This window comes from Pseudarthrobacter albicanus (assembly GCF_018224015.1).
In the GTDB taxonomy this organism is placed as follows: domain Bacteria; phylum Actinomycetota; class Actinomycetes; order Actinomycetales; family Micrococcaceae; genus Arthrobacter; species Arthrobacter albicanus.
Genome location: NZ_JAGPOT010000048.1, coordinates 1 through 52,492, shown reverse-complemented (window position 1 = coordinate 52,492; position 52,492 = coordinate 1). Strand labels below are relative to the sequence as shown.

Annotated in this window: 48 protein-coding genes and 1 pseudogene; 12 read left to right on the top strand and 37 right to left on the bottom strand. The window is 67.8% G+C overall.

Annotated features, from left to right (window positions below; all coding sequences use genetic code 11):
* The 3 genes and pseudogenes from J9611_RS21885 to J9611_RS12155 all read left to right on the top strand — a co-directional run.
* Window positions 1–132, top strand: a pseudogene (locus J9611_RS21885) (lipoyl synthase); the annotation flags it as partial.
* Between the two features lie 90 nt (window positions 133–222).
* Window positions 223–984, top strand: coding sequence for a DUF4191 domain-containing protein (locus J9611_RS12160; RefSeq protein ID WP_211880502.1), 762 nt, complete (start codon window positions 223–225; stop codon window positions 982–984).
* 203 nt (window positions 985–1,187) lie between these two features.
* Window positions 1,188–1,562 (top strand): DUF3817 domain-containing protein, encoded by a 375-nt coding sequence (locus J9611_RS12155; protein WP_211880500.1) that lies wholly within the window; start codon window positions 1,188–1,190, stop codon window positions 1,560–1,562.
* 148 nt (window positions 1,563–1,710) lie between these two features.
* On the opposite strand, the gene J9611_RS12150 is transcribed toward J9611_RS12155, so the two are convergent.
* The gene (locus J9611_RS12150) at window positions 1,711–2,148 is read right to left on the bottom strand and encodes an RDD family protein (RefSeq protein WP_211880499.1); all 438 of its coding nucleotides are present in this window, start codon (window positions 2,146–2,148) and stop codon (window positions 1,711–1,713) included.
* A gap of 297 nt (window positions 2,149–2,445) precedes the next feature.
* On the opposite strand from J9611_RS12150, the gene glnA (J9611_RS12145) reads away from it, so the two are divergent.
* A complete protein-coding gene (glnA, locus tag J9611_RS12145; RefSeq protein ID WP_211880497.1) occupies window positions 2,446–3,870 on the top strand; it encodes a type I glutamate--ammonia ligase in 1,425 nt (474 codons plus the stop codon).
* A 129-nt stretch (window positions 3,871–3,999) separates the two neighbouring features.
* Here glnA (J9611_RS12145) and J9611_RS12140 read toward each other — a convergent pair whose 3' ends face one another.
* From J9611_RS12140 to glnA (J9611_RS12110), 7 genes are all read right to left on the bottom strand, one after another.
* Complete coding sequence (locus J9611_RS12140; protein ID WP_211880495.1) at window positions 4,000–4,287, bottom strand: VOC family protein; 288 nt, start codon at window positions 4,285–4,287, stop codon at window positions 4,000–4,002.
* A 145-nt stretch (window positions 4,288–4,432) separates the two neighbouring features.
* The gene (locus tag J9611_RS12135) at window positions 4,433–4,948 is read right to left on the bottom strand and encodes a GNAT family N-acetyltransferase (protein ID WP_211880493.1); all 516 of its coding nucleotides are present in this window, start codon (window positions 4,946–4,948) and stop codon (window positions 4,433–4,435) included.
* A 64-nt stretch (window positions 4,949–5,012) separates the two neighbouring features.
* The gene (locus tag J9611_RS12130) at window positions 5,013–5,429 is read right to left on the bottom strand and encodes a VOC family protein (protein ID WP_211880491.1); all 417 of its coding nucleotides are present in this window, start codon (window positions 5,427–5,429) and stop codon (window positions 5,013–5,015) included.
* Between the two features lie 58 nt (window positions 5,430–5,487).
* A complete protein-coding gene (locus tag J9611_RS12125; RefSeq protein ID WP_211880489.1) occupies window positions 5,488–6,237 on the bottom strand; it encodes an amino acid ABC transporter ATP-binding protein in 750 nt (249 codons plus the stop codon).
* Entirely contained in the window at window positions 6,234–7,676 is a 1,443-nt protein-coding gene (locus J9611_RS12120) for an amino acid ABC transporter substrate-binding protein/permease (RefSeq protein WP_211880512.1), read from the bottom strand. Before J9611_RS12120 ends, J9611_RS12125 begins: the two co-directional genes overlap by 4 nt.
* Window positions 7,677–7,874: 198 nt before the next feature.
* Window positions 7,875–10,886, bottom strand: a complete 3,012-nt coding sequence (locus J9611_RS12115) for a bifunctional [glutamine synthetase] adenylyltransferase/[glutamine synthetase]-adenylyl-L-tyrosine phosphorylase (protein WP_211880487.1) — start codon at window positions 10,884–10,886, stop codon at window positions 7,875–7,877.
* A gap of 9 nt (window positions 10,887–10,895) precedes the next feature.
* On the bottom strand, window positions 10,896–12,236 hold the full coding sequence (gene glnA / locus J9611_RS12110; RefSeq protein ID WP_211880485.1) for a type I glutamate--ammonia ligase: 1,341 nt from the start codon (window positions 12,234–12,236) through the stop codon (window positions 10,896–10,898).
* Between the two features lie 261 nt (window positions 12,237–12,497).
* On the opposite strand from glnA (J9611_RS12110), the gene panB reads away from it, so the two are divergent.
* The gene (panB, locus tag J9611_RS12105; protein WP_211880483.1) at window positions 12,498–13,421 is read left to right on the top strand and encodes a 3-methyl-2-oxobutanoate hydroxymethyltransferase; all 924 of its coding nucleotides are present in this window, start codon (window positions 12,498–12,500) and stop codon (window positions 13,419–13,421) included.
* Between the two features lie 13 nt (window positions 13,422–13,434).
* On the opposite strand, the gene J9611_RS12100 is transcribed toward panB, so the two are convergent.
* Window positions 13,435–13,599, bottom strand: coding sequence for an SPOR domain-containing protein (locus J9611_RS12100; RefSeq protein WP_211880481.1), 165 nt, complete (start codon window positions 13,597–13,599; stop codon window positions 13,435–13,437).
* Between the two features lie 147 nt (window positions 13,600–13,746).
* Between J9611_RS12100 and map the strand changes: the two genes are divergently transcribed.
* Entirely contained in the window at window positions 13,747–14,625 is an 879-nt protein-coding gene (map, locus tag J9611_RS12095; RefSeq protein WP_211880478.1) for a type I methionyl aminopeptidase, read from the top strand.
* 58 nt (window positions 14,626–14,683) lie between these two features.
* Window positions 14,684–15,499: a polyphosphate--glucose phosphotransferase gene (ppgK, locus tag J9611_RS12090; RefSeq protein WP_211880477.1), complete on the top strand. Its 816-nt coding sequence runs from the start codon at window positions 14,684–14,686 to the stop codon at window positions 15,497–15,499.
* A 143-nt stretch (window positions 15,500–15,642) separates the two neighbouring features.
* Here ppgK and nrdR read toward each other — a convergent pair whose 3' ends face one another.
* The 3 genes from nrdR to J9611_RS12075 all read right to left on the bottom strand — a co-directional run bounded on the left by nrdR (window position 15,643) and on the right by J9611_RS12075 (window position 18,225).
* Window positions 15,643–16,134: a transcriptional regulator NrdR gene (gene nrdR / locus J9611_RS12085; RefSeq protein ID WP_211880476.1), complete on the bottom strand. Its 492-nt coding sequence runs from the start codon at window positions 16,132–16,134 to the stop codon at window positions 15,643–15,645.
* Between the two features lie 172 nt (window positions 16,135–16,306).
* Window positions 16,307–17,695 (bottom strand): histidinol dehydrogenase, encoded by a 1,389-nt coding sequence (gene hisD / locus J9611_RS12080; RefSeq protein WP_211880475.1) that lies wholly within the window; start codon window positions 17,693–17,695, stop codon window positions 16,307–16,309.
* 80 nt (window positions 17,696–17,775) lie between these two features.
* Entirely contained in the window at window positions 17,776–18,225 is a 450-nt protein-coding gene (locus J9611_RS12075; RefSeq protein WP_246527717.1) for a hypothetical protein, read from the bottom strand.
* 356 nt (window positions 18,226–18,581) lie between these two features.
* On the opposite strand from J9611_RS12075, the gene J9611_RS12070 reads away from it, so the two are divergent.
* The gene (locus tag J9611_RS12070) at window positions 18,582–19,040 is read left to right on the top strand and encodes a flavin reductase family protein (RefSeq protein ID WP_211880510.1); all 459 of its coding nucleotides are present in this window, start codon (window positions 18,582–18,584) and stop codon (window positions 19,038–19,040) included.
* A 169-nt stretch (window positions 19,041–19,209) separates the two neighbouring features.
* Here the strand turns inward: J9611_RS12070 and J9611_RS12065 are convergent, their stop codons facing one another.
* From J9611_RS12065 to dinB, 24 genes are all read right to left on the bottom strand, one after another.
* On the bottom strand, window positions 19,210–19,536 hold the full coding sequence (locus J9611_RS12065) for a RidA family protein (protein WP_211880473.1): 327 nt from the start codon (window positions 19,534–19,536) through the stop codon (window positions 19,210–19,212).
* A 159-nt stretch (window positions 19,537–19,695) separates the two neighbouring features.
* The gene (gene dnaE / locus J9611_RS12060) at window positions 19,696–23,253 is read right to left on the bottom strand and encodes a DNA polymerase III subunit alpha (protein ID WP_211880472.1); all 3,558 of its coding nucleotides are present in this window, start codon (window positions 23,251–23,253) and stop codon (window positions 19,696–19,698) included.
* 44 nt (window positions 23,254–23,297) lie between these two features.
* Window positions 23,298–24,269 (bottom strand): RluA family pseudouridine synthase, encoded by a 972-nt coding sequence (locus J9611_RS12055; RefSeq protein ID WP_246527716.1) that lies wholly within the window; start codon window positions 24,267–24,269, stop codon window positions 23,298–23,300.
* Window positions 24,247–24,891: a signal peptidase II gene (gene lspA / locus J9611_RS12050; RefSeq protein WP_211880470.1), complete on the bottom strand. Its 645-nt coding sequence runs from the start codon at window positions 24,889–24,891 to the stop codon at window positions 24,247–24,249. The genes J9611_RS12055 and lspA overlap by 23 nt, the downstream gene beginning before the upstream one ends.
* Before the next feature lie 150 nt (window positions 24,892–25,041).
* Window positions 25,042–25,725, bottom strand: a complete 684-nt coding sequence (locus tag J9611_RS12045; protein ID WP_211880469.1) for a DivIVA domain-containing protein — start codon at window positions 25,723–25,725, stop codon at window positions 25,042–25,044.
* A 150-nt stretch (window positions 25,726–25,875) separates the two neighbouring features.
* Window positions 25,876–26,184 carry a YggT family protein gene (locus J9611_RS12040; RefSeq protein ID WP_211880468.1) on the bottom strand — a complete coding sequence of 103 codons (309 nt, stop codon included), beginning with the start codon at window positions 26,182–26,184 and terminating at the stop codon, window positions 25,876–25,878.
* Window positions 26,185–26,321: 137 nt separating this feature from the next.
* Window positions 26,322–26,852, bottom strand: a complete 531-nt coding sequence (locus tag J9611_RS12035) for a cell division protein SepF (RefSeq protein WP_211880467.1) — start codon at window positions 26,850–26,852, stop codon at window positions 26,322–26,324.
* Between the two features lie 88 nt (window positions 26,853–26,940).
* Window positions 26,941–27,690, bottom strand: coding sequence for a YggS family pyridoxal phosphate-dependent enzyme (locus J9611_RS12030; protein WP_211880466.1), 750 nt, complete (start codon window positions 27,688–27,690; stop codon window positions 26,941–26,943).
* Window positions 27,683–28,432 carry a purine nucleoside phosphorylase YfiH/LACC1 family protein gene (locus J9611_RS12025; protein WP_211880463.1) on the bottom strand — a complete coding sequence of 250 codons (750 nt, stop codon included), beginning with the start codon at window positions 28,430–28,432 and terminating at the stop codon, window positions 27,683–27,685. Before J9611_RS12025 ends, J9611_RS12030 begins: the two co-directional genes overlap by 8 nt.
* 89 nt (window positions 28,433–28,521) lie before the next feature.
* Window positions 28,522–29,733 (bottom strand): cell division protein FtsZ, encoded by a 1,212-nt coding sequence (gene ftsZ, locus J9611_RS12020; RefSeq protein ID WP_211880461.1) that lies wholly within the window; start codon window positions 29,731–29,733, stop codon window positions 28,522–28,524.
* Between the two features lie 195 nt (window positions 29,734–29,928).
* Window positions 29,929–30,882: a cell division protein FtsQ/DivIB gene (locus J9611_RS12015; RefSeq protein WP_307857086.1), complete on the bottom strand. Its 954-nt coding sequence runs from the start codon at window positions 30,880–30,882 to the stop codon at window positions 29,929–29,931.
* Window positions 30,875–32,359, bottom strand: a complete 1,485-nt coding sequence (murC, locus tag J9611_RS12010; protein ID WP_211880459.1) for a UDP-N-acetylmuramate--L-alanine ligase — start codon at window positions 32,357–32,359, stop codon at window positions 30,875–30,877. Before murC ends, J9611_RS12015 begins: the two co-directional genes overlap by 8 nt.
* A 27-nt stretch (window positions 32,360–32,386) precedes the next feature.
* Complete coding sequence (locus J9611_RS12005) at window positions 32,387–33,517, bottom strand: UDP-N-acetylglucosamine--N-acetylmuramyl-(pentapeptide) pyrophosphoryl-undecaprenol N-acetylglucosamine transferase (protein WP_211880457.1); 1,131 nt, start codon at window positions 33,515–33,517, stop codon at window positions 32,387–32,389.
* A gap of 6 nt (window positions 33,518–33,523) precedes the next feature.
* Window positions 33,524–34,993: a putative lipid II flippase FtsW gene (gene ftsW, locus J9611_RS12000; RefSeq protein ID WP_211880455.1), complete on the bottom strand. Its 1,470-nt coding sequence runs from the start codon at window positions 34,991–34,993 to the stop codon at window positions 33,524–33,526.
* Between the two features lie 2 nt (window positions 34,994–34,995).
* Entirely contained in the window at window positions 34,996–36,597 is a 1,602-nt protein-coding gene (murD, locus tag J9611_RS11995) for a UDP-N-acetylmuramoyl-L-alanine--D-glutamate ligase (protein ID WP_211880453.1), read from the bottom strand.
* Window positions 36,579–37,688: a phospho-N-acetylmuramoyl-pentapeptide-transferase gene (gene mraY, locus J9611_RS11990; RefSeq protein ID WP_211880452.1), complete on the bottom strand. Its 1,110-nt coding sequence runs from the start codon at window positions 37,686–37,688 to the stop codon at window positions 36,579–36,581. The genes murD and mraY overlap by 19 nt, the downstream gene beginning before the upstream one ends.
* The gene (locus J9611_RS11985) at window positions 37,685–39,247 is read right to left on the bottom strand and encodes a UDP-N-acetylmuramoyl-tripeptide--D-alanyl-D-alanine ligase (protein ID WP_211880450.1); all 1,563 of its coding nucleotides are present in this window, start codon (window positions 39,245–39,247) and stop codon (window positions 37,685–37,687) included. Before J9611_RS11985 ends, mraY begins: the two co-directional genes overlap by 4 nt.
* 6 nt (window positions 39,248–39,253) lie before the next feature.
* The gene (locus J9611_RS11980; RefSeq protein ID WP_211880448.1) at window positions 39,254–40,939 is read right to left on the bottom strand and encodes a UDP-N-acetylmuramoyl-L-alanyl-D-glutamate--2,6-diaminopimelate ligase; all 1,686 of its coding nucleotides are present in this window, start codon (window positions 40,937–40,939) and stop codon (window positions 39,254–39,256) included.
* A 97-nt stretch (window positions 40,940–41,036) separates the two neighbouring features.
* On the bottom strand, window positions 41,037–42,839 hold the full coding sequence (locus J9611_RS11975; RefSeq protein ID WP_211880446.1) for a peptidoglycan D,D-transpeptidase FtsI family protein: 1,803 nt from the start codon (window positions 42,837–42,839) through the stop codon (window positions 41,037–41,039).
* 42 nt (window positions 42,840–42,881) lie between these two features.
* Window positions 42,882–43,607 (bottom strand): cell division protein FtsL, encoded by a 726-nt coding sequence (gene ftsL / locus J9611_RS11970; RefSeq protein WP_211880444.1) that lies wholly within the window; start codon window positions 43,605–43,607, stop codon window positions 42,882–42,884.
* Window positions 43,604–44,602, bottom strand: coding sequence for a 16S rRNA (cytosine(1402)-N(4))-methyltransferase RsmH (gene rsmH / locus J9611_RS11965; protein WP_211880504.1), 999 nt, complete (start codon window positions 44,600–44,602; stop codon window positions 43,604–43,606). The genes ftsL and rsmH overlap by 4 nt, the downstream gene beginning before the upstream one ends.
* Window positions 44,603–44,801: 199 nt before the next feature.
* Window positions 44,802–45,230, bottom strand: a complete 429-nt coding sequence (gene mraZ, locus J9611_RS11960) for a division/cell wall cluster transcriptional repressor MraZ (protein WP_211880442.1) — start codon at window positions 45,228–45,230, stop codon at window positions 44,802–44,804.
* Window positions 45,231–45,700: 470 nt separating this feature from the next.
* A complete protein-coding gene (locus tag J9611_RS11955; protein WP_211880440.1) occupies window positions 45,701–46,072 on the bottom strand; it encodes an SCO2097 family morphological protein in 372 nt (123 codons plus the stop codon).
* 320 nt (window positions 46,073–46,392) lie between these two features.
* Window positions 46,393–47,553, bottom strand: coding sequence for a DNA polymerase IV (gene dinB, locus J9611_RS11950; RefSeq protein WP_211880503.1), 1,161 nt, complete (start codon window positions 47,551–47,553; stop codon window positions 46,393–46,395).
* A 201-nt stretch (window positions 47,554–47,754) separates the two neighbouring features.
* Between dinB and J9611_RS11945 the strand changes: the two genes are divergently transcribed.
* A complete protein-coding gene (locus J9611_RS11945) occupies window positions 47,755–48,288 on the top strand; it encodes a hypothetical protein (RefSeq protein ID WP_211880438.1) in 534 nt (177 codons plus the stop codon).
* On the top strand, window positions 48,285–49,379 hold the full coding sequence (locus J9611_RS11940; RefSeq protein WP_211880436.1) for a polyprenyl synthetase family protein: 1,095 nt from the start codon (window positions 48,285–48,287) through the stop codon (window positions 49,377–49,379). Before J9611_RS11945 ends, J9611_RS11940 begins: the two co-directional genes overlap by 4 nt.
* Before the next feature lie 108 nt (window positions 49,380–49,487).
* On the opposite strand, the gene J9611_RS11935 is transcribed toward J9611_RS11940, so the two are convergent.
* Window positions 49,488–49,841, bottom strand: coding sequence for an Rv2175c family DNA-binding protein (locus J9611_RS11935; protein ID WP_211880435.1), 354 nt, complete (start codon window positions 49,839–49,841; stop codon window positions 49,488–49,490).
* 274 nt (window positions 49,842–50,115) lie between these two features.
* On the opposite strand from J9611_RS11935, the gene J9611_RS11930 reads away from it, so the two are divergent.
* Window positions 50,116–51,477, top strand: coding sequence for a LysM peptidoglycan-binding domain-containing protein (locus J9611_RS11930; protein ID WP_211880434.1), 1,362 nt, complete (start codon window positions 50,116–50,118; stop codon window positions 51,475–51,477).
* A gap of 112 nt (window positions 51,478–51,589) precedes the next feature.
* A partial coding sequence (locus J9611_RS11925) for a protein kinase domain-containing protein (protein ID WP_211880433.1) occupies window positions 51,590–52,492 on the top strand: 903 nt, incomplete at its 3' end.

The window sequence follows — 52,492 nt, the reverse complement described above, 5'->3', positions numbered from 1 at the left end:
TACCGCGCCGGCCGGCTCTGGGCCACCGCGATGCGCAAGAAGGGCCGGGACATCCCGGCCGCCCTCGCCCACATCGAAAGCTCCGGCAGCACCCGCCAGGAAGCCAGCACCCTGCTCGCGGCGCACTCCTGAATCCAGTCGTCACCCATGGTGACTCAGGGCCGGCACCGGTGGATTCCGGCGTCCGGCCCTGAGTCATCAATCGCGTAGAATTAAGGCACTATGGCGAATTCCCCTGATTCCAGCAGCTCCACTCCGGCTTCCGATGCTCCGAAGCGCGGCCTTTTTTCCCGCAAGCCCAAGGAAGCAAAGGCCAAGAAGCCGAGCCGGCTGAAGCAGATCGGCGAGGTCTTCCAGATGACCCGCCGCCACGATCCCATGGTCCAGTGGCTCATGCTGCTGGCTTTGCTCGGCGTCGTGGCCGCCAGCCTCCTGGTGGGGTTCCTGCTGGACAACTGGGTCACCGGCCTGATCATCGGCATCCCGCTGGGCCTCCTGGCGGCAACCCTGATCCTTTCCCGCCGCGCGGAGCGCGCCGCCTTCGCACAGATTGAAAACCAGCCCGGCGCCTCGGGGGCAGCCCTTAGCACCCTCAAGCGCGGCTGGATCACCGAAGACCAGCCCGTCGCCGTGAACCCGCGCACCCAGGACGCCGTCTTCCGCGCCATCGGACGTCCCGGCGTCGTGCTTGTCAGCGAAGGCCCCAGCTCCCGGGTGAAGCCGCTGGTCGATGCCGAGCGCAAGCGGCTCGCGCGCATCCTGCCCAACGTCACCATCCACGTGATTGAAAGCGGCCGCGGCGAAGGCCAGGTGCCCATCAGCCAGGTGGCCAAGACGATGAACAAGCTGAACAACGAACTGACCAAGATCGAGGTCAGCGCGGTCTCGAAGCGTATTTCCTCGCTCGGATCGCGGCTGCCCATCCCCAAGGGCATCGATCCGTACAAGGCCCGTCCGGACCGCAAGGCGGGCCGCGGACGCTAGGCCTGACCTCGCTTCAGCCATGAGCGCAGAACGCCCCGGTATCGGCTCCTCAGGCCGGCAGCCGGGGCGTTTTCTTTGCGCGTTTTAGCTGGCCAGCCAGCCCCGCCCGGGGCGCCCGGCGTAGACCGCCCGTACATACACCGCCCTGAGGCCACCCTCAGACCGCCCGACGACGTCCGTGAGGACAGAACCCGGAGACACCCATGAAACTGCCCTCCACGCCTGCCATGATCCGCATCTTCCGGGTGCTGGCCATCGCCGAGGGCTTCAGCTGGGCCGCGCTGCTGGCCGGCATGTTCCTTAAATGGGTCACGCGGACCACCGAGCTTGGGGTGGAGATCGCCGGGCCCATCCACGGGGCGTTCTTCCTTTGCTACGGCATCGCGGCCCTGAGTCTCTGGCGCATGCAGCGCTGGCCGTTGAAGGTGGCGCTGTTCGCCGGACTCTCCGCCGTCTTCCCGTTTGCCACGGTGTGGTTCGAGCGCTGGGCCGGCCGGCACGGGCACCTGGGCATCAAGCCCGGGCAGCCGGCCGGCCAGCCCGCCGAGGCTCCCGCAGAGGAAACCGCCGGGGTTTAGCAGCCGCCGCAGGACCGCACACCGCAAAACGGCCCCGCGTCCCCGCCCATTTGACGCAAATGGCCGCTGCGCAGAGGTGCATAGAGGCCATTCGTGGCAAATTGCGGGTTTCCGGGCAGGACTGGCTGCGACCTGCCGCCGTCGGGGGCTACCTCCGGACAAGCACCGTGTTCAATGCCTTGTCGTGCAGGCCGCGGTGGTCCGGGTCGAAGATGACGGCCGGGATCACGAGGCACAGCAGCAGGGTGCGCACCAGCGCCGCAAGCGGGCCCGCCGGGCCGCCGCCCGGCCTGGTCACGTGGATGCCCAGGACACGGTGGCCGATGCTGTAGCCCAGGGTGCCGATCAGCAGGGCCTGCTCGGCGGCGAACACGGCCAGCGTTGCCCAGGGGTCGCCGGCGAAGGCGAAGTTGCTGATCAGCAGCGCAATCCCCCAGTCGATGCAGAGGGCCAGGATCCGCCGCCCGGCACGGGCGATGGAGCCCGGCCCGGATTCGGGCAGCCCCAGGCGCTCCCCCGGATACTTCGAAATGCCGGAAGTGTCCGGCCCGCTGAGCCAGGAGCCTATGTCTTTGCGATCAACCACGTTCCAAGACTATCGGCAAAGATCATGGCCGTTGGCCGGTCACATTGTGGACTTCCCCCGGCCACACTGTGGAACCGGATAGGCCACTGGGTGGACACCGGCTACCGTCGTAGGTGTCCGGGCATTCTGTAACATGCCGGAAACAAAGCGGACACGGTAGGGAAATCCCATTTCCCTAAGGTGGTAGCAGTTGCTAGCGGCCAGGAAACGGGGCAAACATTCGTGTTTCCCCGCTGTTGGTCTGCGCTGGACCACTTGGCCTGAGGGCCAGATATTTCATATGCGTTAGGAGCATAGATGTTCAAGAATGCGGACGAAGTCCTCAAGTTCATCAAAGACGAAGAAGTGAAATTCGTCGATATCCGCTTCACCGACCTTCCTGGCGTTCAGCAGCACTTCAACGTGCCCGCCAAGAGCGTCGACGCCGACTTCTTCGTCAACGGCCAGCTGTTCGACGGATCTTCGATCCGCGGTTTCCAGGGCATCGCCGAGTCGGACATGCAGCTCATCCCGGACGTGACGACGGCGTTCCTCGACACGTTCCGCATGGAAAAGACCCTTGCGCTGAACTTCTCGATCGTGAACCCCCGCACCGGTGACCCGTATCACCGCGATCCCCGCGGCGTGGCCGAGAAGGCGGAAGCCTACCTGGCCTCCACCGGCATCGCGGACACCGCGTTCTTTGCGCCGGAGGCGGAATTCTTCGTCTTCGACAACGTCCAGTACGAGTCCTCCCCGCAGGGCAGCTTCTACAAGATCGACTCCGAGGAAGCCCACTGGAACACCGGCCGCGCTGAAGAAGGCGGAAACCTCGGCTACAAGACCCCGATCAAGGGCGGCTACTTCCCGGTCTCCCCGACCGACAAGCAGGCCGACCTCCGCGACGCCATGTGCCTCGCCCTGGACGAAGCCGGCCTTGAGGTCGAGCGCAGCCACCACGAGGTCGGTTCCGCCGGCCAGGCCGAGATCAACTACAAGTTCACCACGCTGACCGCCGCCGCGGACGACCTGCAGAAGTTCAAGTACATCATCAAGAACACCGCTGATGCCTGGGGCAAGTCGGTCACCTTCATGCCGAAGCCGGTCTTCGGCGACAACGGCTCGGGCATGCACTGCCACCAGTCGCTGTGGACCAACGGCGATCCGCTGTTCTACGACGAGAAGGGCTACGCCGGCCTGTCCGACATGGCCCGCTGGTACATCGGCGGCCTGCTGAAGCACTCCTCGGCCGTGCTGGCGTTCACCAACCCGACGGTCAACTCCTACCGCCGCCTGGTCAAGGGCTTCGAGGCTCCGGTCAACATGGTTTACTCGCAGGGCAACCGCTCCGCCGGTATCCGTATCCCGATCACGGGCTCCAACCCGAAGGCCAAGCGCATCGAATTCCGCGCTCCGGACCCGTCCTCGAACCCGTACCTGGCGTTCGCTGCCCAGCTGATGGCCGGCATCGACGGCATCCGGAACCGGATCGAACCGCCGGCTCCGATCGACAAGGACCTCTACGAGCTGCCCGCCGAGGAAGCCAAAGACATCCCCAAGGCTCCCGGCACGCTTGAAGAGGCCCTGGACGCCCTGGCCGAGGACAACGAGTTCCTCCAGGCCGGCGGCGTCTTCACCCAGGACCTGATCGACACCTGGATCGAGTACAAGTACGAGTACGAGATCCGTCCGCTCTCGCTGCGCCCGAACCCGTACGAGTTCGAGCTCTACTACGGCGTCTAGCAAGATCGCCGGGCCGGGAACTTCCTAGTCCGCAAAAAGTCCGCAGGGACTGCCGGGAACGGCAGCCCTGCGGACTTTTTTGCTGTCTTCGCGTTGGTTGTCTTCGTGCTGTGCCCGGCCGGACCGGCGCTACTCCGCCGGGTGGTAATAATGCAGTCCCAGGAGCAGTCCGGCAGGGTCGGTAATGTAGCAGGCTTTGCCCAGCTGGCCGAGCTCGAAGGCGGGGACGACGATCCGTCCGCCTTTGGCCTCGACGTCGGCGAGGGTCGCGTCGAGGTCGGCGACCCGGATGATGGGGACGGCCCGCGGCTGGCCGTCCCGCGAGGGCAGGATTGCGCTGTCAACCCCGCCGGCCCCACCGTGCTGCGCCACGAGGTACTCGGGCGCGGCGAAGGGCTCCGGGTCCCAGCCGAACACTGCCCGGAAAACTGCGCCGACGCTTCGTGATCCGGGCTGTTGAGTTCGACAAAGTACACGGGTTCGGTCATTGCTCCACCTTCTGTTCGACTGCCATTGACTGTCTCTGGACAAGCGGCCGTGGCAGCGGCGGCCCGGCGCCGGTTCAGAACGCCCGGTACATTGTCCGCTGCGGGCCGGCGCCGCCGCCAAGGTATTGCCCGCGGTCCTCAAAACCGGCCTTGCGGTACGCTGCCTGCCCTGCCGGGTTGAGCTCGTTGACGGACAGTACGACGCCGGCCTGTCCCCCGCCCAGGGCCGCCGTCAGCCGGGCGGCCGCCCGGACGGCCGCCACCGCGGCGAGGGTGCCGAGGCCCTTGCCCTGCTGCCGGTGGTCGATCAGGAAGCCGCGGAGCAGCCAGACCGAATCGTCATCCGCCCAGCCGGACAGGGTGGCCGCGCCGGACTGCAGCGTGAGGACCCCGACCGCGGCGCCGTTGGAGTCCACGACGAACGGGTAGCGGGATTCCTCTTCGAGGGCCACCAGCATCATGCGTAGCGGATCGCCGACGAACGTCCGCTGCTCCGGGGTAACCTCAAGCTCCGCGATCTCCCCCAGTTTGACGGCCCGGGCGTCGTCATCGAGCTTCGCCAGCGGGATCAGCCACACATTTTCTGCCATGGATCGAGCCTACCCAGGTGCGGACGCGCGGAACTGCCGGAAGAAGCGGCAGCGGTCGTGCGGGTCAGGGCGCGGCGTCGGCCGGCGGGCCGGCGGGGTCCATCCACATGACTTCCCACAGGTGCCCGTCCGGGTCCTGGAAGCTGTGGTTGTACATGAAGCCGTAGTCCTGGGCCTCCTGGGACGGCGTGCCGCCGGCGGTGAGGGCCTTGCGGACCGTCTCGTCGACGGCCTCGCGGCTCTCCACGGAGAAGGCCATGATGGCCTCGGTGCTGCCGGTGGTGTCCGCGATGGGCTTGGAGGTGAAGGTCGTGAAGAAGCCTTCCTTGAGCAGCATCACGAAAGCGTCGTCGTTGACGATCATGCAGGTGGCATTTTCGTCGGTGAAGTCGGGGTTGAAGGAAAAACCCAGGGCGGTGAAGAACGCAACAGACTTGTCGAGGTCCTTGACGGGCAGGTTCAGGTAAAGTTGCTTGGCCATGCGCCCAAAGTAGCACCATGGCCCCCGGGTGTCAGCCCCGAACGCCCCCGTCGGGATGTCAGAGGACCTTGGACAGGAAGTCCTGGGTCCGCTGCTGCCGGGGGTTGCCGAAGATTTCCTCCGGACGGCCCTCCTCGCAGATGACGCCGTCCGCCATGAACAGCACCCGGTCCGCGACTTCCCGGGCGAAGCCCATCTCGTGAGTGACCAGCACCATCGTCATTCCTTCGCCGGCCAGGTCCTTGATTACTTGCAGCACTTCGCCCACCATTTCCGGGTCCAAGGCCGAGGTGGCCTCGTCGAAGAGCATGATGTCCGGGTTCATCGCCAGGGCCCGGGCGATCGCCACCCGCTGCTTCTGGCCGCCGGAGAGCGATGCAGGGCGGGCGTCTGCCTTCTCGGCCAGCCCCACGCGCTGCAGCAGCTTCAGGGCGGTGGCCCGGGCCTCAGCCGTGCCCTGCTTCTTCGACTCGACCGGTGCGAGCATGATGTTCTCGATCACACTCATGTGCGGAAATAGGTTGAAGTGCTGAAACACCATGCCGATGTGCCGGCGGACCTCGTTGATGTCCACCTTGGGATCGGTCACATCGAAGCCATCCACCGTGACGTGCCCGGCGGTGACGTCTTCAAGCTTGTTCAGGCAGCGCAGGAAGGTCGACTTGCCGGAGCCCGAGGGCCCGATTACGCAGACAACCTCGCCTTCGGCGACCTCGGCGTTGATGCCCTTGAGCACTTCGTTGGACCCGAAGGACTTTTTCAGGGCCTTGACGGAGATCTTGCTGGGTGCAGTGACTGCCGTACTCATTTGTTGAACCTCTTATCCGCGACGTTGGCCAGCTTGGTCAGCAGCATGATGACCACGAAGTACAGGACGGCAACGATCAGCAGGGTTTCGGTGATCCGGAAATTGCCTGCGTAGATCTGCTGGCCCTGGTAGAGCAGTTCGGCGAAGCCGATGACGAGCAACAGCGAACTGTCCTTGAGCATGATGATCAGCTGGTTGATCAGTGAGGGCGTCATGATCTTAAAGGCCTGCGGGACCACCACCTTCTGCATCGACTTGGCGTAGCCGAGGCCGAGGCTGCGGCTGGCCTCGAGCTGGCCCGGGTCCACGGACTGGATCGAGCCGCGGACAATCTCGGTGATGTAGGCGCCGGAGTTAAGGCTCAAGGTCAGCACACCCGCCACCCAGATGTCGATCGGCTGTCCGGTCAGCTGCGGGATGCCGAAGTAGAAGAAGAACGCCCACACGAGCAGCGGCGTTCCGCGGAAGACGCTTACGTAGGTAGTGGCGATGCCGCGCGGCAGCACGTTGGTGGAGATCTTCAGGAAACCCATGGAGAGGCCGATCACCATGGCGACAGCGAAGGAGATCGCGGTCACCAGCACGGTGTTGCCCAGGCCCTTCAGGAGGGCCGGGAAGCTGCTGGCCAGCAGATCCCAGAAGCTGGACTGGGCTGCCTTCGCGGGGTCTTTGAGGTACTTGTCCAGGATGGCCTGGTACTGGCCGTTGGACTTCATTTCCGCGAGGCCGGTGTTGAACGCCTTCAGCAACTCCGGGTTCCGGCCCTTGTTCACGGCGAAGCCATACGAGCCGCCTTTTTCCTTCTCCGTGACGGACTTCAGCCCGTTGTTCTGGCTGATGCCGTACGCCAGCACCGGGTAGTCGTCGAAGACGGCGACGGCGTTGCCGGACTTCACGAGCTCATACATCGTGGCCGACTGGTCCAGGGGCTTGACCGCGAAGCCGTACTGATCGGCGATGGACTTGGCGAACGTTTCGCCTTCGCTGCCGGTCTTGGCCGTGACGGTCTTGCCCCTTAGGTCCTGGTAGCCCTTGATCTCGGTGTTGGACTTAGCCACGGCCATCTGCACGCCCGACTCGAAGTAGGGATCGGAGAAGTCGTAGATCTGCTTCCGGGGTTCCGTGATGGACATGCCGGCAATGACGCCGTCCACCTGGTTGGATGAGAGCGCCTGCAGGGCGGCGTTAAAGCCGAGGGACTTGATTTCGACGGCGAATCCCTGGCTCTTGGCGATCTGGCGGATGATGTCCATGTCGATGCCGGTCAGCTCACCCCCGGCGTCGCGGAATTCAAACGGCGCAAAGGTGGTGTCCGTGCCGATGACGAACGTCTTTCCGGAAAGACTCGACGGCGCTGCGCCGGCCTGCGCTGCTGCGGCTGGTAATGCGGCGGCTGGTGGTGCTGCGGCGCCCGCGGCGCCGGCGGCTCCGAAGAACATTGCGGCAAGTGCCAGCAATGCTCCGATGACCGCGACGGTCCGTGGCCTGGCGGCCCCGGTCTGCTGGATTCTAGGCAAGAGTAACAACCCCTTGTTAATGGGCGGATAAGGTGCGGGCCGGGCTCAGGAGACCGGCAAAGTACTAATCGAGGTTACCCGCATTTTCCGGCGGACAGCGAAGAGCCCGAGGCGGCGGCCTTACTGCCCGTAGAACACCCGCTCGAAAACGGCCCGGGCGCGCCGGCCCAGCCGCAGATACTCCTCCTCGAGCGCCGCCGCATTGCCCTGCCCGTAGCCGCACCAGCGGGCCACCGCCTCGAGGTCCCGCCGGGAGGACGGCAGCAGGTCCGAAGCCCGGCCCGTCCAGACCACGTTGGCCGAGCGGATCCTGCTCGCCAGCCGCCAGGCGTCGAGCAGGATGGCCAGGTCCCCCGCGGCCAGGAGTCCCAGTCCGGCCGCGGCCTCCAGCGCCTCGACGGTGGAGGTGGTCCGCAGCTCCGGATGCCTCCCGGCGTGCTGGAGTTGGAGCAGCTGGGCCAGCCACTCGACGTCGCTCAGGCCGCCACGGCCCAGTTTGAGGTGCCGGGCGGGATCGGCCCCGCGCGGCAGCCGCTCCGCCTCGACCCGGGCCTTGATCCGCCGGACTTCCCGCGCGTCCTGCTCCGGGAGGGACGCAGGGTAGCGGATCGGGTCGATCAGCGCCACGAAGTCGGCGGCCAGGCCGTCGTCGCCGGCCATCGGCCGGGCCCGCAGCAGCGCCTGGGCCTCCCAGATGAGGGACCACCGGCGGTAGTACTCGGCGTAGGACTCCAGGGACCGCACGATGGGCCCGTTTTTTCCTTCCGGACGCAGGTCGGCATCCATCATCAGCACGCGTTCGGCCTGGATGGCCGGCCTGAGCGGCTGGGTCAGCAGGCTGGAGAGCCGCCCGACGATCTGGGCCGCCTGGTGCTGCGCCGCCGCCTCGGGCACTCCCGGCAGCCCGCGGTGCACGTACACGACGTCGGCGTCGGAGCCGTAGCCGATCTCCCGGCCGCCCTGCCGTCCCATGGCCACCACGAGCACGCGGGTCTTCAGGGGCTCCCCCGCGGCCACCACGGTCTCCGCGACGCGGAGCGCGCCCAGGACCGCGGCACGGTCCGTGTCGGCGAGGGCCGCGCCCACGTGGTCCTGGTCCAGCAGTCCTGCGCTGTCCGCAATGGCAATCCGGAGGATCTCCCGGCGCCTGATGAGGCGGATCAGCCGCATGGCGCTCTCGGGATCCGCATGCCGGGACATCTTCGAGGCGATCTCCTGCCACTGCGCCTCGAAGCCCAGCGGCGCCAGTTCCCTGTCCGTGCCCAGCCAGGCGACCGATTCGGGTGAAACCTCCAGGAGGTCCGCGATCAGCCGCGAGTTGGCGAGCACATGGCACAGGCGCTCGGCCGCCGCCGTCGAATCCCGGAGCATGCCCAGATACCAGTGGGTGGTGCCGAGCGCCTCGCTGACCCGGCGGAAGGCGAGCAGCCCGCCGTCGGGGTCGACGCCGTCCGCGAGCCACCCCAGCAGGATCGGCAGGAGCTGCCGCTGGAGCGCGGCGCGGCGGCTGACGCCGGCGGTGAGGGCCTCGATGTGCCGCATGGCGCCCGGGGGGTCGAGGTAGCCCAGGGCGGCGAGGCGGCCCTGCGCGGCTTCCGGGCTCAGCCGGGCCTCTTCGCTGCTGAGCGCCGCGGCGGTGTTGAGCAGCGGGCGGTAGAAGATGCGTTCGTGCAGTTCGCGGACGGAACGCTTGGTCTGGCGCCAGGCGGCGACCAGCGCGTCGGGCTTGGGCCGCTGCGCGGACAAGGGCCCCAGCACCGCCTTGGCCAGGGCGCGCAGCAGCTCCTCCTTGACCGGCATCAGGTGGGTGCGGCGCAGCTGGAACAGCTGGATGCGGTGTTCGAGCAGTCGCAGGTAACGGTAGTCACGGTCGAATTCGGCGGCGTCCGAGCGTCCGATGTAGCCCCCGGCGGACAGCGCGGCAATGGCCGAGGTGGTGTCCTTGCAGCGCAGCGATTCATCCGATTTTCCATGCACCAGCTGCAGCAGCTGGACGGTGAATTCAACGTCGCGCAGCCCGCCGCGGCCCAGCTTGATCTGCCGCTGCTCTTCGTCGGCGGGGATATGCTCGGTCACCCGGCGGCGCATGGAGCGGACGGATTCGACAAAACCGTCGCGGCCTGCCGAGGACCAGATCAGGGGGGCGACGGCGGCCTCATAGCGGGCGCCCAGCACGGTGTCGCCGGCGATGGTCCGGGCCTTCAGGAGGGCCTGGAATTCCCAGCTTTCGGCCCAGCGGGCGTAGTAGCTCTCGTGCGAGGCCAGGGTCCGGACCAGCGGCCCGGATTTCCCCTCGGGCCGCAGGTTGGCGTCCACTTCCCACAGTCCGGGTTCGCGGCTGGTGGACATGATGGCCCGCGAGATGCCGGCGGCCAGGGCCGTGCCGACGGCGTTCGCCCGGGAATCCTCGAGCCCGCCGGATTCGATCACGTAGATGACGTCGACGTCGGAAATGTAGTTGAGCTCGCGGGCACCGCACTTGCCCATGCCGATCACGGCGAGTCCGACGTCGGCCACCTCGGCGGCGCTGAACTGCCCGGCCGCTTCGGCCCGGGATACCGCCAGGGCGGCCTCGATGGCGGCACCGGCCAGGTCTGCCAGTTCAGCCCCCGCGGCGGGCATGAAGTCCAGCGGATCGGCGGCGCAGAGGTCTTTGACGGCAAGTTCCACGAGGCCCCGGCGGTAGGCGGTGCGGAGCGCCGCGTAGGCTTCCTGCCCGGACAGGGCCGCGACCGGCCGGGCGGTCTTGGGATCGGCCCGCACGGACTGGAGCAGGCGGGCCCGCAGCACCCCGGCGTCGGCCGCCTGCGGCTCCGGGCTGGCTGTCACGTCAAAGACGTCCAGGTGTTCCGGATGCCGGATCAGGAATTCGCCCAGCGCCTCGGAGGCCCCCAGCACCCGGTACAGCGGCTCGCTGGTCTCCGGCTCCGCCACGGCCAGTTTCCGCAGGTCCGGGTGCTTCTCGATCAGCCGGACCAGCGACTGCAGGGCGGTATCCGGGCTCGCGGCCAGCTGCAGCCCGGCGAACAGGGCTTCCTGGTCCAGGCCCTCCAGCTCCGGGGCAGCCAGGAACCGTTCGCCCTTTTCCAGATCGCTGAAACCGGCGGCAATGAGGCGACGGGCCAGGCTCACCGGGGCCGCCTAAAGGATGCCGAGGTTGCGCTGCAGCTCGTAGGGCGTCACCTGGAGCCGGTAGTCCTGCCACTCGGCGCGCTTGTTCCGCAGGAAGTGCTCGAACACCTGCTCGCCGAGGATCTGCGGCATCAGCTCGGACTCCTCCATGCTCCGGATCGCCTCGTGCAGGCTGGCCGGGAGCGGGTCGTGGCCCATGGCGCGGCGCTCGGCCGAGCTCAGTGACCAGATGTCATCCTCGGCAGCGGAGGGCAGGGCATAGCCCTCCTCGATGCCCTTGAGTCCTGCGCCCAGCAGCACGGCGTAGGCGAGGTACGGGTTGGCCGCGGAGTCGATGCCGCGGTATTCGATCCGGGCGGACTGGCCCTTGCCCGGCTTGTACAGCGGGACGCGGACCAGCGCGGAGCGGTTGTTGTGGCCCCAGCTGAGGTAGCTCGGCGCCTCTCCCCCGCCCCAGAGGCGCTTGTAGGAGTTCACGAACTGGTTGGTCACCGCGGTGAATTCCGGGGCGTGCTTGAGGATGCCGGCCATGAACTGGCGGGCCGTCGTGGAGAGCTGGAATTCGGCCCCGGCCTCGAAGAAGGCGTTCGTGTCGCCCTCGAAGAGCGAGAAGTGGGTGTGCATGCCGGAACCCGGGTGGGCCGTGAAGGGCTTGGGCATGAACGTGGCGTAGGTGCCCTGCTGGAGCGCAACCTCCTTGATCACCGTGCGGAACGTCATGATGTTGTCCGCTGTCTGCAGGGCATCCGCGTAGCGCAGGTCGATCTCGTTCTGGCCCGGGCCGGCCTCGTGGTGGCTGAACTCCACCGAGATGCCCACCGATTCCAGCATGGTCACGGCCGTCCGGCGGAAGTCCTGGGCCACGCCGCCCGGAACGTGGTCGAAGTAGCCGCCCTCGTCCACCGGCACGGGCGAACCGTCGGGCCCCGGCTGCTGGGACTTGAGCAGGTAGAACTCGATCTCGGGGTGGGTGTAGCAGGTGAAGCCCATGTCCGCGGCCTTGGCGAGGGTGCGCTTGAGGACGTTGCGGGGATCCGCGGCGGAGGGTTCGCCGTCGGGCGTCAGGATGTCACAGAACATCCGTGACGTCGCTTCGGTCTCGCCGCGCCACGGCAGGATCTGGAAGGTGGCGGGGTCCGGCTGGGCCAGCATGTCGGATTCGAACACGCGGGCCAGGCCCTCGATGGAGGATCCGTCGAAGCCCAGGCCTTCCTCGAAGGCGCCTTCAACCTCGGCCGGGGCCAGCGCCACGGATTTAAGCGAACCCACGACGTCGGTGAACCAGAGCCGCACGAACCGCACGTCGCGCTCTTCGATCGTCCGCAGGACAAACTCTTGCTGGCGGTCCATTCTGGCCTCTTTCCGGTTCTTTCGTTCGTGCCTCGGGCCCCTTCACACGGGGCGCCCACAGCTGCTCACGTCCACACTACTAAGCATTGCCGGCCATTGCTGGCGCAGCCGGTCCCTGTAACACAGCGTTAACACAGGGCACCGGGAAATCCCGCTCCAGCGCCCGGTGGGGAAGTGCCGGCCGCTCCACTGTGACGCGGTGTCCCGGCTCCGCCGGGCGTCCGGTAGCTTGGACGCGCCGCAGCGCATTACGCTCGTCTCATGTCCACAAGCATCAGCCCTGATCCGAGCACGCCCGCAGAAGTTGCAGCTCCTTACGGCAACGGCCCGGCAGCTGCCGCCGGCACGTCGTCGGACGCAAGCGCGACGGCCGCCGCCTCCCGCAAGCCTGCGGCGAAGATCCGCACGCATCATCTGCGCGACGCGAAGCTCAACGGGGAGCGCTTCGCCATGCTCACCGCCTACGACCAGTACACCGCGGAGATTTTCGACCAGGCCGGAATCGAGGTGCTCCTTGTCGGCGACTCGGCCTCCAACAACGTCTTCGGCAACGAAACCAGCCTCCCGGTGACGGTGGACGAGCTGCTCCCGCTGTGCCGCGCCGTCGCGCGCTCGGCCAGGCGCGCCCTCGTGGTGGCGGACCTGCCGTTCGGCAGCTACGAGGTCTCCGCCCAGCAGGCCGTGGCCACGGGCGTGCGGTTCCTCAAGGAGGGGCTCGCGCACGCCGTCAAGATCGAGGGCGGCAAGTTCTACGCCGAAACCGTCCGGGCCATGGTCCAGGCCGGCATCCCGGTGATGGCGCACATCGGCTTCACGCCGCAGAGCGAACATTCCCTGGGCGGCTACCGGGTGCAGGGCCGGGGAGACGACGCCGAGCGGCTCATCGACGACGCCGTCGCGCTGGCCGACGCCGGCGCGTTCTGCGTGCTGATGGAGATGGTTCCGGCCGCGACGGCGGCGGCCGTGGATGCCGCCGTCGAGGTCCCCACCGTCGGGATCGGGGCCGGCAACGCCACCACCGGGCAGGTGCTCGTGTGGCAGGACATGGCCGGCCTGCGCGGCGGCAGGATGGCCAGGTTCGTCAAGCAGTACGCGGATCTGCGGACCACGCTCAGCGATGCCGCGAAGGCCTACGCGGAGGACGTGCGCTCAGGGCAGTTCCCCGGCCCGGAACACTCCTTCTAGCCAGTTCCGGGCCTCAGTCGTCCTCGCCCTTGTCCCAGGCCTCGTTGCGGGCCTTGACCTTCTCGAGGGCGTGTTCGGCTTCCGCACGCGTCTTGTAGGGGCCGATCAGCTGGCTCCAGTCAGACATGGCGTCTTCTTCGACCTCATGGGTGTTGACGTTGTACCAGTACTCCGGCATCGATGCTCCTCGGTCTCTCGTGGTGTCGGGGCGGGCGTGGTGTCCCTGCGGGCGTGGTGTCACGGCGGGGGCGGCCCCGCCGATTGATTCCGCTTTGCCTTGCTTGGTTGTTGCCCCGCGTTCGGCACTGCCTTATATGATCAATGTATGCCTTCCCTAGCCTCGACCGCACCCGTCGGTTCCCTCGTCCCGGGAACCATCAGCCCGCAGCTTCCCGTACCGGCGTCCATCCCCCGCCCCGAATACGTGGGCAAGCCCGGGCCGGGCAAGTTCACCGGCTCGGAGGTCAAGCCGGCGGAGACCATCGAGAAGATCCGGATCGCCTCACGGATCGCGGCCCAGGCGATTGTGGAGGTCGGCAAGCACATCGAACCGGGTGTCACCACCGACCAGCTGGACCGGGTGGGCCACGAGTTCCTCCTCGACCACAAGGCGTACCCGTCCACCCTCGGCTACCGCGGCTTCCCCAAGTCCCTGTGCTCCTCGCTGAATGAAGTGATCTGCCACGGCATCCCGGACAGCACCGTGGTCCAGGACGGCGACATTATCAACATCGACATCACGGCGTTCATCGGCGGCGTGCACGGTGACACCAACTACACCTTCCTCGTGGGGGACGTCGACGAGGAATCCCGGCTGCTCGTCGAGCGCACCCGGGAGTCGCTGAACCGCGCCATCCGGGCCGTGGCCCCGGGACGCGAAATCAACGTGATCGGCCGGGCCATCGAGTCCTACGCCAAGCGCTTCGGCTACGGCGTCGTACGCGACTTCACCGGACACGGCGTCGGCGAGGCCTTCCACACGGGACTGATCATCCCGCACTATGACGCGGCCCCGGCGTACAACACCGTCATGGAGACGGGAATGGTGTTCACGATCGAACCCATGCTGACACTCGGCACCATCGACTGGGACATGTGGGCCGACGACTGGACTGTGGTGACGCGTGACCACAAGCGCACCGCGCAGTTCGAGCACACCCTGCTCGTGACCGAAGCCGGCGCCGAAATCCTCACGCTGCCCTGACCTGCCGGCCCTCGGCCGCACCATTCCCAGCCCGCCCCCTGCCACGAACGGAATGACATTGGCCAAGAAGGACGAGAAGTCTAAGAAGAACGCCCCGCTGATCGGCATCGACATCGGCGGCACCGGAATCAAGGGCGGGATTGTCGATCTGAAGAAGGGCAAGCTGGTGGGTGACCGGCTTCGGGTATCCACCCCGCAGCCGTCCACGCCGGAGGCCGTCGCCGACGCGGTGGCCCAGGTCGTCGCGGAGCTCTCCGCGCGTTCCGGGGCACCGGCCGCGGACTCCCCCGTGGGCGTCACGTTCCCCGGCATCATCCAGCACGGCGTGGTCCACTCGACCGCCAACGTGGACAACTCCTGGCTGGACCTGGACATCGATGCCCTGCTCACGGCCCGCCTCGGCCGGCCCGTGGAGGTCATCAACGACGCCGACGCCGCCGGCCTCGCCGAAGCGCGCTACGGTGCAGGTGAGGGCGTCTCCGGTACCGTCCTGGTGGTCACGCTCGGCACCGGGATAGGATCCGCGTTCATCTTCGACGGCAAGCTCGTCCCCAACGCCGAACTGGGCCACCTCGAGATCGACGGCTTCGACGCCGAAAGCAAGGCCTCCGCCGTCGCCCGTGAACGCGACGGCCTCAGCTGGGAGCAGTACAGCGTGCTGCTGCAGCGGTACTTCTCCCACGTGGAGTTCCTGTTCTCCCCCGAACTGTTCATCGTCGGCGGCGGCATCTCCAAGCGTGCCGACGAATACCTGCCGAAACTGTCGCTGCGCACACCGATTGTTCCGGCGGAATTGAAGAACGACGCCGGGATCGTCGGCGCCGCGCTTGAGATCGCGCTCAAGCACAAGCTGGCTAAGTCGCCAAGTGTCTAGGGGTTGGCCCAGCACAACTGACTCGCATTAGTCGTCGTTCTGAGGGGTCAGAACGACAACTACTGCGAGCTACTTGGGTTGGTGCCGGTGGTGGCCCCGGCTTCCCCTCCGTTGCCACCACCGGAGTCTGGCTCCGGCTTCCCCTACGGGGCCTGGAGCGGGCTCTTCTTGCCGTCCAATCCCTTTGACTCCGCCTCGTGGCGGAGCAGTGAAATGGCTGACTCGAAGTCCTCAAGGGATTCGAAGGCCTGGTACACGCTGGCGAAGCGCAGGTAGGCGACTTCGTCGAGTTTCTGCAGCGGGTTCAGGATCGCCAGGCCGACTTCGTGGGCCTCGATCTCGGCCGCGCCGGAGGCCCGGATCGACTCTTCGACTTCCTGGGCCAGCAGGGCGAGGTCGTCTTCGGTGACGGGACGGCCCTGGCAGGCTTTGCGGACGCCGTTGATCACCTTGCTGCGGCTGAAGGGCTCGCCGACGCCGGAGCGCTTGATGACGGTCAGGCTGGTGGTTTCCACGGTCGTGAAGCGGCGGCCGCATTCGGGGCACTGCCGGCGCCGCCGGATGGCGGAGCCATCGTCGGCGATGCGGCTGTCCACCACGCGGGAATCAGGGTTACGGCAGAACGGGCAATACACGTCGTTTCCTCCCTGTCGTAAACCTGAAAATGCAGGAACCTGAAATACCAGAACCCCCACGTGCGGCGGCCCCAAATGCGATGGCCCCGCTGCGGCCTCCGCCCTCAGTTTACGACTAGATGTAGCTGAATAACAAGCCTGTAATTACTACATGTAGTGGTCAGCGGCCGCGTCAGCTCCCGGCGGGGAACCTCGCCGTGACGGCCTGGCCGTGGGCGGGGAGGTCTTCGGCGCCGGAGAGGCTCACGATGTGCCCGCGGACCTGCTCGAGCGCGGACCGGGTGTAGTTGACCACCTGGATGGCACGCATGAAGGTGGCCACGTTCAGGCCCGAGGAGAAGGCAGCGGTGCCGCTGGTCGGCAGCACGTGGTTGGAGCCGGCGCAGTAATCCCCCAGGCTCACGGGACTGTAGTCCCCCACGAAGATCGCGCCGGCATTACGGATCTGGGCGGCCACCGCCGGGGCGTCGGCCGTCATGATTTCCAGGTGCTCGGCGGCATAGGCGTCGCACGCGGCAATGCCCTGTTCGAGGCCGTCCACGAGGACGACGCCGGACTGGTGCCCGGACAGCGCCTCGCGCACCCGTCCGCTGTGCTTCGTGGCGGCGGCCTGGCGGTCCAGTTCCACCCGGACCGCCGCCGCGAGGGATTCGGAATCCGTGATGAGGACGGAGGCGGCCTTGGGGTCATGCTCGGCCTGGCTGATCAGGTCCGCTGCGACGAGGCCAGGGTGCGCCGTGGCGTCGGCGAGGATCGCGATTTCGGTGGTGCCCGCCTCGGAGTCGATCCCCACCACGCCCTTGACGAGCCGCTTGGCGGTGGCGACGAAGATGTTGCCCGGGCCGGTGACGACGTCCACGGGATCGATCCCCGGGAGGTTGCCGCCGTCGGACGCGTCGCCCGGGATGCCGTAGGCGAAGGCCGCGATCGCCTGCGCCCCGCCGATGGCGTAGACCTCCTCGATGCCGAGCAGGCAGGCCGCCGCGAGGATGGTGGGGTGCGGCAGGCCGCCGAAGTCCTTCTGCGGCGGCGATGCGAGGGCGATGGACCCGACGCCGGCGGCCAGCGCCGGGACGACGTTCATGATCACCGAGGACGGGTAGACGGCCAGGCCGCCGGGGACGTAGAGCCCCACCCGTGCGACCGGGACCCAGTTCTGGCTCACGACGGCGCCCTCGCCGAGTTCGACGTCGATGTCCGCCGGGCGCTGCGCGTCGGCGAAGCTGCGGGCCCGCCGGATGGATTCCTCGAGGGCGGCACGTACCGCCGGGTCCAGGCCGTCCAGGGCGGCGCGCAGCGCCCCGGCCGGGACGCGCGGGTGGGTCTGCTCCACGCCGTCGAACGCCAGCGCGAGCTCACGGAGCGCGTCAAAGCCCCGGGTGCGGATGGCGGAGATGATGTCCAGGACCTTTTCCTCGGCGTCCGCCCTGGTGCCGGACTGCGCCCGCGGAACGGCGGCGCGGAGCCCGGCGAGGGACAGCCGCTGGCCGCGCACGTCCACGGTGCGGAAGTTGATGGCGGCGGGAACCGGGGACACGGGGCTGTCAGAAGTAAGGGTCACGCGATCATTTTACGTGCCCTGCCGCGGAACCCGGGCGCCGTTACGCGGCATTTTCCGTCCGGGGCGGCACAGAGCAGGTATCAGGCCTTGGTTTCCGCAGCGGGGGCGGGTTTCCGGATGACGGTGCCCAGGAAGACGGCAAGGGCGACGGCGGCGGGCCAGACCGCGAGGAGCTGGTAGGAACGCAGCGAAAAGGCGACGCTGTCATTGGCGGTGGGGTCCTGCGCGGGTCCCCACCACGCTCCGGCGAGAACCCCCACACCCCAGGCGATGAGGGCGCCGGCGGCCGCGGAGGCGACGGCCAGTACGACGGTCCGGGCCGTGGGCTCGTCCGGCCGCGTTCCGGACACCAGCGCGCCGGTGATGCAGCCGGCGAGCAGGAAGAGGCCGGCCAGCACCAGGTCCCGGGGCAGCCACGCCGAAACGTTGCTCCCGCTGGCCAGGGCCGGGTCCCCGGAGAGCAGGTTCAGTCCCGACGGGGCCAGAAGCCACCAGAGCAGTCCCAGGGGAATTCCGGTGCCTGCGATCACGGCGCACCACCACCAGGGGGCCCTCGACGGGCCGGGCGCAAGGGAGCCCCCGTGCGGTTCCGCCGGGTCACGCGCGCTCCGGGCTTGCTGCGGAAACGGGCCGTCTGCTGCTGGCTGTGTCATCCAACAAACCGTAACAAAGGATCCTTCCCGTTCAGTGCGCGGCGCGGCAGCGGCGAGGCGTGGGACGGCCGCCAGGTGCCGGCCGGCAGATGACGCGGACGGTCATCAAAGTACCACCGGCGGACCCGCGGGCAATACGCTGGCAGGGTACGGACCATCACGCGCGGGTGCAGGAGGGGAGATCGATCGCAGTGGCCTCAGATGACGGAGTCTTCGAGGGAACATTCAAGGAAATGTTCCGCCGGCATGCGGCAGGGGTTGCCATCATCACCGCCAACTACGACGGCGTGCCCTTCGGGTTCACAGCGACGTCGGTCGCCTCGCTTTCTGCCAAACCGCCGCGGTTCACGTTCAACATGGCCCGCAGCTCAAGCTCCTGGCCGGCCATCGCCAACACGACGTACATCGGCGTGCACATGCTGGGGCTGGAAAACCAGGAGCTCGCCGACCGCTTTGCCCGGACCAGCAACCGCTTCGAGGGCGACCACTGGGAGCTCGGCCCCCACGAAGTGCCCGTCCTGAAGGATGTCGCCGGCTGGCTGATCGGCAGGGTCCAGATGCGGCTTTCCTTCGAAAACAACGCCATCGTCGTCGTCGAGGTCGTCGAAGGCCAGGTCGGCGATGACGGCATGCCGCTGCTGTATCACTCGGGAACGTACAGCAAGCCTGCCCCGCTGGACTACGAAATCTAGTTATCCCTGGCGGTCCAGTGGTCTGTCTCAGTTTGCTTGATGGCTTGGAGTGCGCCGCGGCCGCGCCGGCCCGGGCGTGAAATGCGCCGCTGCCCGGCACCCTTTCGCGCGGAGGGTGCCACGGGCACGCGACAGCCGACGGTACTGGTCACGGTTGTCGTCCCTGCTGTCAGCCCTGGAGGCGGGCTATGGCCGAAATCTCCACCAGGAACTCCTCTCGCGCCATGGGTGCCACCACCACGGTCGAGGTCGGCGGAACGGGGCCGGTGAAGTACCTCTTCCGGGCCGCCCCCACGGCGGCGGTGAGGTTCTCGAAGACCTGGGTCGCCTGCGCCTGGATGTCCCCCAGGCCCACGTAGGAGCCGTCGGGTGCGAAGGCGACCATGCCCGAGATATGCAGGACGTCCCCGTCCAGGACCCCGTACGAGTACGCGTTGTTCTCAGCGATCCCGCCCGGTAACACGGCGGGAAGGATCATTCGTCGGGTCTGCTTCATTGAGTACTCCATTCGTCCGGTCGGGCACCGGTGCCGTCATGGCCCAACGGGGCGCAACCGCGCAGGCGGGGCCACCCGTCGGAGGTCCGGTCTATCGTATCGGCGCTGCCCGCCACGGCCAGGACACCACCCCTCAAAGAACCGTGTGGCCGGTCCACTCTAGCTGTCCAGGCAGGTCGGGCCCAGCAGCACCTTCAGGTCCCCGAACAGGGACGGGTTCGGGTTGACCCTCAGGTGGACCGGCAGCCCCATGACCTCCACCCGGGCGTCGCCCTGCAGGTGCAGCCGGACCTCCGAATTGCCGCGGTGCGTCCGCAGCACATCGCCCAACTCCGTCACGACGGCCTCGGTGGCCTTGTGCGTCTGCATGCTGATGACCAGGGGCCCGTTCAGGCCCTCGCTGAGGTCAGGAACGGATAGTTCCATGCAGTTCAGGGCGACGGCACCGTCGTCGCGGCGCTGCAGCCGGCCCTTGACCACCACAATCAGGTCTTCGGCCAGCACGGACGCGATGGGACCGTAGACCTGGCCGAAGAACATGACCTCCATTGAACCGCCCAGGTCCTCGATCTCCGCGCGGGCGTACGCGTTGCCGCTGGCCTTGGCAATCCGTCGGCTCAGCGAGGTGATCATGCCGGCAATGGTGACGATGGCGCCGTCGTGCGGACCGTCCTCCGCGATGATCGAGGTGATGGACTGGTCGGCGTGCTGGCTCAGCAGCCCTTCGAGGCCCTGGAGCGGGTGGTCCGAAACGTAAAGGCCCAGCATGTCCCGTTCGAAGGAGAGCTTGTCCTTCTTCTCCCACTCGGGAAGGTCGGGGATCTCAATGCTCAGGGACGCCTCGGATTCGGCTTCGTCAAAACCGGCGAAGAGGTCGAACTGCCCGATCGCCTCGTTGCGCTTGAGCGTGATAACGGAGTCGATGGCCTCTTCATGGATCATGGCCAGGGCCCGCCTGTGGTGGTTCAGGGAGTCGAACGCGCCTGCTTTGATCAGGGATTCAATCGTGCGCTTGTTGCAGACCACCGCGGGGACCTTCATGAGGTAGTCCTTGAAGGACGTATAGGCGCCTTCTTTTTCGCGCGCCGCCACCATGGCTTCGACGGCGTTCACGCCGACGTTGCGGATGGCGCCCATGCCGAAACGGATGTCGTTGCCCACAGGGGTGAAGTTGAGGGCTGACTCGTTGACGTCGGGCGGCAGCACCGTGATGCCCATCCGCCGGCATTCGTTGAGGTAGATCGCCGACTTGTCCTTGTCGTCACCCACCGAGGTCAGCAGGGCAGCCATATACTCCGGCGCATAGTGCGCCTTCAGGTACGCGGTCCAGTAGGAGATCACGCCGTAGGCGGCTGAATGCGCCTTGTTGAAGGCGTAGTCGGAGAACGGCAGCAGGATGTCCCAGAGGGTCTTGACCGCGGCCATGGAATAGCCATTGTCCTGCATGCCCTGCGAGAAGCCGGCGAACTGCTTGTCCAGCTCGGATTTCTTCTTCTTGCCCATGGCGCGGCGCAGGATGTCGGCCTGGCCGAGGGTATAGCCTGCGAGCTTCTGCGCCACGGCCATGACCTGCTCCTGGTACACGATCAGCCCGTACGTGCCACCGAGGATTTCGGAGAGCGGCTCCTCGAGTTCCGGATGGATCGGAATGACCTCCTGGATCTTGTTCTTGCGCAGCGCGTAGTCGGTGTGAGCGTTGGCGCCCATGGGACCAGGCCGGTAGAGGGCAAGCACCGCGGAGATGTCTTCGAAGTTGTCAGGCTTCATGAGCTTGAGGAGGGAGCGCATGGGGCCGCCGTCGAGCTGGAACACACCCAGGGTGTCACCCCTGGCCAGCAGCTCGTAGGACGCGGCGTCGTCGAGGGCCAGGGACTCGAGGTCCAGGTCCACGCCGCGGTTCATCTTGATGTTTTCCAGGGCGTCCGAAATGATCGTGAGGTTTCGCAGGCCGAGGAAGTCCATTTTGATCAGGCCGAGGCCCTCACACGTGGGGTAGTCGAACTGCGTAATGACCTGGCCGTCCTGGAAGCGGCGCATGATCGGAATCACGTCGATGATGGGGTCCGAGGACATGATCACGCCGGCAGCATGCACGCCCCACTGCCGCTTCAGGCCCTCGATGCCGAGAGCGGTCTCGAAGACTTTGGCGGCTTCGGGGTCCGTGGCGACGAGCTGCCGGAAATCCCCGGCCTCGCTGTAGCGTTTGGAGTCCTTGTTTTGGATGTCCGCAAGCGGGATGTCCTTGGCCATCACGGCCGGCGGGAGAGCCTTGGTGAGCTGTTCGCCCATGCTGAACGGATAGCCCAGCACGCGCGAGGAGTCCTTGAGCGCCTGCTTGGTCTTGATGGTGCCGTAGGTGACGATCATGGCGACGCGTTCGTCGCCGTATTTGCGCGTCACGTAGTCGATCACTTCGGAGCGGCGCCGGTCATCGAAGTCGACGTCGAAGTCAGGCATGGAGACACGGTCCGGGTTCAGGAACCGTTCGAAGATGAGACCGTGCAACAGCGGATCGAGGTCGGTGATACGCATCGCGTACGCCACCATGGAGCCTGCGCCCGAGCCACGGCCGGGACCTACCCTGATGCCGTTTTTCTTGGCCCAGTTGATGAAGTCGGCCACCACGAGGAAGTAGCCCGGGAATCCCATGGAGGTGATGACGCCGAGTTCGTAGTCCGCCTGCGTGCGTACCTTGTCCGGCACGCCGCCCGGGTAGCGGTAGGCCAGTCCAGTGGCCACTTCCTTAACCAGCCAGGAAGTCTCGTCCTCACCCGGCGGGCAGGGAAAGCGGGGCATGTAGTTGGCGCCGGTGTTGAACGAGACTTCGCAGCGCTCGGCGATCAGCAGGGTGTTGTCGCACGCCTCGGGGTGGTCGCGGAACAGCTCCCGCATTTCCTGCGGGGACTTCAGGTAGTAGCCGCTGCCCGAGAAGGCGAACCGGGAACCGCCGTTGTCGTAGCTCGGCTCCAGGAGCGTCGAACCTGACTGGATGGCCAGCAGGGCCTCGTGCGCCTTGGCGTCGTGCTCGTGCGTGTAGTGCAGGTCGTTGGTGGCCACGAGCGGCAGGTTCAGGTCCTTGGCAAGGCGCAGCAGGTCGCCGGTGACGCGCCGCTCGATGTCCAGGCCGTGGTCCATGAGTTCGCAGAAGTAGTTTTCAGCCCCGAAGATATCGCGGAATTCCGAGGCCGCCTCCAGTGCCTCCCGGTACTGGCCGAGCCGGAGCCGGGTCTGGACCTCGCCCGAGGGGCAGCCCGTCGTGGCGATCAGCCCTTCGGAGTAGGTGTTCAGCAGTTCGCGGTCCAGCCGCGGCCATTTGCCGAATACCGCGTCCAGGGAGGCGAGGGAGGAAGCCCGGAAAAGGTTCCGCATGCCCACGTTGTTATAGCTCAGCAGCGTCATGTGGGTGTAGGAACCACCACCGGAGACGTCGTCCTTGCGCTGGCTTTCCTCGCCCCAGCGCACGCGGCTCTTGTCACCGCGGGCGGTCCCCGGCGTCACATACGCCTCGACGCCGATGATCGGCCTGATGCCCTGGTCCGTAGCCCGCTTCCAGAAATCGAAGGCTCCGAAGAGATAGCCGTGATCGGTCGTGGCCAGCGCTGGCATGCCCAGCCGCTCGGTTTCATCGAACAGCTCTCCGAGCCGGGCGGCGCCGTCCAGCATGGAGTACTCGGTGTGGTTGTGGAGATGGACAAACGAGTCGTTGCTGGAAGTCACCGGACCATTCTAGTGCCCGGCACCGACGGATCAGCGCATCAGAATCAGGCCTGTCCGGATGCCAGGACCTCCAGCGCGTAGGCAAGGTCCTGCGGATACTCGCTCGTGACGGTGACCCGTTCCCCCTTCCGGGGATGGTCGAAGGACAGCTCCCGGGCATGCAGCCACTGCCGGGTGAGCCCCAGGGTGGCGGCGAGCCGCGGATCCGCGCCGTAGGTCAGGTCGCCGGCGCAGGGGTGGCGCAGCGCCGCGAAGTGCACGCGGATCTGGTGGGTGCGCCCGGTTTCCAGGTGCACCTCCACGAGCGAGGCCTTGCCGAAGGCTTCCAGGACTTCATAGTGCGTGATGGAGTCGCGGCCGCCCTCGATCACGGCGAAGCGCCAGTCATGCCCGGGGTGGCGGCCGATCGGCGCGTCGATGGTGCCCGCCAGCGGGTCCGGAAGGCCCTGCACGACGGCGTGGTACACCTTGTCGACCGTGCGTTCCTTGAAGGCCCGCTTGAGGGCCGTGTAGGCGTCTTCGGTCTTGGCGACCACCATGACGCCGGAGGTCCCGACGTCGAGCCGGTGGACGATGCCGGCGCGCTCGGGGGCGCCCGACGTCGAGATCCGGTAGCCGAGTCCGGCGAGCCCGCCCACCACCGTCGGACCCACCCAGCCGGGCGAGGGGTGCGCCGCCACGCCGACGGGTTTGTCGATGACAACGAACTCGTCATCGTCCAGCAGGATATTCAGGCCTTCCACTACTTCCTCCACGATTTCCAGGGGGTCCCGCCGATCGGGCACGACGACGTACAGCACGGCGCCGGGGACGAGCCTGAGGGATTTCCCCACGGCCTTGCCGTTGCTGCTGACGTTGCCCTCGGCGATCAGCGTGGCGGCCTGCGAGCGGGAGATCTCCATCAGTTGCGCCAGGCCGGCGTCCACCCGGGTCCCGGCAAGGTCGGCGGGAACCACCAGGCGCCGGGCCGCCGTGGCCGCCGGCGTGGGGTGCTCACACATCGTGTTCCACCGCATCTTTGGTGTCCTTCGTGTGGCGCGTACCGTCCAGCGAGATGCCCCGCAGGGTCAGCAGGCAGATCAGCACCACAGAGGACACGACGGCGGAGTCGGCGATGTTGAAGATCGCGAAGTTGGGCAGCTGGATGAAGTCCACCACATGGCCCATGGCGAAGGAGGGCTCCCGGAACAGCCGGTCCGTCAGGTTGCCCAGCGCGCCGCCGAGCAGCAGCCCCAGCGCGAGTGCCCACCACGCCGAACCGAGCTTGCGCAGCTGCAGCAGGATCGCGACCGAGACGGCCGCCATGATGATGGTGAACACCCAGGTGATGTTTTCGCCGATCGAAAACGCCGCGCCTGAGTTGCGGATGTAGTACCAGTGCAGCAGCGGCGGCAGGACCGGGATCCGCTCCCCCTCGGTCATGGTGCCGGTGACCCACAGCTTGGTCAGCTGGTCGAAGACATAGGCGAACACCGCGAAGGCGGCGAACAGCCACAGCAGGCGCGGGCTCCGGGCCACCGGCCGGGTGGCGGGCGCCGCGGCCCTCGCAGGCTGGGTCGCGGGCTGTGGAGCGGGCTGTGGAGCGGGCTGCGTGGCGTCGGCGGGCTGCGTGGCGTCAGGTGATGGTGCGTCAGTCATAGGGCTTTCGTTCTGGAGCCAGTGCGGGGACCGGGGGTTTGCTGCTCGGGCATACCGTCCCCGGAAGGCGGCAGTTTGCGGAGCAAAAAGTGAAAAGCCGGCGGCCGAGGAATCCTCAGCCACCGGCTTTCAGAATACGTGCCGAATACCCTAGCTGGCTTCGCTGACCTCGGGGGCCGCCACGGAGCCGCGGGCATCCAGGTCGCGGAGCTGGCCTTCGATGTACGCCTTCAGGCGTGAACGGTAGTCGCGCTCGAAGCCCCGCAGCTGCTCGACCTTGCGTTCCAGCACGGAGCGCTGCTGCTCGAGGGCGCCAAGGATCTTGCGGGACTTTTCCTGGGCATCGTTGACGAGGCTGCTGGCCTCGATCTGTGCTTCCGCGATGATTTTGTCCCGCTGCTGCGCGCCGTCTGCGACGTGCTTGTCGTGCATCTGCTGCGCCATCGCGAGCAGGCCTGCCGCGGATTCCGAGACGGGGGTGGCGGCGGCGGCGCGTGCCGGGGCGGCGGCCTGGACGGGCGCCTGCTCGGCTTCCTTCTTCTTGGCAAGTTCCGCGGCCTTGGCCTCGGCTTCCGCCTTGGCGCGGTCTTCCTTTTCGGCCTTGACGGGTGCCGGGACCTTCTCCACGACGGGGGCCGCGGCGGCGGAGCTGGCAGGCGTGCCGGTGCCGGGTTCGGCGAGCTTCTTGCGAAGCTCGTCGTTCTCCTGGTTCAGGCGCCGCAGTTCGACGACGATTTCATCCAGGAAGTCATCAACTTCGTCCTGGTCGTAGCCTTCGCGGAACTTGGTCGGCTGAAAGCGCTTGTTGACAACGTCTTCTGGCGTCAAAGCCATCTGGTCACCTCGTTGGTCTAGTTAGTCAGTTGGCCTTCCGGCCGTCAAAACTACGGTACCTAAATATGGTCTGGTTCCTCTAATTCAACACCGCGGTGTCAAACCGGAGCTTCTAGCAGTCCGGGCCCGTGACCGGGCCGGTCGGTCCGGTCATGCCGCAATCGGCTGCGCGAACACGAGGGACCTGGCAACTCCCATGGCGATGGTGACCGCCACGAAAAGCAGAAGGAAGCCCAAATCCAGCGAGATTCCGCCCAGCCGGAGCGGCGGAATCAGGCGCCGGAGCAGCTTGAGCGGCCGGTCGGTAACGGAATACACGGCATGCGCGGTCACAAGTGCCGCACCGCGCGGCCGCCAGTTCCGGGCGAACATCTGGACCCAGTCAAAGACCAGGCGGATGATCAGCGCAATGAAAAAGAGCAACAGCGCGAGATAGACAAGTCCGAAAACAATTCCCATGAGTTAACTCATATCTCCGTGTTCATTCCGGATACCGCAGTGTCCTGAAGAAAAGTGTCGCTTCTATTTCAGCACGGATAATTCAGCACAGATGCCAGACAGGTGTCCCTGCCTGGCATCCGCAAAGAAAATCCGGCCTAGCTCTGGTTGAAGAAGGAGGCCTGCGTTTCGCTGACCTTCTTGTCATCGCCGATCACTTCGATGTACGACGGCGACAGCAGGAAGACCTTGTTCGTCACCCGTTCGATGCTGCCCCGGAGGCCGAAGACGAGTCCCGCGGAAAAATCCACGAGCCGTTTGGCGTCGGCCTCGCCCATGTCGGTGACGTTCATGATGACGGGGATGCCGTCACGGAAGCTTTCACCGATGAGTTTGGCGTCATTGTAGGACCGCGGGTGGATCGTGGTGATCTGCCGGAGCCCGGTGGTTTCTTCGCGGCTCGACGCCGCTCGCTTGATGGGTGTCACTGGTGCGCGATATTCCTCTTCAGCGGCGTAGGGCTCTTCCTTGGGGGCTTCGCGGACGGGCGCCGGCGCACGGCGTTCCTCGCGGTCTTCCGCCATGGATTCGTCCTCATCCTTGTGCGATGTGTGGTGCTCGGACTCGTACTGTTCGTCGCCGTCGGCGAGCCCAAGATAAATCATTGTCTTGCGCAGAGCGCCAGCCATGGTCGACTCCTAATCGTGTCCGTCAGCGGGCCGCTCAAATGACCTGACAGTCTTGGAATTCCCGCCATTACCTTCCAATACGTTGAACCTACCGCAACGCCGGACGCGGACCGAGAATTTCCGAGCCAATGCGCAGGTGTGTCGCCCCGGACCGGATGGCCGCTTCGAGGTCCTGGCTCATGCCGGCGGAAATTCCGGTGGCCTCCGGATGGAGCGCGGTGAGGCGTGCCGAAACCGCCGCCAGCCGGTCAAAGGCCGCCGCCGGCTCGGCCCGGAGGGGCGCCACGGCCATGACGCCGGCGAGCCGGAGATCCGCCGAGCCGGCGAGCATTTCGGCAAGCCCGGGGACGTCGGCCGGGAGCGCACCGCCGCGGTGGCCGACCGCGTCCCGCTGGAGTGCTTCGTCCAGGCTGACCTGGATGAAACACTCCAGCGGGGCGCGTCCGGTGCGTCCGCGCTCGGCGGCCATGGCCTTGGCCAGGGCCGCCGCCAGCTGCAGCCGGTCCACCGAGTGGACCGCGTGGGCGTACCTGGCCACCGATTTGGCCTTGTTGCTTTGGAGCTGGCCGATGAAGTGCCAGCGGAGGTCCAGGTCCGTCAGCTGCGCGGCCTTGTCCGCGGCTTCCTGGTCCCTGTTCTCGCCGACGTCGGTGACGCCCAGGGCCGACAGCCGCCGGACATCCTCCGCGGGGTGGAACTTGGTGACAACAATCAGCTGTGGCGGGTCGCCCGGCCGGCCCGCGGCAGCAGCCGCGCCATCGATCCGCTGGCGGACGGCGGCCAGCCGGTCCCGCAGCTGCACCGTGCGGGCGTCAGCCGCCGGCCCGCGCTCAGTCATGGGTCCGGGCCCGGACTTCGGTCCACGCGCGGTCATCGGTCCAGACCAGGCCGGCGAACCGGCCGCTGCGGTTGTCACGGCGGTAGGAAAACAGTGCTTCGTCTTCGAGGGTGCAGCCGCCGGAGTATTCGACGGTGACGCCCTCGGCCTCGAGCTGGCTGCGGACGCCTGCCGGCAGGTCAAGTCCCGGCGTGCCGCGGGACGTCGTGCACCAGGCCGCGGGGACGAGGGCCGCGACGTCGTCGCGCATGCCTTCCGGGACCTCGTAGCAGGAGCCGCAGATCGACGGGCCGATCCAGGCGCTGAGCCGGCTGGCGCCGAGCGCCCGCAGCCGTGCCACGGCCGCCGGAACAACGCCGGACGCGACCCCGGGGCGCCCGGCATGGGCCACGCCGAGGAGCGGCGCACCGGAGGCCTGCCCGCCCACGACGACCACCGGGACGCAGTCGGCCACCATGACGGCCAGCGGCACGCCGCGTGACACCATGGCGTCGGCCGTCGGGGCGGCCTCCCCCGGGGGACCAGCCTCTGCGCCGCCGGTGATCACGGCGACGTGGCTGCCGTGGACCTGGTTCATGTACGCGAAGCGCCGGGGACCGAGGCCTGCGGCCTGTTCGAGTTCCCCGCGGCGGAGCCGGACCTGGGCCGGATCGTCGCCGACATGGAGTGCAAGGTTGCCGGCGGCGGCATCGGTGAAGGCCACCCAGACGCCTGGCCGGACTTCAGCCCGCCACGAGAACAATCAGAACACCGCCACATTCGTTTGCATTGCCGGATCCCGGGACAGCACCACGGCACTGCCGGGGGCAGCACCGCGGTGGCTGGCAGGATCTACTTCAGGAAGTCGGGGACATCCAGGTCATCCGAGTGGCGGCCGGAGAGGTCCGGTTCCACGACGGCGGGCAGGTCCACGTCGAAGCCCGAGTCGGCCGGCACGGCGGACGGGCGCTGCTGGCCCCAGCCGCCGTAGCTTGAGGCACCGACGGTGGCGTGCAGCGGCTGGACGTGGGCGGAGGCAGGAGCCTGGGCCGGTGCCGGGGCGGCCGCGCGCTGGGGTGCGGCCGGCAGCGACTGGTCCATGGACGGCGACGTGGCCTTGACGTCGTCGAAGCCCGCGGCAATGACGGTGACGCGTGCCTCGTCGCCGAGGGCATCATCGATGACCGCACCGAAGATGATATTGGCTTCCGGGTGGGCCACTTCCTGGACGAGGCGGGCTGCCTCGTTGATCTCGAACAGACCCAGGTCCGAGCCGCCCTGGATGGACAGCAGCACGCCATGGGCGCCGTCGATGGAGGCCTCCAGCAGCGGGGAGGCGATCGCCAGCTCCGCGGCCTTGACCGCGCGGTCTTCACCGCGGGCCGAGCCGATGCCCATGAGCGCCGAACCCGCACCCTGCATGACGGACTTGACGTCGGCGAAGTCCAGGTTGATCAGGCCCGGCGTGGTGATGAGGTCCGTGATGCCCTGGACACCGGACAACAGGACCTGGTCGGCCGAGCGGAACGCGTCCAGGACCGAGACGTTGCGGTCACTGATGGACAGCAGGCGGTCGTTGGGGATCACGATCAGGGTGTCGACCTCGTCACGCAGGGCGTCGATGCCGGCTTCCGCGGAGCCGGCCCGGCGGCGGCCCTCGAAGGTGAAGGGGCGGGTCACGACCCCGATGGTCAGGGCGCCGAGCGAGCGGGCAATCCGCGCCACGACGGGCGCACCGCCGGTGCCGGTGCCGCCGCCTTCGCCGGCGGTGACGAAGACCATGTCAGCGCCGCGGATGACCTCTTCGATTTCCTCGGCATGGTCCTCGGCAGCCTGCCTGCCAACCTCAGGGTTCGCACCGGCTCCCAGGCCGCGGGTCAGCTCACGCCCGATGTCGAGCTTGACGTCTGCATCGCTCATCAACAATGCCTGCGCATCGGTGTTGACCGCGATGAATTCGACGCCGCGAAGACCGACCTCGATCATGCGGTTGACTGCGTTCACGCCACCGCCGCCGATGCCGACGACCTTGATGACGGCCAAGTAGTTCTGCGGAGCTGCCACGTTACGTGTCCCTTGTTCGTGTTTATTGCGAAAACTGTGGAGTCGGGCTTGAAGCTTGGAACCTTAACCTTCGAGTTGAAGGTTATAGTTATGTCAAGTAACTCATGTCTGTGACGGTATTTCCTATGCGGAGGACATTCAATAACCGGCCCCGCGTGTCGCGGGAATACCGGGGAAATACCCCCCGATCGGCCGCTATCGGGTGACCGGGTGCCGCGGCACGCTGACATCGTAGACCCGGACGGGGTTTTTCGGGTCCGCCGGGACCTTCAGGAGCGCAGCCAGCACGCGCGCCTTGAGCTCCTTCTCGCCGGCGTTCCCCCAGACGATGGTCTGCCCGTCGACGAGCTGGAGTTCGACGGCGTCCACGGACTTCGCCGAGGCATCGGACAGCCTGGCCAGGATGTCGGCAGGGAGCGCTCCGAGGACTGCCGTGATGGCCTGGAACAGGTCCTTCGGCAGGGTGCCCACTCCCCCGTCGATGACCGGCAACGGGATCGAGGCGGGGTCGGTGGTGGTGCTGAGCTGGATGCCGTCGACGTCCACCACCTGGAAGGCCGTTCCCTGCCTGACGAGGGCCACGGGAACGCGTTCCGTGACGTGGACGTGCAGGCCGGAAGGCGGGCGGGCCTGCGTCGTGGCTGCCTTGACCTGGACCAGCGGCTGCAGGAGCGCCGTGACGTCCGCATCGCTGATCTGCGGCAGCGGCTTGCCCTGCAGCGGTGCGAGGGCCGCCTGGATCTGCTCCGTGCTCAACATCCTCGTGCCGTCCACCGTGACGGTGTGCAGGGCCAGCACCGGCGAGTAGACGGCGGCGGCGATGATCCCCGCCATCAGCACCGCGAGGATGCCGGCGGTGCCCAGCAGAATCCGTTTCCGCCGCCTGGCCTTGGGCTCCGGAAAGGACAGCACGTTGTCGAGTGAATTGTCCGGGGCAAAATTGTCAAGGGTATTGTCCGGAGGCGCCGCCGACGATTTTCCGGGCCTGGCCTCCGCCGCGGTCCGGCTGCCGCCGGCGGCCGCCGTTTTTCCTGCGTCCGCGGATTTGGAGGCCGAAATGACGTCCGTGCGGCCTCCCTCCGGCTGCGGGGACGACGCGCCGGGCGCCCTGGTGCCGGCGTTGTAGCGGGGGCGGCGGGTGCTAGGCACGGTGCGCCCCGTCGTCCGGGGCCCCCGTGTTCAGGGCCCCGGTGTTCAGGGCCTCTACGATCAGCGGGCCGTACGCGGTGACGTCTCCGGCTCCGGCGGTCAGCACGATGTCCCCGGGCGCCGCGGCGGCGAGGAGCGCCTGGACGGCCTCCTGGCCCGGGCCCACGAGCCGGCCCCCGGGGCCGAGGTGGTCGGCGATCAGCTGGCTGCTGACCCCGGGAACGGGATCCTCGCGGGCGGCATAGATGTCCAGGACGAGGGCCGTGTCGGCGTCGTTGAGGGCGTCGGCGAACTCCCGCGCGAACTCGCGGGTCCGGGAAAACAGATGGGGCTGGAACAGCACATGCACTTTGTGTTCCCCGGCCACCGCCCGGGCGGCCGAAAGCGCGGCGCGGACTTCGGTCGGGTGGTGGGCGTAATCGTCGTAGACGCGGACGCCCCGGCCCCCGCCCTTGGCCTCGAAGCGGCGTGAAGCACCGGAGAAGTGGGCCAGGGCGCCGGCCGCGGCGGAAGGGGCGACGCCGAGTTCGAGGGCGACGGCGAACGCGGCGGCCGCGTTGAGCGCGTTGTGCCGCCCGGGGACCTGCAGTTCGACGGCGAACCGTCCGGCGGCAGTGGAGAGCGACACCTGGCCCGGACCGCCGTCGTGCAGCCTGATTACGGCGTCGTCCGCCGTCCCGTACAGGATGACGCGGGTGTTGCCGCGCTCGAGGGTGCGCCGGGCCAGGGCCCGCGCGCCGGCGTCGTCCGCGCAGGCGACCAGGACGCCGTCGGCCGGCAGCAGCGCGGTGAACCGGTCGAAAGAGGCATAGACCGCTTCCGCGGTGCCGTAGTAGTCCAGGTGGTCCGGTTCGACGTTCGTCACCACCGCGATCTGCGGCCGGTAGTTCAGGAAGGAGCCGTCCGATTCGTCGGCCTCGGCGACAAAGATCCGGGAGCTGCCGTGCGCCGCGTTGACGCCCAGTGCGGGGACGTTCGCGCCGATGGCGAAGGACGGGTCCAGCCCGGCGCCCTGCAGCAGCACGGTGATCATCGACGTCGTGGTGGACTTGCCGTGCGTGCCGGCGACCGTCACGACGGTGTCATCCGCCATGGTCGCGGCCAGCGCTTCGGAGCGGTGGATCACGGGCAGCCCCGCGGACCGCGCGGCCGCCAGTTCGGGGTTGTCCGGGCGGATTGCCGAGCCGGCGACCACGGTCTGGGCGTCCCCCAGGTTCGCGGCGGAATAGCCGACGGCGATCCTGGCACCCGCGGCGGCCAGCTCGGCCATGACGGGAAGGTCCTTGGCGTCCGAACCGCTCACCGTGACGCCGCGCGCCACCATGACGCGGGCGACGGCGGACATGCCGACGCCGCCGATGCCGACGAAGTGCACACGACCCAGGGCCGCCTGGGTGGGCACAGACGCCTGGGTGGGCACAGCCGCCTGGCTGCGGACGGCCTGCGGGGTGCCGGGGTGGTTCTCGGGCTGGGTCATTTCCTTACCGCTTCCTGCTGTGCTGTTTCAATGACGCTGCTGTTTCGGTGAAGCTGCCGCTTCCAGGACGAGATCGGCCATGCGCCGGTCGGCGTCGCGGATGCCGAGGTGTGCTGAGCTGGCTGCCATCCGGGCCAGCCGCTCGTGGTCGCGCAGCAGCGGGATGATGTGGTCACGGACCCAGCCGGGCGTGAAGGCGCTGTCCGCCACGATCAGGGCCCCGCCGGCGCCGACGAGGCCGGCGGCGTTCATAGCCTGCTCGCCGTTGCCGATCGGCAGGGGGACGAAGACCGCGGGCACTCCGACGGCGGCCACTTCGCAGACAGTGGCGGAGCCGGCACGGGCCAGCAGCAGGTCCGCCGCGGCGTACACCGTTTCCATCCCGTCCACGTATTCCACCTGCCGGTAGCCGGGCGCGGCCAACGGCCCGCCGCCGGCGTCGGGCACGGCCTTCCCGCGGCCGGTGATGTGCAGGGTCGCGATGCCGGCCTCGGCGAGGGCGCCGACGGACGCCGCGAGGGTCCGGTTGATGCTCTGGGCGCCCGAGGAGCCGCCGGTGACGACCAGGACGGGCTGCTGCGGATCCAGCCCCAGGGCTGCCCGGGCCGAAGCCCTCGCCGCCGCGCGGTCCAGGCCCGAAATTTCGGTGCGCATCGGCATGCCGACATGCTCCGCCGCGCCGAGCCGGGTCCCGGCGAAGGCGACGGCCACCCGCGCCCCGAGCATCGCGCCCACGCGGTTGGCGAGTCCGGGCCGGGTGTTGGCTTCGTGGACGACGATGGGGATCTTCCGGCGCCGGGCCGCCAGGTACAGCGGCGTGCAGACGTACCCGCCGACGCCGACCAGGACATCGGCGCCGGCCTCGTCCAGGATGCGGCCGGCCTGCTTCACGGCGCCGGCCAGCCGGCCGGGGAACCGCAGCAGGTCCAGCGAGGGCTTGCGCGGGAATGGGACGCGGCCGATGGTGGCGAGGTCCAGCCCGGCGGCCGGAACCAGCCGGGTTTCCATGCCGGCCGGTGTTCCCACGGCCAGGAGCCGCACGCCGGGGCGGGCTGCACGGAGCGCGTTCGCGATGGCCAGGAGCGGGCTGATGTGCCCGGCTGTTCCGCCGCCGGCCAGGACGACGGACAGACCGGATGGAGGCGACTCGGTATTCATGAAGGGCTATTTACGCTTTCGTGCGGGGACTTTGGCGGCGGCGGCGGGCTTGGCGGCGGCGGGCTTGGCGGGCGTTCCGGCCGGCTTCCCGGCCGGGGACTCACCGGCGGCAGACTTGGCCCTGTTGCGCGCCGCGCGTGCATCCCGGAGCGACTTGGCCAGTGCGGCGGGGCCGTACCTGAACATCCGCTTGGGCTGCATGCCGGGCGCCATCTGCGCCCTGGCCAGGGACAAGACTACGCCGATCGCGCACAGCGACATGAGCAGGGCCGAGCCGCCGTAGGAAATGAACGGCAGCGGGATCCCGATCACGGGAGCCAGCCCGGTGACCACGGCCATGTTCACGGCGGCCTGGCCGAGCAGCCAGACCATGATGGTGCCGGCCAGGACGCGGTGGAACATGTCCTTCTGGGCCACGACCACGCGGTAGATCGCGGTGCCGAGGATACCGAAGAGGACCAGCACGACGACGGTGCCGACCAGGCCCAGTTCCTCGCCGATGATGGCGAAGATGAAGTCGTTATGGGCCTCCGGGATCCAGCTGTACTTCTGCCGGCTCTGGCCCAGCCCCACCCCGAACCAGCCGCCGGAGGCGAGACCGTAGAGGCCGTTGGTGGACTGGTAGTTCAGATCCGAGCCGTCGGCGCAGGTCTGGCCGGTCCAGGACAGGATGCGGCAGACCCGGTTGGGGTTCGTGATGGCCAGGACTGCTACGACGGCACCGCCCAGGATTGCGCCGAGGCCGAACAGGTAGAGCCGCACCCCGGCGAAGAACAGGGCCGCGGCGGTGATCATGATGACGATCATGGCCGTGCCGAGGTCGTTGCCCAGGAGGATGAGACCGATGATTCCGCCGGCGCCTGGGAGCACCACCGGGATCAGGGCATGCTTCGCCTGGGAGAGCAGCCTGGCCTTGCGGTGCAGCACCGTGGCCATCCACAGGGCCAGCGCCAGCTTGGCGGCCTCGGAGGGCTGGAACGTGAAGGGTCCGACGTCGATCCAGTTCTGGTTGCCGAGCGCGCTGCGGCCCACGAGCAGCACCAGCACGAGCAGGACGAACGCGGCAATGATGGCGAACCAGGCGCCGCGTTTGAGCCACACCACATTGACGCGGGATAGCAGGAACATGCAGAACACGCCGATCGCGGCGAACATCCCCTGCTTGAGCGCCGCCGAGTACGGCGACTCCCCCGCGGCGATGGCTTCCACGCTGGAGGCGGACAGCACCATCATGATGCCGATCGCGGTCAGGGCCAGGGTGGATCCGAGGATTAGGTAGTACGTCGAGCCGTTGCGGGACTTGCCCGAGCCCTCCAGCGCGGACCAGAAACCCCGGGACCAGCCGCGGACCCTGGCCACGCGTGTCACCGGCTTGCCTGCCTTCGCGGCTGGTGCCGTTGCGGCTGGTGCCTTCGCGGCTGGCGAGGTTGCGGCGGCGGGCCTTGCCGCCGTCGTACGTGTGGGCGTGCTGACCATTGTTACTCCTCGCCGGTCCGGGCCTGCCCTTCCACCAGCTCGCGGACAGCTTCGATAAAGGCGTCGCCGCGGTGAGCGTAGGAAGAGAACTGATCCATGGAAGCAGCCGCCGGGGCCAGGAGCACAGTGTCCCCGGAGGCGGCCAGCTGCGCCGCCGAGGCAACGGCCCGGGCCATCACAGTCCGGCCGGAATCCGGCGAAGGTCCTGCGCCGGCCTGGTCCGTCCCGGCAGTCTGCACATTTTCAGTGTCGCCCGTCGCCGCGGTCATCACGGGGACATCCGGTGCGTGTCGCCGCAGCGCTGCATGCAGTCCGCTGGAGTCCGTGCCGATCAGCACGACGGCCTTGAGCCTGCGGGCATGCTCCCGGATGAGGGCGTCGTAATTGACGCCCTTGGACAGCCCTCCCGCGATCCACACCACGTTCTCGTACGCGGACAGCGCGGCGGCGGCGGCGTGGGGGTTGGTGGCCTTGGAGTCGTTGACCCAGAGCACGCCGTTGTGGCGTGCGACGGGCTGGATCCGGTGGTCCCCCGGCAGGTAGTCCTGCAGCCCCTGGCGGACCGCTGACGGTTCGACGCCGTAGGCCCGGACGAGGGCCGCTGCCGCGAGGGCGTTGGCGACCATGTGGCGGGGTACCCCCGCGCCGAGGTCGGCGATGGGGGCCAGCTCGGCCGCGCTGTCCTTGCGCCCGGCAATGAAGGCGCGGTCCACCAGCAGGCCCTCGACGACGCCGAGCATGCTGACCGCGGGCGTGAGCGTGGTGAAGCCCACCGCGCGGCAGCCTTCCACCACGTCGGCGTCTTCGACCATGCGTTCGGTTTCGATCTGTTCGGCGTTGTAGATGCACGCCGTCCGGGTGTGTTCGTAGACCTTCGCCTTGTCGGCCAGGTACGAGGCGTAGGAGCCGTGCCAGTCCACATGGTCTTCGGCGACATTCAGGCACACGCTGGCCACGGCCGACACGGAGTCGCTCCAGTGCAGCTGGAAGCTGGACAGCTCCACGGCCAGGACATCGTAGTCCACCGGGTCCCGCAGGGCGTCCAGTATGGGCGTCCCGACGTTGCCGACGGCGATGGCCTTGAGGCCGGCCGCCTGCAGCATGGCCGTGGTCAGGCCGACGGTGGTCGTCTTGCCGTTGGTGCCGGTGATGGTGAGCCAGTCGGCGGTCTTGCGTCCCTTGCGTTCGCGGACGCGCCAGGCCAGTTCGACGTCGCCCCAGACCGGAATGTGTGCCCTGGCCGCGGCAGCCAGCAGCGACTGGTCCGGGCGCCAGCCCGGCGAGGTGACGATGAGATCCGGTTTCTGGCCGTCGACCCGGGGCACCGTGGCCACGGCGTCTTCCCCGAGGAGGACCTCGGCGGCGCCGACGATCCGGAGGGTGTCCGCCTGCGCGTTCGCCTTCCCGCTCGTCGCGGCGTCCACCACGACCACGCGGGCGCCGAGCTCGATCAGCGTGTCGGCGGCGGCAAAGCCTGAGACGCCGATGCCGGTCACCACCACGCGCAGCCCGGCCCAGTCGGAATCCCAGCTGAGAAGGTCCTTAAGCCGCGGCGACGTCGTGACGGGGGAGGGAATCGGACCGCTCACAGGAGCACCACCCATTCTGCGTAGAAGATGCCCAGACCCGCGGCGACGAACAGCCCGGCGAGGATCCAGAAACGGACGACGACGGTGACTTCCGCCCAGCCCTTGAGTTCAAAGTGGTGCTGCAGCGGAGCCATCTTGAAGAACCGCTTTCCCTTGGTCATCTTGAAGTAGCCGACCTGGATGATGACCGAGAGGGTGATGAGGACGAAGAGGCCGCCGATGAAGGCCAGCAGGAGCTCGGTCCGGGACAGGATCGCGAAGCCGGCGACGGCGCCGCCGATCGCCAGTGATCCGGTGTCCCCCATGAAGATCTTCGCCGGTGAGGTGTTCCACCACAGGAAGCCGACCAGCGCGGCGCTGAGGATCGCGGCCAGCAGGGCCAGGTCCAGGGGGTCCCGGACGGAGTAGCAGCCGCTGCCCGCCTGCCGCGGGGAGCCGCACGCCTGGTTGCTCTGCCAGATGCCCATCAGGGTGTAGGCGCCGAACACCATCACGGAGGCGCCGGCGGCCAGGCCGTCGAGGCCGTCGGTGAGGTTCACGCCGTTGGTGGCGGCGGTGACGATCAGGTTGGACCACAGGACAAAGAGGATGGCGCCGAGCACGGTGCCGCCGAAGGCAAGGTTGAGCCACGGAATGTCGCGGACCAGGGAGATGTGCGTGGACGCCGGCGTCACGCCCGCCTCGTCCGGGAAGTTCAGGGCCAGCACGGCGAAGACGATGCCCACGGCGCCCTGGAGGATCAGCTTGGCTTTCGCGTTCAGCCCGAGGCTGCGTTGCTGTGAGATCTTGGTGAAATCGTCCAGGAAGCCGACCAGTCCCATCCCCACCATGAGGAACAACAGCAGCAGGGCCGAGGCTGTCGGGCCCGGGGACCGCGGATCCATCAGCCACATGATCAGGTGGGTGATGCCATAGCTCGCGAGGACCGCGAGGATGACCACCGTGCCGCCCATGGTGGGCGTGCCGCGCTTGGTGTGGTGCGAGGTGGGGCCGTCATCCCGGATGAACTGCCCGTAGCTCTTCCGGACCAGGAGCCGGATGAACAGCGGGGTTCCGACGAGGGCAAAGAGCAGGGCCAGGCCGGCGCCTATCAGCAGTGCAATCACAGCGCACTCCCTTCAGCGGCGGTTCCGGTGGCTTGCGGAGGCCATGCTATCCGATCCCCCAGATGGCGCAGCCCGATGCTGTTGGAGGACTTGAACAGGACCAGGTCGCCCGGCGCGAGTTCAGCCTGCAGCAGTTCGTACGCCTCGTCCGTCGTCTCCGCGAACACGCATTCGTCGCCCCAGGATCCTTCGTTGACGGCCGAGACGAAGAGCGAACGCGCCTCGCGGCCGACCACGACCAGACGGGAAATGTTCAGCCTCACCACCTGGGTGCCGACCGCCATGTGTTCGCGGATTGAATCCGGGCCCAGCTCGAGCATGGCGCCCAGGACCGCCCAGGTCCGGCGTCCGCGGCCCAGGTCCGCGAGCGTGCGCAGCGCGGCCCGCATCGATTCCGGGTTCGCGTTGTAGGCATCGTTGATGATGGTGACTCCGTCGGCGCGCTCCGTCCGCTCCATCCGCCAGCGGCTCGCCGCGGCCTGGGCGCTGAGTGAGGCGGCGATCTGCGCGCCGGGGATGCCGGCGGCGTGCGCCGCTGCGGCCGCTGCCAGCAGGTTGCCGACGTGGTGGGCGCCGATCAGGCGGCTCTCTACGTGGAACTGATTCTTACCATCCGGGGCCGTCCCGTCCGGGGCCTTCCCGCCCGGCAGCAGGAGTTCAAATTCGGGGTGCCCGCCGGTGTTGAGTTCGACGCCGTCCGCGCGGACACACTCTCCACCGACTCTGTCGGACCGGCCGTCGCGTGCCGGCAGGGAGGTGTAGCCGAGCACCGTGGCCGCCGTCCGGTCCGCCATGGCCGCGACGCGGGGGTCATCGAGGTTCAGCACGGCCGTGCCGCCGGCGCCAAGGGCCTCGACGAGCTCGCCCTTGGCGATCGCGATGTTCTCCACTCCGCCGAACTCACCGGCGTGGGCCGAGCCGACGCCGAGCACGACGCCGATGTCCGGGCGGACCATGTCGGCGAGGTAGCGGATGTGTCCGACGCCGGTGGCGCCCATCTCGATGACGAGGTAGCGGGTATCATAGCCGGCCTTGAAGACAGTCAGCGGGACGCCGACCTCCCCGTTGTAGGACCCCTGCGGGGCAACTGTTTTACCTTCGGAGCGGCCTGTGGTGCCGCCGTCGGCGCTGTCACTGTCGCTGCCAGCGCCGAGGATCCCGGCCAGCAGGTCCTTGGTGGTGGTCTTGCCGGCCGAGCCGGTGATGCCGATGACCGTCAGCCGGGCGCCGCCGGCTTCACGGCGGGCACGGATCCGGCGCACGGCCTCGGCCGCGAGGGCGCCCAGGGCGAGGACCGCGTCCTCGACCACGACGGCGGGGTAGTTCCGCCCGGCGTCGTCGGCGACATCATGTTCCACAAGTGCCAGCACGGCGCCGCGTTCGAAGGCGGATCCGACGAAGTCATGGCCGTCGGCCGTCTCCCCCGGCTTCGCCACGTAGAGGGAGCCCGCTGTGGCTTCACGGGAGTCGGTCACCACCGAACCGGGCGTGGTGCCCGGTTCCGCGGCCAGCCGGCCGTTGGTTATCTCGGCGATTTCCGCCGCTGTAAGTGCAATCATCTCGGTTTAGGACTCTATCCGCTGGTCTTCGAGAACGGTGAATCCCCGTGCTGTCAAGGCGAGCCGAAGCTCCACCCGGTCGTCGAGGGAGAGGTTGACTCCCTTGACCTCCTGCCATACCTCGTGGCCGCGGCCGGCCACGAGGATGGTGTCCTCGGGCGCCGCCAGCTCAACGGCCTTCCGGATGGCGGCGTCGCGCGGAAAGACCTCCAGGATGGTGCAGTCCAGGCCTTCGCCGTCCTGGGCCGCGACGGCACCGGCCAGCACGTCCGCGCGGATCGCCGCCGCGTCCTCGTCGTGCGGGTCATCATCGCTGACGATCACGGTGTCCGCGAGCCGGGCGGCGATGGCCCCCATGGCGGGCCGTTTGCCCTGGTCCCGCTGCCCGGTGGCGCCGAAGACGACGATCACCTTGGAGCCGGGCGCCGGCGACCGGACGGCCTCCAGTGCCCTGGCCAGCGCATCCGGGTTGTGCGCGAAGTCGACCACCGCGGCGGGAGCCGTACAGATCAGCTGCATGCGGCCGGGGACGGCCACCGTGAAGGGGTCCGCCGTGTCGAGGGCGGACTGCACCGCGGCCGGCTCGTGCCCGCCCGCGAGGACCATGACGGTGGCCAGCGCCGCGTTGGCGACGTTGAAGCTGCCGGGCAGGCCGGTGTGGACGCGCAGCTCGGTGCCGTCCCGGTGCCGCAGCACGAATTCCGTGCCCAGCGCCCGGGGTACCGGGTTGACGACGGTCCAGTCCGCGCCGGATCCCCCGGCAGGGCCCCCCGCAGGGCCACCCGCAGAGCCGGCCGTTGCCCCGGGGCCGGCGGTGGCGAGGGTCGTCACCGGGACGTCCGCGGCGGCGGCCAGCTTCCGGCCCCACCCGTCGTCCACGGTGACGACGGCGGCCCGGGCCCGCTGGGCCGTGAAGAGCCGGGCCTTGGTCCGGAAGTACTCGTCCATTGTCCCGTGCAGGTCCAGATGGTCCTGGGTCAGGTTGGTGAAGCCGGCGACGTCGAAGACCACCCCGTCGACGCGGTGGAAGGACACCGCATGGGAGGAGACCTCCATGGATGCCGCGTCGAGCCCGCGTTCGCGCATGAGCGCGAGCAGGGCGTGGACGTCCGTGGATTCGGGGGTCGTCAGCAGGCTGGGGATGGGTTCCCCGCCGGCGAGGATCTCGATGGTGCCGATCAGGCCGGTCGTCTTCCCGAGCGCCTGCAGCAGCGAATTAATGAAGTAGGTCGTCGTGGTCTTGCCGTTGGTGCCCGTGACGCCGAACAGCACCGGCGCAGGCGCACCTTCGGGCCGGCTCCGGTAGATCAGGGCTGACAGCCGGCCGACGACCCCGCGCGGTTCCGCGGCGAGCAGCACCGGAACGCGGACGTCGTTGGAGAGCGCCAGCAGGCGCGCGCCGGCGTCGTCCGTCAGCACCGCGGCGGCCCCGGCCTCGACCGCCTGGGAGACAAAGTCGGCGCCGTGCCGCGTGGCGCCCGGCAGGGCGACATAGAGGTCCCCCGGCCGCACGGCGCGGGAGTCCAGCGAGATCCCGGTGACCGGGACGGAGCCTGACGTGCCGGGAACGACGACGCCGATGCATTCGCCGATGGCGGCCAGGGGCACAGCGGCGACCGCAGCGGGCCGGAAGCCCGTCCTGGATTCCTGGCCGGACGGCGCGGGCGCGCCGGGGGCGTTGAGCTCTGACAAGTGGATCTCCGTTGCGGTGCTAGTGGATCTTGCGCTGCGCACGGAGGCATGCTCCGGCCCGCAGCCTTGCTGCTGTACTGGTTGGTGCGCGGTGGTGCTACTTGGCGTACTGCGGCAGCCGGGCGGGCTCGCCGGTGGACGGCTGGACGTTGAACGTCCGCAGCGCCTGGCTCATCACCGAGCGGAACACCGGTCCGTTCGATATGCCGTGAATGTCGCCCTTGGGCCGTTGCAGGACCACCTCAACAATAAACCGCGGATCGTCCATCGGCGCCATCCCGACCATGGAGGCGGTCAAGCCGCAGAACCCGGATTTGCCGTCGTCGCACGGCGACTGTGAGGTTCCGGTCTTCGCGCCGACCCGGTAGCCGTCGATGCCGGCTTCCTTGATCTGGCCTTCCGTGACGGCGCTTTCGAGGATGTCGCGCACCTGCCGGGCGGTGTCCTTGGAGACCACCTGCCGCGGGGGCTGGGCCGGGACCTTTTCCTCGGTGCCGTCGGGGCTGATGTAGCTGTCGATCAGGCGGGGCTGGAGCATGACGCCGTCGTTGGCGATACTCTGGTAGGCCCGCACGGTCTGCAGGGTGGACTGGGAGACGCCCTGGCCGAAGAGGACTGTGTACTCCTGGCGCCCGTCCCATTGATCCGCAGGAGTCAGGATGCCCGCGGCCTCGGCGGGAAGCCCGATATCGGGCGCCTCGCCGATGCCGAACTTCTGCAGCCAGTCGTGGCGCTGGTCCTTGCCCAGCCGCTGGCCTGCCATGACCGTCCCCGTGTTCATCGACCAGCCCAGGATGCCGGCCAGGGTCCGTTCCTCAGTGCCGTGTTCGAACGCATCGCTGAAGGTCTGCCCGTCCACGGTGTAGGTCGGCGGAATGGTGAACCTGTCCAGCGGGCTGGACTTGCCTTCCTCGATGAGCGCGGCGGCCGTGATCATTTTCTCCACCGACCCCGGCTCGTAGGCGGCCGTCACGGCGCGCACACCGCGGTCCTTGGCATCGACCTTGCCCGGGTCGTTGGGGTCCGGGGCATTGGTGTCCGCCATCGCCACGATGTTGCCTGTCTTGGCGTCCGAAACGACGATGACGCCCCACTCGGCGCCGAACTTGTCCGTCTGGCTTTGGATGGCCTGCTGGGCGAAGTACTGGAGGTCCGCGTTGAGCGTGAGCCTGATGTCCTTGCCGTTCACGGCGGGAGTCAGCTGGTCCACGCCTACCGGGATGCGCAGCCCGTCGGCGCCGATTTCGAAGAGCCGCTTGCCCGGGGCGCCCTTGAGGATATCGTCCTGGGTCTGTTCGAGCCCGGCCTGGCCCGTGGTGCCGTCCTTCAGGAAACCCACGATCCCGCCGGCGACGGAACCGTTGGGGTAGACCCGCTTGCTGGTGCCTACGGTAACGATGCCGGGGACCTGCAGATTGGAGATGCGGTCCTCGACGTCGGGCCTGATGTCCTTGGCGACGATGTAGTACCGCCGGTTCCCGGTGAGGGCGTCGGTCAGGGCACTCTTGTCCATCCCGAGCACGGCCGCCAGCTCCGAGATCCCCTGCTCCCGGGACACCGTGACGGGCTTGTCCTTGCCGTCCACCGTCTCGAGCCGCCGGAAGGACTCGGTCTTGGTGTTGACGGTCTGGTCCACGACGACGTTGTAGCGGATGACGCTGCTGGCAAGGACGGTCCCGGCGGAGTCCAGGATGCTGCCGCGTTCCGCGGGCAGCTCGACGGGCGTGAGGCGGTTTTTGAGAGCCGCCTCAGCCATCCCGCCGATGTCCAGGCCCTGGACCAGGAACAGCTTGCCGCCGACGACGAGCAGGAGCGCCAGCATGATGCCAAGGCCCAGGCGGAGCCGACGGGTCGCGCTCGGCACTGTCGCCTTGCGGGCCTTGCCGGTGTTCTGCACCACGAATGTTCCTTGCTGTTTGCCTGGCTGGTGATCGATCCTGTCCTAGTGTTCCGGAACCTTCTGCGCCGGGGCCGGAACGGATCCGCCGTGAAGTTCCACGGCCGGAGCTGCTGGTGCGGCCGGCGGGGCCGGAGCTGGGGCTGGGGCTGGTGCTGGTGCTGCGGCGGCGTCCGGGGCAGCCGGTAACGCCGCTATGCCCGGTGCCGGTACTGCCGGTGCCGGTTCGGCGGTTGCGGAATTGCTGCCGGCGAGCGGCTCATTGGCCGAGGCCGGCGGGACCACGGTGATCGCTCCGGCGACGGCCGGGGCGGCGATGACGGCGCCGGGGGTGCCGCCCTTGACGGCCGGCTTGGCCTTGCCCGTGACCGTCAGCGTGGAGAGGTCGATCTGTCCCTTGACCGTGGAGGCCACCATGCCCAGTTCCGTGGCCCTGGCCGCAAGGTTCTGCGGTGCGTCAAAATTCTGCACCTGCTGCGTCAGATCCTGGTTCTGCTTCGTCAGGGTCGACTGCTCGCCCCGCAGCTGCACGAGCTGGTACTGCGCTGAGGACACAGAAATATTGAGCACCAGGACCACCATGAGGGCAAACGCCAGGAGCCCGAAGCAGAGCACCACGAACGGGGCGCGGCGCTTGCGGGGGGCCGAGCGGACGAGCGAGAGCGGCGTGCGCGACTTCCGGGCCGGGCCGCTACCGGGGGCCTGCCCCGGCAGGGCACGGGCGGTGGCGCCGGTGTTCACGGGATATCTGTTGACAGCGGCAGTGCTCATGCGGCTCTCCTGGCTTTGATGCGTTCCACAGCGCGGAGCCTGGCGGAGGCTGCGCGCGGGTTCTCGGCGATTTCGGCGGGCGTCGGAACTTCGGTGCCCTTGGTCAGGGTCTTCAGTTCGGCTTTGTGTTCTTCCAGCTCCACGGGGAACCCCAGGGGCGCCGAGGACTTCGATCCGGCCTGGAAGAATCCCTTGACGATCTTGTCCTCCAGCGAGTGGTAGGACATGACGACGACGCGGCCGCCGACCGCGATGGCGGCGATGGCGGCGGGGATGGCGCGCTCGAGGACATCGAGTTCCTCGTTGACCTCGATCCTCAGGGCCTGGAAGGTGCGTTTGGCAGGGTGCCCGCCGGACTTCGCTGCGCCGGCCGGAACCACGTCGCGGATCTGGTCCACGAGCTCCCCGGTGGTGGTGAACGGCTTCCCGGCGCGCGCCGTGACAATCCTGTTGGCGATGCGGCCCGCGAACTTCTCTTCCCCCCACTTCCGGATGATCCGAACCAGGTCCTCTTCGCTGTAGGTGTTGACGACGTCGGCGGCGGTCTGGCCGCGGCTCGTGTCCATCCGCATGTCCAGGGGTGCGTCGAAGGAGTAGGCGAAGCCGCGTTCCCGCTCGTCAAGCTGCAGGGAGGAGACTCCGAGGTCCATCAGGACGCCATGGACTTCCGCGAAACCCAGGTCGTCCAGCACCTCCGGGATTTCGTCATACACGGCGTGAACCAGGTCGATGCGGTCCGCGAAGGGCGTCAGGCGCTCCCCGGCCAGGGCCAGCGCTTCCTCGTCGCGGTCGATCCCGATCAGGTGAAGGTCCCCAAAGCGCTGGAGCATGGCTTCGGCGTGGCCGCCCATGCCCAGCGTGGCGTCGATGACCACCGGCGTCCCGCCGCGGCTGCGGGCCGCGTCGAAGCCAGGTGCCAACAAATTGATGCACCGGTCCCTGAGGACCGGTACATGCCGTTCGGACGTAGGCTTCGCTTGGTGGGGGTCCGTCACGCCTTCGTCCTTCCGTTGTCCGGGATCGTGCTGTGCTGGCTTTCTGTACTGCTTCTTGTACTGCGTGTGCTTCTTGGTCCAGATCCCCATCCGCGCCTATCCGGGGTCCGCCTGGCTCCGGGGAAGTGAGCCAGGAAAACACCCGGATGGGCGGCTGGAGATCTGGATCAAGAAACGTGTGGTGCGGTCTGACGGGTTCTTAGAGAACCCCCGGGATGGCGTCGTCGGTCTCCGAGAAGGCGGTTTCCTTTTCGGCCAAGTACTCATTCCAGGCCTGGGCGTCCCAGATCTCCGCGCGGGTTCCGGCGCCAATGACGGCCAGTTCCCTGCCAAGACCTGCGTACTCCCGGAGCGCCGACGGAATCGTCACGCGCCCCTGCTTGTCAGGTACCTCGTCCGAGGCTCCAGAGAGGAAAACGCGGATGTAGTCACGCGCCTGCTTATTGGAGATTGGAGCCTCCCGCATCTGCTCGTGAACCCGCCCGAATTCGGCCTCGCTGAAAACGTAGATGCAACGCTCCTGGCCCCTTGTGAGAACCAGCCCGCTGGCAAGTTCCTCACGAAACTTCGCTGGGAGGATAATCCGGCCTTTTTCGTCCAGACGCGGCGAATGGGTGCCGAGAAACACGGCCCACCACCCGTCTGTTCTAGCAAGGCCAACGTCCCCTGTGCTGCCACTACCCTCTTACGCCCTCCACATTACTCCACATCCCTCCACAGTCAACGACATCCGGGCTTTATTTGCGCCGATCCATGGGAGATTCAGGCCCGGCATTCCGCGCAATGGCGGCGAAGTAGGGAAGGGGGGTCCAAGTGGAGGGATTTTGGCCGCCGCCCCGTCCTCGCCGGGCAGCCGTGAACGGCGCCGGGCGCCGCCGGGGGCTTCGGGCGCCGCCGACTCTTCGGGCGCCGCCGTCCGGCCTGTCCCGGATCGCCGGCGGGCTTAGGCGCGGTTCACAAAGGGCGTCAGGCCGTTCACAAATGGGCGGTTAAACAGCACGAGACCCGCCGAAGCGGGTCTCAGGCTGGCCTCCCGGCGTGCCGGGTGGTGGAAAATGGAGGGCGGAACTGCCGTGGCCGCGGAACAGTCCGGAAGCGTCAGGATTCCCCGCGGTGCCGCTCGTCCCAGCGCTGCTCGAGGTTGCTCATGAACGAGCTCCTGGGCTTGCCTGGTTTCCGGCCCCCTGCGGCCTTGGACCTGCCGATCGTTGAACTGCGCATCGTGGCGAAGTACACGCCGGCGCCCATCACCACAAAGCCCAGTACCCCGACGAGGATTATCTGCATCCAGACGCCGGCCAGCAGCAGCCCGATTCCTGCCAGGCCGGCAAGGACGCCAATGACCAGATGGCGGGTGGACCACGATCGCCCGGGGTCCGAACCCATCGAGCTGGCGAACTTGGGATCGTCCTCATTCAGCTGCTTCTCAAGTTGCTCCAGCAACTTCTGTTCGTGCTCCGAGAGCGGCATCACGACCTCCTTAAGTCGGCCAACGTCCAGACTTGACGTGACCTGTGCCTAAACCCATAACGTCCCGGTTTCCCGAGTGGTTCCCATTCGCCGTCATTGGCCGAAAGGGGCGGTTCCACGGTCCCGTGCGGGGTGTTCAGCTGGCCACGCCGTAGTCCGAACGTTCGATCCAGTCGTTCTAAACCTACGTATAAATAAGGATAGTTTGTCCGGCCCTGTTCTGAAAGACGCTGTTGTTTCCTTCGCACGTGTCGGCCGGCGCCCCCGTGGACACAGCCCGGCCGCGGCGGCACAGGGCGGCGGAAACGGCGGCGGCCGGGTCAGCCGGAACTGCTCCCGGGGTCCAGGAGCCGGGCCGGAAGCACCGATTTGGAACCGAATTTTTGCGTCACCCGGTCCAGGGCCTGTTCCGCGGCCCGCCAGTTGTCGTCACGGCGGTCCAGGCTGAGCTGCAGGGGTGCCTGGGCTGCCTCTTCCAGTTGTTCTGCCCTGATGCCCACGAGGCGCACGGTCATCGGCCGGTCCCCGACGGACTCGAGGAGCTGCACGGCCACGGCATAGAGCAGCTGCGCGCTGTCGATCGGGGTGCTCACGGTGCGGCTGCGGGTGATGGTGGAAAAGTCCGCGTAGCGCAGCTTGAGCGCCACTGTCCGGGCGTGCAGGCCCGCGCCGCGGAGCCGTTCCGCCGTCCGGTGCGAAAGCCGCAGCAGCTCCCTGTGCAGCAGTGCCTCGTCGGCCGTGTCGATGGCGAAGGTCTCTTCCGCGCCGATGCTCTTTTCCAGCCGGACCGGGGTCACCGGGCGGGGGTCGATCCCCCACGACAGGCGGTAGACGTGTTCCCCCGAGGCGCCAAGGACTTTCCGGAGCGAGGGAAGGGGTGACGCGGCGACGTCGGCCACCGTCCGGATCCCCATCCTGGACAGCACCTCGACGGTCTTGGCGCCCACGCCCCACAGGGCACTGACCGGAAGGCCGTGCAGGTATGGCACGGTCTCATCAGGGCCGATGAGCAGCAGGCCGTCCGGCTTGCAGCGGGTCGATGCGATCTTGGCGACGAACTTGCTGGCCGCGATCCCGACCGATGCGGTGATGCCCAGTTCGCGCTGGACCCGGCTGCGGATCAGCTCGCCGATGTCCCGCGGCGGGCCGAGCCGCCGGATGGCTCCCCCGACGTCGAGGAAGGCCTCGTCGACGCTCAGCGGCTCGACGAGCTCGGTGATGGAACCGAAGATGGCCATGATCTGGCCGGACACCTCGTAGTACAGCTTGTGGCGGGGTTCGATGATGACGGCGGAGGGGCACATCCGTGCCGCCACCACCATGGGCATCGCGGACTTGATGCCGAAAGCCCTGGCCTCGTAGGAGGCGGAGAGCACCACGGAACGGTCCGCCGGGTAGCCCACGATCACGGGCCTGCCCCGCAGTTCCGGACGGCTGCGCAACTCCACGGAGACAAAGAAGGCGTCCATGTCCACATGCATGATGCTGCTCCGCCGGAGCTCCCGGATCCGTGCTTCAGCGAGCCGCTCGACTGGCTGCCCGGTCCCCTGCCGATCTGCTGCCGTATCTGCTGCTGTAACTGCTGCTTTATCTGCGTCCGGTCCCACGACTTCAATCCTAGGCCCCGGGACTGACTAAACTGGAGGCTGAATCCGGCGTCAACACCATGGAGGAAAGTCCCTGTGAAGGTTTTTGGAGAGCACAAACGGGCCGCAGCAGCCGTGCTGGCAGCCGGCGCGTTACTGGGCGTTGCCGCGTGCACGCCCGCCGGCCCCGGGACTTCGTCGCCGGCATCGTCCTCGACGGCGGCCGCTCCCTCCACCGCGGAGTCCTCCACCACGGCACCTCCCAGCCCCTCGGCGCAACCGGGCACCTCGGCCACGGTCGGCGCCGTCGTCTCCGGTTTCCCGCAGAAGCTCCTGCCGCTGATGCCCGGCGCCAAGGTCGTTTCGAGCAGCTTTGACAAGACCACGGTGCCCGCGACGGCGGCCCTGGTCGGCAGCATCGCTTCGCCGGCCGCCGCGGTCCTCGCGTTCTATACGACCGAGCTTGAGGCCCAGGGTTTCAAGGCCGTCCCCGGAGAAACAGTGGGCACAATACCGTCCAAGGATTTCCTCCGCGGCGACAATGAGACGGTGAACATTGCCGTCATGGAGACTGCGGGGGTCTCCACCTTCACCATCGGGGCGAACGTCGCTGCCGAGTCCGTCAAGTGACCCTCGCTGAACAGTTGCGCCTGGAGCAGAGCGCCTATGTGGCCGCCGTCGCCGGCAAGCTCACCGATTTCCTGACGAGCCGGCAGGCTGTCATGTCCGCCATCTCGCAGGACATCGATCCGCTGATGGGATCCATCTCGAACCTCGTGACGGGCGGGAAACGGCTGCGGGCGCTCATGTGCTACTGGGGCTGGCGCGGCGCCGGCGGCGAGGCCGATGCCGGCGAGATCGTCACGGCCGGCTCGGCCCTGGAACTGTTCCAGGCGGCGGCCCTCATCCATGACGACATCATCGACCGCTCGGACACCCGCCGGGGCGGCCCCAGCGTGCACCGGCGCTTCAGCGAACTGCACGAAAACCAGGGCTGGGCGCTGGACAGGGAGCGGTTCGGCCATGCCGCCGCCATCCTGACCGGTGATCTCTGCCTGTCCTTCAGCGAGGAATCCTTCACGGAAATCGGCCGGCGGGCCGCCTCGGGCAGCCAGGCCAGGCTCATCTTCAACCTGATGCGCGCGGAAGTCATGGCCGGACAGTACCTCGACATCCTCGAAGAAGTCGCCGGGCCGATGCGGGACCGCGCGGGGGCGGTCAGCCGGGCCCAGTCCATCATCCGTTTCAAGTCGGCCAAGTACTCCACCGAGCATCCGCTGGCGCTGGGCGGCGCCCTGGCCGGCGCGCCCGAGGAGTTGCTGCGCGGCTATTCGGCCTTTGCACTGCCCCTCGGCGAGGCGTTCCAACTGCGGGACGACGTGCTGGGCGTCTTCGGCGATCCCGTCACCACCGGGAAGCCTGCCGGGGACGATCTGCGCGAGGGCAAGCGGACCGTCCTGGTGGCCTTCGCACTGGACCAGGCCTCACCGGCCGAGTCAGCGTTCCTTGACGCGAAGCTGGGCAGCCCGGAACTCAGCGACGCCGACGTCGAGGAGATCCGGCGCATCATCGTCGACTGCGGTGCCCTCCAGGCCACGGAGGTACTCATTGAGGAGTTCGGGCGGGCGGCCTTCGCCGCACTGGACCTCCTGGAGCTGGCGGAGCTGCCCAAGACGGCACTGCGCAGGCTCGCCGAGGCCACGGTCAGCCGCGCCGCCTGAGAACCGCCTGACGTGGATTTCGTGCCCCCATGGACCACCGGCCGCGCACAACATCATCCGCTGTGCGCGGCCCGGCGGAAATGCAGGGAATACTCTCTTCGGGAGGCCCTACCAGGCCAGGGACTGTGCCCGGCGGCGGATTTCCGTCTTGCGTCCTTCCCGGAGGGCATCGATCGGGCGGCCGCGCAGGGAGTCATCCTGCGTAAACAGCCAGGTAATGAGTTCCTCATCCGAATAACCGGCGTCCGCGAGGACAATAATGGTCCCCTTAAGGCTCTCCACGGCGTGACCGTCCTGGATGAAAGCCGCCGGCACGCAGCGAATACGCCGGTCGCCGACCCGCAATGCAGCCAGCGCGCGTTCATCCAGGAGCGCATGAACCTTCGTAATTGGTTCGTTCAGAAGCTGTGCAACATCGGGAAGGGGCAGCCATTCGCCCACCAGGCTTTCTACATTACTCACGGATCAAGATTGCCATGGCGGAGGCCCCCGCGCCTAGTCGGACCTGCGTCGGACCGGCGGCGGACGGCGCTGGCCGGCGCTGGCCGGTGGTGGCCGGCGACGCCGCTTCGTGAGCCGTTGTTAACGGAATGCCGAAGAGTCCTTGTGCCAATGGCGAATTCATGAAAGATTCACATGCATCACAGTTGTAACAGCAATAACTTCTGTCACACTGGTATCAGGAGTAATGCCGGCTCGACCCGCAGCGTTTGCCGCTGAGATGAGGATCTTTCCCATGACGACACGTTCGCCAAAGCCCAATTCGAGGCACAGCCTGCCGATGATTGCCGCGACGACGGCGGCGCTTCCCGCCGTCGTGCTTTCCTCTTTGGCGCTCGCCCAGCCTGCGGCGGCCGAGCCCCGTCCCCGTGCTATCCCGGCGACCCTCGCGGCAGCCATGCGCGCGCAGGTACAGGCTGGTATCGAAAAGTCGCTGAAAGCGGGGCTGATCCCCGCCGCGTCCGTTTCGGCCGCCATTCCGGCCGCGTTCCAGCCCTTCCTGGCCCCGGTTCCGGCGGACTACACGATCGTCCGCGGCGACACGATCAGTGGCATTGCCGGCAGGTTCGGCCTCGCTACCGGCGAAGTCCTGAAGCTGAACAACCTGCAGGCCAACACCATCATTTACCCCGGGCAGAAGATCAAGCTCAACGGCTCGGCAGCAGCTCCGGCCCCCCAGCCGGGCGCCCCCGCAGCACCGGCCGCCGACGCCGGTGGCGTCTACACAGTGAAGTCCGGCGACACGCTCAGCGCCATCGCTGCCCGCCACGGCGTCAGGCTCTCGGAGGTGCTCGGCTGGAACGGGCTCAATATGGGCTCAATCATCTACCCCGGCCAGAAGGTCAGCATCGGCGCCGACCCAGCCGCTCCGGCCGCACCGGCTCCGGCAGTCACTGCAGCCCCGGCTTCCGCCAGCTCCGGCTCCTACACGATCAAATCCGGCGACACCCTCTCGGGCATCGCCGCCAGGAACGGTGTCAGACTCTCCGACGTCCTCTCGGCCAACCGGCTCACGATGAGCAGCATCATCTACCCCGGCCAGAAGCTGGCCATCCCCGGCGCGGGGATCTCCATCGCACCGGCGTCCAGCCAGCCCGCTGCCGCGCCGACGCAGCTGGTGCCGAGCACATTCCTCGGGTTCACCTACCCTGCCGCCGTGGTCAGCTCGGCCAATGAGAACAAGGCCCTGCTCAACGCCTCGCCGGTCCCCAGCCGCGCGCAGATGAAGTCGATCGTCGCGGACACGGCCCGCCGCATGGGCGTGGACCCGTCCCTGGCGTTGGCCTTCGCCCTTCAGGAATCCGGTTTCGACCAGCGCGCCGTGTCCCCGGCCAACGCAATCGGCACCATGCAGGTCATCCCGTCCTCAGGCCAATGGGCCTCCGATCTGGTGGGGCGCCAGCTGAACCTGCTGGACCCTTACGACAACGCCACTGCCGGCGTCGCCATCATCCGGCAGCTGGTCCTGACCAGCAAGGACCAGGACACCGCCATCGCAGGCTATTACCAGGGCCAGTACTCCGTCAGCAAGTACGGGATGTACGAGGACACCAAGAGCTACGTCGCCTCCATCAAGGCCAACCAGCGCACGTTCTAAGGACCCGGCGCCGCGGCGGATGTCCTGGGACGCAGCCGCCCCGAACGCAGGCCACGGGCCCGGATCGCAAGTCGATCCGGGCCCGTTTCCGTGCAGCGACTAGGATTGTACAGTGCAGGAAAACGCGTCGGACGCTCTCGTTGGAACCCTGGTGGATCACCGGTACCTGGTTCAGTCCAGGCTGGCCCGCGGCGGGATGTCCACCGTTTATCTGGCCACCGACCGGCGGCTCGAGCGCGAGGTCGCGCTGAAGGTCCTGCATCCCCATCTGGCCGATGATCCCCAGTTCCTGGACCGGCTCGGCCGCGAAGCCAAAGCCGCGGCCAGGCTCTCCCACCCGCACGTCGTGGGCGTCCTTGACCAGGGCGAGGACGGCCGGCTCGCCTATCTGGTGATGGAGTACATCAAGGGCCATACGCTGCGCGACGTCATCAACGGCAAGGGCGCCCTCTCGCCGCGGCTCGCCCTGGCCCTGATCGACCCCGTCATCGAAGGGCTCGGCGCGGCCCACACCGCGGGCCTGATCCACCGGGATATCAAGCCGGAGAACGTGCTGATCGCCGACGACGGCCGGATCAAGCTCGGCGACTTCGGACTCGCGCGCGCCATCTCGGCGTCGACGAGCACCGGAGCGCTGATCGGGACCGTTGCGTATCTCTCCCCCGAGCTGGTCCTGGGCAAGCAGGCCGATGCCCGCAGCGATATCTATTCGGTGGGGATCATGCTCTACGAGATGATCACCGGCCGGCAGCCGTTCGACGGCGAGGTCCCCATCCAGGTCGCCTACCAGCACGTGAACTCCAGCGTGGGCGCCGCCTCGGCACACGTGCCCGGGCTGGCGGCCGAGGTCGATGAACTCGTGCAGTGGTGCACCGCCAACGATCCCGACAAGCGTCCCGTCGACGGGAACACGCTGCTGTCCGAACTGCGCCATATCCGGACCAACCTCAGCGACGCCGAACTTGACCTCCAGCCGCCCGCTGCCGTCCTGGGCCCTCCGCCCGGTGTGGCCCCG

What these genes read in the sequence shown, in the direction of transcription:
- ftsL (WP_211880444.1), bottom strand. Translation starts at nt 43,607, where the DNA reads ATGAGCACTGCCGCTGTCAACAGATATCCCGTGAACACCGGCGCCACC.
- dinB (WP_211880503.1), bottom strand. Translation starts at nt 47,553, where the DNA reads ATGCATGTGGACATGGACGCCTTCTTTGTCTCCGTGGAGTTGCGCAGC.
- glnA (WP_211880485.1), bottom strand. Translation starts at nt 12,236, where the DNA reads ATGGACCGCCAGCAAGAGTTTGTCCTGCGGACGATCGAAGAGCGCGAC.
- J9611_RS11985 (WP_211880450.1), bottom strand. Translation starts at nt 39,247, where the DNA reads ATGATTGCACTTACAGCGGCGGAAATCGCCGAGATAACCAACGGCCGG.
- J9611_RS12155 (WP_211880500.1), top strand. Translation starts at nt 1,188, where the DNA reads ATGAAACTGCCCTCCACGCCTGCCATGATCCGCATCTTCCGGGTGCTG.
- J9611_RS12070 (WP_211880510.1), top strand. Translation starts at nt 18,582, where the DNA reads ATGTTCCGCCGGCATGCGGCAGGGGTTGCCATCATCACCGCCAACTAC.
- map (WP_211880478.1), top strand. Translation starts at nt 13,747, where the DNA reads ATGCCTTCCCTAGCCTCGACCGCACCCGTCGGTTCCCTCGTCCCGGGA.
- murC (WP_211880459.1), bottom strand. Translation starts at nt 32,359, where the DNA reads ATGACCCAGCCCGAGAACCACCCCGGCACCCCGCAGGCCGTCCGCAGC.
- J9611_RS11930 (WP_211880434.1), top strand. Translation starts at nt 50,116, where the DNA reads ATGACGACACGTTCGCCAAAGCCCAATTCGAGGCACAGCCTGCCGATG.
- panB (WP_211880483.1), top strand. Translation starts at nt 12,498, where the DNA reads ATGTCCACAAGCATCAGCCCTGATCCGAGCACGCCCGCAGAAGTTGCA.
- ftsW (WP_211880455.1), bottom strand. Translation starts at nt 34,993, where the DNA reads ATGGTCAGCACGCCCACACGTACGACGGCGGCAAGGCCCGCCGCCGCA.
- J9611_RS12125 (WP_211880489.1), bottom strand. Translation starts at nt 6,237, where the DNA reads ATGAGTACGGCAGTCACTGCACCCAGCAAGATCTCCGTCAAGGCCCTG.
- murD (WP_211880453.1), bottom strand. Translation starts at nt 36,597, where the DNA reads ATGGGTGGTGCTCCTGTGAGCGGTCCGATTCCCTCCCCCGTCACGACG.
- J9611_RS12035 (WP_211880467.1), bottom strand. Translation starts at nt 26,852, where the DNA reads ATGGCTGGCGCTCTGCGCAAGACAATGATTTATCTTGGGCTCGCCGAC.
- J9611_RS12030 (WP_211880466.1), bottom strand. Translation starts at nt 27,690, where the DNA reads ATGACTGAGCGCGGGCCGGCGGCTGACGCCCGCACGGTGCAGCTGCGG.
- J9611_RS12045 (WP_211880469.1), bottom strand. Translation starts at nt 25,725, where the DNA reads ATGGCTTTGACGCCAGAAGACGTTGTCAACAAGCGCTTTCAGCCGACC.
- glnA (WP_211880497.1), top strand. Translation starts at nt 2,446, where the DNA reads ATGTTCAAGAATGCGGACGAAGTCCTCAAGTTCATCAAAGACGAAGAA.
- J9611_RS12135 (WP_211880493.1), bottom strand. Translation starts at nt 4,948, where the DNA reads ATGGCAGAAAATGTGTGGCTGATCCCGCTGGCGAAGCTCGATGACGAC.
- J9611_RS12055 (WP_246527716.1), bottom strand. Translation starts at nt 24,269, where the DNA reads ATGCGGTGGAACACGATGTGTGAGCACCCCACGCCGGCGGCCACGGCG.
- J9611_RS12120 (WP_211880512.1), bottom strand. Translation starts at nt 7,676, where the DNA reads ATGTTCTTCGGAGCCGCCGGCGCCGCGGGCGCCGCAGCACCACCAGCC.
- J9611_RS12160 (WP_211880502.1), top strand. Translation starts at nt 223, where the DNA reads ATGGCGAATTCCCCTGATTCCAGCAGCTCCACTCCGGCTTCCGATGCT.
- J9611_RS11955 (WP_211880440.1), bottom strand. Translation starts at nt 46,072, where the DNA reads ATGCCGCTCTCGGAGCACGAACAGAAGTTGCTGGAGCAACTTGAGAAG.
- J9611_RS12065 (WP_211880473.1), bottom strand. Translation starts at nt 19,536, where the DNA reads ATGAAGCAGACCCGACGAATGATCCTTCCCGCCGTGTTACCGGGCGGG.
- lspA (WP_211880470.1), bottom strand. Translation starts at nt 24,891, where the DNA reads ATGACTGACGCACCATCACCTGACGCCACGCAGCCCGCCGACGCCACG.
- J9611_RS12040 (WP_211880468.1), bottom strand. Translation starts at nt 26,184, where the DNA reads ATGGGAATTGTTTTCGGACTTGTCTATCTCGCGCTGTTGCTCTTTTTC.
- J9611_RS12130 (WP_211880491.1), bottom strand. Translation starts at nt 5,429, where the DNA reads ATGGCCAAGCAACTTTACCTGAACCTGCCCGTCAAGGACCTCGACAAG.
- J9611_RS12100 (WP_211880481.1), bottom strand. Translation starts at nt 13,599, where the DNA reads ATGCCGGAGTACTGGTACAACGTCAACACCCATGAGGTCGAAGAAGAC.
- J9611_RS12005 (WP_211880457.1), bottom strand. Translation starts at nt 33,517, where the DNA reads ATGAATACCGAGTCGCCTCCATCCGGTCTGTCCGTCGTCCTGGCCGGC.